The sequence below is a fragment of the Streptomyces sp. NPDC088707 genome (genome assembly GCF_044752725.1).
Classification (GTDB): domain Bacteria; phylum Actinomycetota; class Actinomycetes; order Streptomycetales; family Streptomycetaceae; genus Streptomyces.
Genome location: NZ_JBIVLV010000017.1, coordinates 57,672 through 113,761 on the forward strand (window position 1 = coordinate 57,672; position 56,090 = coordinate 113,761).

Sequence of the window (56,090 nt, forward strand, 5' to 3'; positions counted from 1 at the left end):
GGGTGCGTGCTCGTGGAGAACCCGCGGTGGGCCGAGGGGATGGGGTCCTCGCTGCGGGCGGGGCTCGACTCGCTGGCCGCCGATCCGCGCGGGGTCGACGCGGCGCTCGTCCTGCTGGTCGACCAGCCGGGGATCGGGGCGGAGGCGGTGGCCCGGGTCCGGGCGGCGTACGTCTCGCGGGATTCGCTGGCGGCGGCCTCGTACGACGGGCAGCGGGGCCATCCGGTGCTGTTCGGCGCCGGGCACTGGGCGGGGATCGCCGAGCTCGCGGTGGGCGACCGGGGCGCGCGGGACTATCTGGCGGCGCACCGGGATGCGATCACCCCGGTGGACTGTTCGGATGTGGCCGAGCCGTACGACATCGACACCGAGGAGGATCTGGCGCACTTGGAGTGAAAGGCGTGGCACCCAGCGCCATGGTCTGTCGACGCGGAGAATCTCGACGTCAACAAACCATTGAACTTCCACCATGAGGAAACTAGTATCCACTGTTCAGAAGCGCCTGTCCGTTCAGAAGGCGCTTGCGGCCGTATCTCGGCGCCTGCGGCACTGCGTGCCGTCCCGCGACGCCCGGCGGCCGTCTGGCACCGCCCGTGAAGTCCGCTGAAGGAAGTGACAGTTCATGTCCGCACCAGCGCCGTCCCCCCTGGCCGTCGTCGATGCCGAGCCCCTGCCGCGCCAGGAAGAGGTGCTCACCGAGGCCGCCCTGGCCTTCGTCGCCGAACTGCACCGGCGGTTCACCCCGCGCCGGGACGAGCTCCTCGCCCGCCGAGCGGAGCGTCGCGCCGAGATCGCCCGCACGTCCACCCTGGACTTCCTGCCGGAGACCGCGGCGATCCGCGCCGACGACTCCTGGAAGGTCGCGCCGGCCCCGGCGGCCCTGAACGACCGCCGAGTCGAGATCACCGGCCCGACCGACCGCAAGATGACGATCAACGCGCTCAACTCCGGCGCGAAGGTCTGGCTCGCCGACTTCGAGGACGCCTCGGCGCCGACCTGGGAGAACGTGGTCCTGGGTCAGCTCAACCTGATCGACGCGTACACCCGGAAGATCGACTTCACGGACCCGCGCTCGGGCAAGTCGTACGCCCTCAAGCCGGCCGGCGAGCTGGCGACGGTCGTCATGCGGCCCCGCGGCTGGCACCTGGAGGAGCGCCACCTCACCTTCGACGGCCGCCCGGTCCCCGGCGCGCTCGTCGACTTCGGCCTCTACTTCTTCCACAACGCCCAGCGGCTGATCGACCTCGGCAAGGGCCCGTACTTCTACCTGCCGAAGACGGAGTCGCACCTGGAGGCCCGCCTCTGGAACGAGATCTTCGTCTTCGCCCAGGACTACGTCGGCATCCCGCAGGGCACCGTCCGCGCCACGGTCCTCATCGAGACCATCACGGCCGCGTACGAGATGGAGGAGATCCTCTACGAACTCCGCGACCACGCCGCCGGGTTGAACGCCGGCCGCTGGGACTACCTGTTCTCCATCGTCAAGAACTTCCGTGACGGCGGCGCCAAGTTCGTCCTTCCGGACCGCAACGCGGTCACGATGACGGCCCCGTTCATGCGCGCGTACACCGAGCTCCTCGTGCGCACCTGCCACAAGCGCGGCGCGCACGCGATCGGCGGCATGGCGGCGTTCATCCCGTCCCGCAAGGACGCCGAAGTCAACAAGATCGCGTTCGAGAAGGTCAAGGCCGACAAGGACCGCGAGGCCGGCGACGGCTTCGACGGCTCGTGGGTCGCCCACCCCGACCTGGTCCCGATCGCGATGGCCTCCTTCGACGCCGTCCTGGGCGAGAAGCCGAACCAGAAGGACCGGCTCCGCGAGGACGTCTCGGTCGCGGCCGGCGACCTGATCGCCATCGACTCGCTGGACGCCAAGCCCACATACGCGGGCCTGGTCAGCGCCGTTCAGGTCGGCACCCGCTACATCGAGGCATGGCTGCGCGGGCTCGGCGCCGTCGCCATCTTCAACCTGATGGAGGACGCGGCCACCGCCGAGATCTCGCGCTCGCAGATCTGGCAGTGGATCAACGCCGGTGTCGAGTTCGAGCACGCCGGAGAAACGGTGAAGGCCACCCCGGAGCTGGCCCGCAAGGTCGCCGCCGAGGAGCTGGACGCGATCCGCGAGGAGATCGGCGAGGAGGCCTTCGCGGCCGGCAAGTGGCAGCAGGCGCACGACCTGCTCCTGCACGTCTCCCTCGACGCCGACTACGCCGACTTCCTGACGCTCCCCGCGTACGAGCAGCTGGTCGGCTGATCTCACGGCAGCACGGCTGACCCGACGGCCCGCACAGCCGGTCGGACAGCATCTGAGCAGGGCTTCGTCCCCGGTGTCGCACAGCACCGGAGACGGGGCCCTGTTCCCGTTCCTGTGGGACGACAGGGGACGTGACGCAACCGAGATATGCAGCTACCTAGCGGTAACAAGCCAGCGGGTGACAGATTCCGCCATGCCACCGGCCGGCGGCTGTCCCCCACGTCACTGCGTACCGCAGGAGCACAGCCATGCCTTCGTCCCCCCACCGCGCGCTGCGCGCACTCCTGGCACTGTGTACCGCCGCCGGGCTCGCCTCCGTCGCCGCCCCCTCCGCCCACGCGTCCCCCGGTACGGGCCCCACCGCCGTCGTCACCATGGGCGACAGCTACATCTCCGGAGAGGCAGGCCGCTGGCTGGGCAACAGCCTCACCAACTCGGGGAACCGCAACGGCACCGACCGGGCCTGGACGGGCAGCGGTTACGACCCCTCCCGGGTGTACGGCGCCACCGCCGGCGGCTGCCACCGCTCGGACACCGCCGAGGTGCGGAGCGCGGGACCGCTCGCGAGCAGCCTCATCAACCTGGCCTGCTCCGGAGCGACGACCGAGAACGTCGTCCGCGCCTCACAGGGCGGCCGGGCGTACAAGGGCGAGGCCCCGCAGGCCGACCAGCTCGCGGCCGTCGCCGCCTCGCACGACGTGGAGCTGATCGCCCTCTCCATCGGCGGCAACGACCTCGGCTTCGCCGACATCATCGCCACCTGCGCCACGGACTACATCGTCTGGTACTCGTACTGCCACGACGACCAGCAGGCCGAGGTCGACGCCCGGATCGACGGCGTGATGGCGGACGTCGGCCGCTCGGTCGACGAGATCCGGGCCGTGATGACGGGCGCCGGATACGCCTCCTCCGACTACCGGATCGTCCTCCAGTCCTACCCCTCCCCCCTCCCCCGCGCCGCCGAGAACCGGTACGGCGAGAGCGGCTGGACCCGTACGAACACCGGCGGCTGCCCCTTCTGGAACGCCGACGCCGACTGGGCCCGCGACTCCCTCGTCCCGCAGCTCGCCAACCGCCTGAAGGGCGTCGCGGCGGCCAAGGGCGTGCAGTTCATGGACCTGCGGGACGCGCTCCAGGGGCGTGAGGTGTGCGCGAAGGCGAGCCGTCAGGTGACGTCGACGGCGCCGACGTCGGGGGCGACGAGCGAGTGGGCGCGCTGGATCGACAGCCAGAGCACCCAGGGGCTCGTCCAGGAGTCCATGCACCCCAACGCCTACGGCCAGCAGGCCCTCGGCCGCTGCCTGGCCCTGGTCCACGCCCGCCCGACGGGCAACCACAGCTGCCGGAACACGGCGGGGGCGGGACCGTCGGCGATGTATCTCGCGGCGGGATAGCAGCAGCGCGGGACAGGGGCCGCGGCGGCTGCCGCAGCTGCTACGGAGCCAGGCCGAGCGGGCCGAGCACCCGCTCGGCCTCGTGCCGGTCGGCCGCCCTCATCGCCCGGACCAGGGCGGCGGAACCACCCGGCCAGGCGGCGGCCGCGGTGTCGAACGCGGCACGGCGGGACTCCAGGGGCCCCTTCTTGGCGGGCAGCGCGTCGAGCACGAACAGCGCCCGCGCCGAGATCCCCACCTGGATCAGGTCCGAGGGCTCTCCCCGCGCGCGAAGGGCCTGGTGTGCGTACGCGCCGATCACCGGGTCGCGGAGGGCTCCGCGCAGGGCCTCGGGCGGGGCGGCGGCGGTGTCGAGGACGGCGAAGAGCCCACGGGTGGCGGCCGCGTCGGTGGTGCCCGCGTGGACGGTGCCGAGGGAGGCCAGCAGCTGGGACCAGGCGTCGGCGGTGTCCCCGCGCGCGTGGAGCCAGTCGGCGAGCACCCGCGAGGCCACGCACGTCGGCCAGCCCACGGCGGCGGCCACCGCCTCGGCGGCCGACCACGCCCTGGCCCCGGCGGCGTCGGGGGCGGCGATCCCGCGTACCCCGAGGAGATAGCGGACGGCACCGGCGCCGCGGGGGGTGAGCCCGAAGGCGTCTCCGGAGCGGAAGACCAGGCCGGTGGCGGCGAGTCGGTCGACGACGGCGGCGAGGTCACGGGCGGGCCCCACGAGCCGGGCCCGGTCGGCCTCCGTCAGATCGGCCGTACCGAGGAGCCGTACGAGCTCGGTGACGGGCGGAACGAGGTGCGAGGTCTCGATCTCCCCGTCCGGCACCGCCGCCGGCACGGCCACGGGCAGGTCCTCCACGGCCGGATCGACGGCCCAGTCCTCGTACTCGGCGGCCTTGCGGGAGACGGACTCGGCCGAGCAGCCGCGCCGGTAGACCACGTACAGCAGATGCGGAGCCTCGCCCCCGTAGGGCTCGAACTCCTCCTCGGACAGCTCCTCGACGGCGGTGATGAGGGTGTTCGCGTCCTCCTCGACCGGCCCCGCCTCGATCGCGGGTGGCGGGGGTACGGGGACGGCGATGTCGCCGTAGTGGTCGAGGTGCTCGTCCAGGAGGGCGTCGGCCAGGACGAGGTGGGGGAAGTCGTCGGGCCCGGGCGCGAAGCGCGCGTACGGTCCGGCGAGCTGTTCGGCGAGGCCGGCGGCGGTCCACCGGTCCTGGAGCGCGGCGGCCACCTGTCCGATGCCGGTCGCGACGGCGTGGTCGGTGAGCAGCGGCCCGGCGGCGGGCGGCGCCTCGGCGTCCCGTACGTACGCGCGTGTGAGGGCCTCGGCGAGCAGGACGTCGGCGAGGGCCGTACGCCCCATGAGGTCGGCCCGGTGCACCCCGTCGGGCAGCGGCGCCCCGTCGAGGGCGGCGAGCCGGCGCCGTACGTCCTCGGGGTCGGTGAGGTCGGCGCCGCAGGTGCGCAGGAGCGAGGCGTACCAGCGGTGCCAGGTCAGGTTGCCCGGGTCGGTCATGGCCCGCTCGAAGTCACCGGCCGCCTCCCGGACGGCCGCGGCGACCTGCTCGCCCCGGCCCCCGTCGAAGCGCGCCGCGAGCCTGCCCACCACGGCGGGGTAGACCGCGAGCGCCCCGGGCGGCACGTAGACGAAGGTCGGCAGGTCCTCGACGAGCAGCTGCCGTACGAGTCCGGGTGTCGGCTCGGGCACCCCTGACTCCCGGTCGGCCCCCCGGAGGGCGAGGAGACCCAGCACCGCCTCGGCGGCACGCACGAAATCGGGATCGCGGCGCTCGGGTGCTCCGTCGAGGAAGCTGTCGAGCCCGGTGTTGGTGAGAACGGTCTCGGCCACGCTTCCAGGGTAGTTCGGCGGGGGACGAATCGGATGGACGACGCAGGGGGCGGGGGCGGGGAATCGCCGGTGTCAGGGGCGTCTCCGCAGGGCGCGGACGACCTGGGCCCTGTGCTGGGTGTGGCCGGCGCGGGGCGGCCCGGACATCGGCGGGGTGGTTGCGGCCGATCGGCGGGCCGGTCCGCCGCGCCGTCAGCGCACCACCACCGTCCGGGGTGCCGAGAGGTCGCCCCAGGTGCCGTCGGGGAGTTGGGCGCGGAGGGTGACGGTGTAGCGGGTGCCCGGGGGGTCCTGGACCGGGAAGGTGTAGGTGGCGCGGCCGGGGGGCGGGGCGGTGCCCCAGATGATGGTGGTGGCGAACCTGCCGTTGAGGTGGAGTTCGTGGTGGGTCACCGGGCCGCCCGTGTCCGGCGGGGTCCAGGTGACGGTGATCTCGCCCTTGGCCGCCGTCGCGGTGAGGCGGGTGGGGGCGGTGTTCGCCGGGGCGCCGGGGGACGGGGCCGTGGTGAGGTCGGCGGGGGTGCTGTCCGGGGAGGAGTTCTCGGCGGCGTCGCGGGCGCGGACGGTGAACGCGTAGGCGGTGCCGGGGCGCAGGCCGGTGACGTGGGCGGTGGTGGCGGTGCCGGGCACGGTGTGGATGCGGGTGTCGGCCTGGTAGACGTCGTACGCGGTGACCTTGGTGTCGTCCTCGGCCGCGGTCCAGCGGAGGGTCACGGCGCGGCTGCCGTCGGGGGTGGCGCGGAGCGCGGCCGGCGTGGTGGGGGGCGTGCGGTCCTCGGCGGCAGCGCGGAGGGTGGTCGCGGTGACGGTGGCGCTGGGGGGCGAGACGTTGCCTGCGGCGTCCCTGGCCCGGACGGTGAAGCGGTGGAGGGTGGCGGGGGCGAGGCCGACCACGTCGGTCATCAGGGTGGTGGCGGGGAGGTCCTTGACCTTGCGGCCCTCGCTGTAGACCGCGTACCCGGTGACGGCTCGGTCGTCGGTGGCCGCGCTCCACATCACATGGACGGTGGTGGCGCTGCCCGCCGTCGCGGTGACACCGGAGGGGACGGTGGGGGCGCGGGTGTCCTCGGCCTCGGGAACGGCGGCGCCGGAGCACCCGGCGAGGCCGAGCGTCAGCGCGAGGGCAGTCAACAGGCTTGCGGCGAGCGGGCGTTGCACGAGCCGGCCTCCGTCCGTCGGAAAGGTCCAGACCTATATCGCACAGTCGGGGCGGGCTCGGCAAGGGGGCGTTGTCAGTGGCGTGCGCTTCACTGGGATCATCACTCTCCGTAGTCGGATCTGGGGGAATCATGACGGACCGTACGACCTATGTGAGCCACGCCGGGGTACGGCGACGCGGCTGGACCGACGCGATGGTGCGGGAGCTGCTCGGCACACCCGATGTGCAGGGCCGCGACCCGCGCCGCTGGTCCCCCGCGCCCCTGCGGCTCTACCTCCTGGCGCGGGTCGAGACGGTGGAGCGGACACCCGAGTTCGCCGAGACCTCGGCGCTCTCACCGGCCCGTTCCTCGGCCGCCGCGGCCTACGCCGAGCGGCGCCGGGCCGCCGTCCTGGCCGCGATCCGCGCGGAGCCGATCGAGGTGCCCCGGCTGCCCGGTCCGGAGCTGGAGCGGCGGGCGGTCCGGCACCGGCGGCTCCTGGGCGCGCGGAGTGCCGGGACGCCACCGGGAGAAGGGGCTCCGGCCGGCGCGCTCGTGCGGTGGCAGGTGAGCTACCTCCGGCACGCCCTCGCGCGGTACGAGGCACTGCTCGACGGGCTGTACGGCGAGACCGGACGCGGCGAGGCCGAGCGGCTGCTGCGGCGACGGCTGTACGAGGCGATCGGCGCCGCGTATCCGACGCTGGCTCAGGAGTGCCGCCGCAGGATCGCGGTGGAGCGGTGAGCGGGCGCGTGACGGGGGACGCCGGACGTCACCGCCCCAGAGTGCGCGCCAGCGCCCGGCATGCCGCCGGGATCGGGGCCACGATCCTCACCGCGCACCGGGTGCGCAGCTCCTCCGCCGCGTCGCCCAGCGGGCCTCCGCCGATCACGACCGCCCGCGCCCCGTCCCGGTCCACGCACGCGCGGACCGCGCACTCCAGTTCGTCGAGGAGCGACTCCGGTTGGGCGGAGAGGTGTTCCGGGCCGCCCGTCGTCAGGCGGAGGCCCGTGTACCGGTCGGCGAGGCCCAGGTCCTTCACACGGGCCGCGATCGCCTCGGCCAGGAGCGGTGTCGTGGTGGCGATGCCGAAGGGGGTTCCACCGATGGCCGCTTCCCTGAGGGCCGCCTCGCCCAGGCCCACCACGGGCACGTCGGTGGCCGCGCGCAGCTCCGCCGCGCCCGGGTCGCCGAAGGCGCCGACGAGGAGGGCCGCGCAGTCGCCGGCGGCCGTGGCCCGCAGGCCCGCGGCGACGACCTCCCGGGCCGCGGCGTCCAGCGCGGCGGGGTCGGTGAGCATGCGCGGGCCCCGGGTCACCGTCACACCGCGGACGGGGAAGGCGCCGCCCAGGGTGCGCCGGGCGAGGGCGGTCATCATCGCGGTCGTGACGCTGGAGGTGTTGGGGTTGATCAGCACCACGGCCCCGGGCCCCGCGGCGTGCGCGGGGACCGGGGCGTGGGGCGGGTCAGCGAGCGGGTTCAGTGGACGTGCGCCGCCTTCGCCGTGTGGCTGCCGGAGATCTCCTCGCCGGGCTCCATCGGCGCGGTGACGTCGTCGTCGTCCCGGCCCCGGCCCAGGTGGTTGAAGACCACGTTGAGCAGGACGGCCGCGACGCAGCCGGTCGAGATGCCCGAGTCCAGGATGATCTTCGCCGTCTCCGGGAAGGCGTGGTAGAACTCCGGCGCGGTGATCGGGATGATGCCGACGGCCAGGGAGACGGCCACGATGAGGACGTTGTTGTCCTTCTCGAGACCGGCCTTGACCAGGGTCTGGATGCCGCTGGCGGCGACCGAGCCGAAGAGGACGACACCCGCGCCGCCGAGAACCGGCCGGGGGACGACCGAGATCAGCGAGGCGGCGACCGGCGAGAGGCCCATCAGGACCAGGAAGCCACCGCCGCAGGCGACGACGAAGCGGCTGCGGATCCGGGTCATGGCGACCAGGCCGATGTTCTGCGCGAAGGCGCTGCACATGAAGCCGTTGAAGAGCGGGCTGATCGCGGAGCCGAGGGTGTCGGCGCGCAGTCCGGCCGCGATGGTCTTCTCGTCGGCGGGCCGTTCGACGATCTCGCCGAGGGCCAGCATGTCGGCGGTCGACTCCGTCATGGAGACCAGCATGACCACACACATCGAGATGATCGCGGCGAGGGCGAACTGCGGGCCGCCGAAGTGGAACGGCGTCGGGAAGCCGACGATGTCCGCCTCGGTCACCGGGGAGAAGTCGGTGACCCCGAACGGTATGGCGATGAGGGTGCCGATGACGAGGCCCAGGAGGACCGCGATCTGCTTGACGAAGCCGCGGGTGAAGCGGCGGAGCAGGAGGACGACGACGAGCGTGATGCCGGCGAGCGTGAGGAACGTGGTCGAACCGTAGTCCTCGGCCGCGGGGTTGGGCCCCTGGGCCCAGCCGAAGGCGACCGGGAGGAGGGAGACACCTATGAGGGTGATCACGGTGCCGGTGACGACCGGTGGGAAGAACCGCACGAGCCGGGAGAACCAGGGCGCGGCGAGGAAGCCGAGGAGTCCGGCGACGATGATCGCGCCGAAGATCACGGGTAGCGCGTCGGCCTTGTCGTCGGTGGTGTCGACGATGGCGAGCATCGGTGCGACGCCGGCGAAGGTGACGCCGTTGACGAAGGGGAGCCGGGCGCCGATCTTCCAGACCCCGAGCGTCTGGAGGAAGGTCGCGAGCCCCGCGGTGAAGAGGCTGGCGCCGGTCAGGAAGGTGAGTTCGGTGCCGGAGAGGCCGACGGCCGCTCCGACGATCAGGGGCGGGGCGACAACTCCCGCGTACATGGCGGCCACATGCTGGAGGCCGCTGGTGAGCATCTTCAGTGGGGGCAGCGTCTCGTCGACCGGATGCGTCTCGCGGTCGTCGGGGGCGGAGCCTGCGTCTTGTGCATTGCGAACCTGGGGCTTGGCGGCCACGGCGGTTCCTCCGGTCGGTTACACGTCGGCGGTGACGCGGGGTTCAGGGAGGTGGTGCGATGCGGTGCGGGGTGCAGGAGGTGCGGCTCGTTGCGGGGTGGTGCGGGGGTGGTGCGGTGCGCGCGTGGAGAGTCCGCGACACGGGGACGGATGCCCGGTGGGGGTGCGGGCGGATGTCACCGTCCCGGGAGGTGCCGTACGTCTTCTGCGTACGGCACCTCCCGGTCGGGCTGCCGCGGACCCCGCTCGGGTCCGCGGCGACCGACCGAGGGCCGTCCCCCTCGGTCGGACTCCATGGGGAGGGTCAGGCCTGGGCCGCGATGCGGGCCAGACGCTGGGCCTCCGCGCGCGCGTCGCGCGCGATGGTGTCCTCGTCGACGGTGAGCAGTCGGTTGTTCTCGACGATCTGCTTGCCGTTGACGAAGGAGGCGGTGACCGGGGCCGCCGCGCCGAAGACGATGGCGGTGACCGGGTCGGCGATGGTGGAGTGGCCGAGGCCGTCGATCTTCCACAGGACGAAGTCGGCGAGCTTGCCGGCCTCCAGGGAGCCGATGTTGTCGGCGCGGCCGAGGACCTGCGCGCCGCCGTAGGTGCCGAGGCGCAGGGCCTGGCGGGCGTTGAGCGCGGCCTCGCGGTGGGCGCCGAGCCGGTTGATGAGGAGCGCGTTGCGCAGCTCGGTGTGGAGCTCACCGGACTCGTTGGAGGCGGTGCCGTCGACGCCGAGGCCGACGGGTACGCCCGCCTTCAGCATGTCGGGGACGCGGGCGATGCCGGCGGCGAGACGCGCGTTGGACGAGGGGCAGTGCGCCACACCGGTCTTGGTGCGGGCGAAGGCCGCGATGTCGGAGTCGTTCATGTGGACGCAGTGCGCCATCCACACGTCCTCGCCGAGGAAGCCGGTGGACTCGAAGTAGTCCGTCGGGCCCATGCCGAACAGCTCGTGGCAGAACTTCTCCTCCTCCACGGTCTCCGAGCCGTGGGTGTGCATGCGCACACCGAGGCGGCGGCCGAGAGCGGCGCCCTCCCGGAGGAGTTCGGTGGAGATGGAGAAGGGCGAACAGGGGGCGACGGCGACCTGGGTCATCGCGCCGAAGGAGGCGTCGTGGTACTTCTTCACCGTCTCCTCGGTCGCGGCGAGCGCGCCCTCGGTGGTCTCCACGGCGAAGTCCGGCGGCAGGCCGCCGTCCTTCTCGCTGCGGTCCATGGAACCGCGGGCGAGGGTGAAGCGGACGCCCATCTCGGAGGCGGCGCCGATGATGGCACCGGACAGGTCGCCGGAGTTCACCGGGTACACGTAGTGGTGGTCCATGGCGGTGGTGACACCGCCGCGGGCCATCATGGCCAGCGAGCCCTGCGCCGCGGCACGCACCATCTGCTCGTCGATCCGCGCCCAGGTCGGGTAGAGGGCGACGAGCCAGTTGAAGAGGTTGTGGTCGGTCGCCAGGCCCCGGGTGATCCACTGGTAGAAGTGGTGGTGGGTGTTGACGAGACCGGGCGTGACGAGATGGCCGGTGGCGTCGATGCGCCGGACCACGTTCTCCAGGCCCTCGGGAGCCTTGCCGGCGCCGATGGACTCGATCTTGTTGTCCGCGACGACGAGGTAGCCGGAGGCGTACTCGGTGTCGTTCGCGTCGACGGTCGCGATCGCCGCGTTCTCGATGACGATGCGCTGGGCTGCCGAAGGTGCTGCCATGGCGGTGCTTCCTTCATTCCTCGGGGGTGGTGTGGGCACGGCAGGACCCTAGGAGGATTTGAGTGCCGGAGCCGTGTGACGGCTCCGGGTGCCGAGATGGTGGAAGAACAGATTCAGCAGGACGGCGACGAGCGCGCCGGCGCTGATGCCGGAGCCGAGCACGGTCTGTGCCCAGGCGGGGAAGTCGGCGTAGAAGGTGGGCGCGGCGAGCGGGATGATGCCCGCTCCGAGCGCGACCGCCACCAGGATGATGTTGGAGCTGTCGTCGAGTCCGGCTTCCGAGAGGGTGCGGATGCCGCTGACCGCGATCGAGCCGAAGAGGACGATGCCGGCGCCGCCGAGGACGGGCATCGGGACCATGGAGACGACCGCGCCGAGGACGGGGAAGGCCCCGAGGACCAGCAGGGCGCCGCCGGCGACGGCGACCACGTACCGGGAGCGCACCCGGGTCAGCGAGACGACGCCGACGTTCTGGGCGAAGGCCGAGGTCGGGAAGCCGCCGAAGACGGGCCCGAGCAGGGTGGCGATGCCGTCGGTGCGCAGTCCGCGGGTGATGGTCCGGCCGTCGCTGCGCCGCTCGCAGATCTCGCCGAGGGCGAGCATGCCGGCGCTGGACTCGGTCATCAGGACCAGCATCACGATGCACAGGGAGAGGATCGCGGCGGGCTGGAACTCGGGGGCGCCGAAGGCGAAGGGGGCGGGCAGGGCCGCGACCGGCGCCTCGCGCAGCGCGGTGAAGTCGGCCATCCCGAAGGGGATGGCGGCGAGGGTGCCGATGAAGAGGCCGAGCAGCAGGGCGATCTGCTTGACGAAGCCCTTGCCGAAGCGCTGGAAGAGCAGGATGACGACGAGGGTGAAGCCGGCGAGTGCCAGGTACCTCATGGCGCCGAAGTCGGCGGCGGTCCGGTCGCCGCCCTGCGCCCAGCCGACGGGTACGGGCATCAGGGTCACCCCGATGAGGGTGATGACGACGCCGGTGACGAGCGGCGGGAAGAAGCGCAGGAGCCTGCCGAAGAAGGGCCCGACGGCGAGGCAGAACACTCCGGCGACCATCACCGCGCCGTAGATGGCGGGGAGTTGGTGGCCCGGGGCGCTGGTCTCGGCGATGGCGAGCATCGGCGCGATGCCGGCGGAGGAGGCCGCGTTGACGAACGGCAGCCGGTTGCCGGCGAAGTTCCGGACGCCGAGCGTCTGCAGGATGGTGGCGCAGCCGGCGATGAGCAGGCTGGCGGCGATGAGCCGGGTCATTCCGGCGGCGTCCAGGCCGACCGCCTGGCCGATGATGAGCGGAGGGGTGACGACGCCGGCGTACATCGCGGCGATGTGCTGGAGTGCCGCGGGGACGAGCCGCGAGGCGGAAAGCTTTTCGTCCACCGGGTGGACCTGGTCGGTCGTGCCCGGCGGGGTGGAACACGGGCCTTCGGCGGGTGCCGGCCCCTTTGCTGGCTGTGTCATGAGAGTCCCTCCGGTCCGGCGCGGCCCCCGCCCGACTGCGGGCGGGCGGGGGCCGGTCACGCGGACGCCGCTTAGAGGTTGGTCATGTCGACCGGGATCTGCGCCGTGGCTCCGTCGCGGAGGACGGTGGCCTCGATGAGGCCGTACATGCGGTCGGCGGCGTAGTAGACCTCGTTGTCGTTCTTGAGGCCGAAGGGCTCGAGGTCGACCAGGAAGTGGTGCTTGTTCGGGAGCGAGAAGCGGACTTCGTCGATCTCCGAGCGGTGGTTGATGATGCGCGTGGCCATCTGGTACAGCGTCTGCTGGAGGGAGTACGAGTACGTCTCCGAGAAGGCCTCGAGCATGTGCTTCCTGGTCTGCTCGTAGGACCGCTCCCAGTTGGGCATGCGCTGCTCGTCGTCGGTCCAGTTGAACCGCCAGCGGGCGGACACCTGCGTCGCCAGGATGCGGTCGTACGCCTCCTGGAGCGTCGTGTACTGGTCCTTGATGTAGCCCCAGAACTCCGAGTTGGTGGAGTTCATGACCACGAGGTCCTTGAGGCCGGAGATGACCTCCCAGGTGGCACCGTCGTAGGTGATCTGGGTGACGCGGGTCTCCTGGCCCTTGCGGGCGAAGGAGTGGTTGACCTCGTCGGCGCCGATGAACTTGGAGTTGGCCTCGGAGGACGCGATGCGCTCCCAGGAGTACTCCTCGATCCGGATGCGCGCCTTCTTGATCGGCTCCTGGCTCGTCACGAAGTGGCGGGCGAGGTGGATGCCGAACTGCTCGGCGGACTCGATGCCGTACTCCTTGGCGAACGCGAAGATGGTGTTCTTCGTCGTGTCGGTGGGGAGGCAGTTGGCGTTGGAGCCGGTGAGGTGGACGTCGTCGAGGTCGCCGGAGAGGGCGACGGAGACGTTCAGGTCCTTGATGTGGTGGGTGTCGCCGTCCCGCGTGATCTTGACGACGCGGTTCTCTGCTTTGCCGTACTGGTTCTGGCCGAGAATCGTGGGCATGTCTGCTAGCTCCCTCGGTATACGGAGTAGCCGAACGGGTTGAGCAGCAGCGGTACGTGATAGTGCTCGCCCGGCGTGACGGCGAACGTGATCGCCACCTCCGGGAAGAACGCACCGCTGTCCCTTACGCGGGGGGCGTCCTGCTGCGCCTCGGCTTGCTTCTTGGAGAAGTACGTCTCGACCTCGAAGTCGAGGCGTACGTGGGTGGTGCCCTCCGGCAGCGCCGGCAGGTCCTTGCAGCGCCCGTCCGCGTCGGTGGCGGAGCCGCCGAGCGCGACCCACTCCGCGTCGAAGCCGCTGCGGGCCGCGAGCGTGATGGCGACGCCCTCGGCGGGGCGGCCGATGCTGGTGTCCAGGATGTGCGTGGACACCGAGGCCGTGGTGTCGGTGCTCATGCGGAGCTCTCTTCCTCGGAGGTCTCTACGAGACGGGTCAGCCGGATGCGGTTGATCTTGCCCAGTTCGGTGCGGACGATCTCCCGCTCCTCCTCGGGCGAGTTGCCGATCCGCTGCCGGAGCGCGTCGCGCATCTGCTCGCCGGTCCGGCCGGTGGCGCAGATGAGGAAGACGTGTCCGAACGTGTCCTGGTAGGCCAGGTTGAGTTCGAGCATCTCGGCCTTGAGCTCCGCGGAGGCGCCGGCCATCCCGCTCTGTTCACGGGAGGAGGTCGGGTCCCCGGCCTTCGGACGACCGATCGGCGGGTGCCCCGCCATCGCCTCGGCCAGGTCCTCGGCGGTCAGCTCGGCCATGGCGGCGTCGCTGGCGAGGAAGAGCGCTTCGGCGGTGGTGTACGGGCGCTGGGCGAGGATCTCGCTCCCCCACGCCGAACTGGAACACACCTCGTGGAGCGCGGCGAGGGCCTCGCTGTCCGCGGAGGTGTTGAACCGGGTGAGGCCCGGTGTCGTACCTGAAGTCACGGGAAGCCTCCGTGGCTGTTTTTCGCTGTGCGTCGGACGGGCTGCGGATAGCTAACGCCCTCCGCAACACAACGTCAACACTTTGTTGAAAACTCGGCCACACAAAAGCCGTCGTCCCGACATCCGGACGACGGCTTGTGGCCACACATGATCAACTACTCGCCTTTGGCGGCCTTTTCCCTGCTCAGGGCGGTCTCCCTGTTCAGGTAGTTGTACACGGTGAAGCGGCTGACACCCAGTGCACCCGCCACCGTCTCCACTCCATGACGTACCGCGAACGCGCCGCGCGCCTCCAGGAGGCGGACGACCTCCTGCTTGGCCTTGCGGTCCAGTTCGGCCAGCGGCATCCCGTGCCGTCGCTCCATCGCCACGAGGATGTGGTCGAGGGATTCGGACAGCTGCGGCAGCCGCACGGCGAGCACGTCCTCGCCCTCCCAGGACAGGACGACGTCGTCACCCTCCGCCTGCGCGGGGACGAGCAGCTCGGCGCCCATGGCGTCGACCAGCGGCTTCACCGCGGCGACCAGGGGGTGCTCGTTCACTTCCCGCCCTCCCCGATCACATTGACCTGGAGCGAGACACGGGTGGCCCCGGCCGCGAGCGACTTGCGCAGCAGCGCGTCGACGGCGGTGAGCACCTCGTCGGCGCCGCCCTCCGCCGTGTTTCCGAAGGGGCCGACGTCGACCGCGTCCAGCTGGGCCGACTGGACGACCTCACGGGCCACGACCGCGTGCGCCGGCGCCTCGTCGAGGTCGAACGGCTCGGTCGTGAACTCCACTCTCAAACGCACCATGACCCCACGCTACGGCCCCGCTCCCGTCTGCGGGAGCCCCGGACCTGCGGCGACCTCTTGACAACCGACTCCCCCGCCTTGCAACATTCCGTCAGACAGAAACTTACTTCCGCGATACGGAAGGAGCGCCGCCCCTCATGGCCCGCTTCTCAGTAGGCGCAGGCACGGACCAGCGCTTCGATGTGAACCTGTCGATCCTCTTCACGGAACTCCCGCTCCTGGAGCGCCCCGCGGCCGCCGCCGCGGCGGGCTTCACCGCGGTCGAGCTGTGGTGGCCCTGGATCGACACCGCCACCCCCGAGCAGAGCGAGCTCGACGCCCTCAAGAAGGCTCTTGAGGACGCCGGCACCCAGCTGGTGGGCCTGAACTTCTACGCCGGGCAGCTCCCCGGCCCGGACCGCGGAGCCCTCTCCGTACCCGGGAACGAGTCGGACCGCTTCCGCGCCAACATCGAGGTGGCCGCCGACTTCGCCGCCTCGGTCGGCTGCAAGGCGCTCAACGCGCTCTACGGCAACCGCGTCGAGGGCGTCGACCCGCAGATCCAGGACACCCTCGCCCTGGAGAACCTGGTCCTGGCCGCCCGCGCGGCCGACCGGATCGGCGCGATCCTCCTCGTCGAGACCCTCAACAAGCCGGAGTCGCCGCTCTACCCGCTGGTGAGCGCCCCCTCCGCGATCGAGGTCATCGACAAGGTCAACGCGGCGACCGGGCTCGGCAACGCCAAGTTCCTCCTCGACATCTACCACCTGTCGATGAACGGCGAGGACGTCAGCCAGGTCATCGCGGAGTACGCGGCCAAGACCGGCCACGTCCAGATCGCGGACAACCCGGGCCGCGGCGCGCCGGGCACCGGCGACCTGCCGCTCGAACAGCTCCTCGACGAGCTGAAGAAAGCCGGTTACGACGGCTGGATCGGCCTGGAGTACAAGGCCGCCGACGCCGCCGCTTCCTTCGAGTGGCTGCCCGTCGAGGCCCGCCCGGCTCGCTGACGCAGGCCCCCTCCCCGTACCACCTTGCTTTGAGAGGCACCCTCCCCATGAGCAGCAACCTCGCTGATTCTTCCCAGCCCACCCGCCCGGCGATTGCCTGGATCGGCCTCGGCATCATGGGCTCCCCCATGTCCGAGAACCTGCTGAAGGCCGGCTACTCGGTCACCGGCTTCACCCTCGAGCAGGACAAGCTGGACCGGCTCGCCAAGGCCGGCGGCACCTCCGCCTCCTCGATCGCCGAGGCCGTCAAGGACGCCGACGTCATCATCACGATGGTGCCCGCCTCCCCGCAGGTCGAGGCCATCGCCTACGGCCCGGCCGGCATCCTGGAGAACGCCAGGCAGGGCGCGCTGATCATCGACATGTCGTCGATCACCCCGCAGACCTCGGTCGACCTGGCAGCGAACGCCAAGGAGAAGGGCATCCGCGTCATCGACGCGCCCGTCTCCGGCGGCGAGGCCGGCGCCATCGAGGCGGTGCTCTCGATCATGGTCGGTGGCGAGAAGGCCGACTTCGACGAGGCCCTCCCGATCCTGGAGGCCCTCGGCAAGACCATCGTCCTCTGCGGCCCGCACGGCTCCGGCCAGACGGTGAAGGCCGCCAACCAGCTGATCGTCGCGGTCAACATCCAGGCCTGCGCCGAGGCCGTGGTCTTCCTGGAGAAGTCCGGTGTGGACCTCCAGGCCGCCCTCGACGTCCTCAACGGCGGTCTGGCCGGCTCGACCGTGCTGACCCGCAAGAAGGACAACTTCCTGAACCGGGACTTCAAGCCCGGCTTCCGGATCGACCTGCACCACAAGGACATGGGCATCGTCACCGACGCCGCCCGCAACGTCGGTGCGGCCCTCCCGGTCGGCGCGGTCGTCGCCCAGCTCGTGGCCTCGCTGCGCGCCCAGGGTGACGGCGGCCTGGACCACTCGGCCCTGCTGCGCGCCGTCGAGCGCCTCTCCGGCCAGCAGGTCTGATCCAGCGCCCCCACGTGCGGGGCCCCCAGATTTCCGGTCGGCGGCGGTGCTGACAACTGTCCTGTCGCGCCCAGGCGCCGCCGCCGACCGGAACACCACACTTCCTTTTCAACAAACTGTTGACGTTACGTTCGAGCCGAATTTACGCTCCTCGCACCGTCAGCAGAGCTCCCGTACGGAAGGTCACGATGTCGAAGCGCGTGCTTACGACCGAGTCCGGCGCCCCCGTCGCCGACAACCAGAACTCCGCCACCGCCGGCGTCGGTGGCCCTCTCCTCCTCCAGGACCAGCACCTGCTGGAGAAGCTCGCGCGCTTCAACCGTGAGCGGATCCCGGAGCGCGTGGTGCACGCCCGCGGCTCCGGCGCGTACGGCTACTTCGAGGTGACCGACGACGTCACCGCGTACACCAGGGCGAACTTCCTCGGTGAGGTCGGAAAGAAGACCGAGACCTTCATCCGCTTCTCCACCGTGGCCGACTCGCTCGGTGGCGCCGACGCCGTCCGCGACCCGCGCGGCTTCGCGCTGAAGTTCTACACCGAAGAGGGCAACTACGACCTCGTCGGCAACAACACCCCGGTGTTCTTCATCAAGGACCCGATCAAGTTCCCCGACTTCATCCACTCCCAGAAGCGCGACCCCTTCACGGGCAAGCAGGAGCCGGACAACGTCTGGGACTTCTGGGCCCACGCCCCCGAGGCCACCCACCAGATCACCTGGCTCATGGGCGACCGCGGCATCCCGGCCTCGTACCGTCACATGAACGGCTACGGCTCGCACACCTACCAGTGGACCAACGAGGCGGGCGAGGCCTTCTTCGTCAAGTACCACTTCAAGACGAACCAGGGCATCCGCTCCCTCTCCGCCGACCAGGCCGCCGAGCTCGTCGGCAAGGACGCGAACTCGCACCAGACCGACCTGCTGCAGGCGATCGAGCGCGGAGTGAACCCGTCCTGGACCCTGTACGTCCAGGTGATGCCGGCCGCCGAGGCCGCCGACTACCGCTTCAACCCCTTCGACCTCACCAAGGTGTGGCCGCACGCGGACTACCCGCTGCAGCGCGTGGGCCGTCTGGTCCTCGACCGCAACCCGGACAACGTCTTCGCCGAGGTCGAGCAGGCCGCGTTCTCCCCGAACAACTTCGTCCCGGGCATCGGCCCCTCGCCGGACAAGATGCTCCAGGGCCGTCTCTTCGCCTACGCGGACGCCCACCGCTACCGTCTCGGTGTCAACCACACCCAGCTCGCGGTGAACGCCCCCAAGGCGACCGTCGCCGAGAACTACGGCCGGGACGGCGCCATGGCCACCCGCCAGGGCTCGCGCCATGACAAGAACTACGAGCCCAACTCGTACCAGGGCCCGGCCCAGACCGACGCGGCGCTCTCCGCCCCGCTCGCGATCCACGGCTGGACCGGCACCCACGAGGCGCCGCAGCACACCAAGGACGACGACTTCTTCCAGGCCGGTGAGCTCTACCGCCTGATGTCCGAGGACGAGAAGAAGCGCCTGGTCGCCAACATCGCCGGCGGTCTGTCCCAGGTGTCCCGCGAGGACGTCATCGAGAAGAACCTCGCGCACTTCGCCGCCGCCGACGCGGACTACGGCAAGCGCGTGGCCGAGGCGGTCAACGCCCTGCGCGAGGACTGACCGGCCAGCACCACCCAGACTGCGTACGGCACCTGACGGGAGGTCAGCGCCGTACGTGGTCCGGATCGCCGACCCGGATGAGGGGTGGCCGGTGATCCGGACAAGCGTGAGGACCGCGGCGGCGTCGAGCCAGTGCGGTGGTAAGGGCGCCGATCCCCCTTCTTGACCTGAAAGAAGAGGAGCACCGGCCGCCCGTCGGCACCGCCGCGGTCCCAACGCCCCTTCCCGGGGATTCCCCGGACGGGCCCCTCCCGAGGGGTCACGGCACCACCCGAGACTCCGCCCGGCGGCGCGAACGTCCTGTCGCGCCAGCCTCGTGCCGTCGGGCGGGTACAAGCCGGAGAGCGCGGAACCAGGTTTACGGTCCCTGGTTCCGCGCTCTTCTTGCGTGCGCGGACCCGCCGGCTCTGGTGCGCGCGGACCCGCCGGCGCTTCTGCGCGCGGACCCGCCGACGCTTCTGTACCCGCACCCGCCAGCGCATCGTTTCTGCGGTGAAGATCCGCACCCGCTCGGAGGAGTGCGCCGCGATTCGGGGCTCCCGCGGCCGGTCACCGGCGCTATCCACTCGTACATGATCAAGAACCTGTTGCGCGGGCTCACCCCGCTGGCCCTCATCCTGTCCCCGCTCGCCGTCACCTCCCCCGCCCTCTCCGCGAACGTCGTGATGCTGCCCGACGCGCTCGCCGAGCTCACCGAGGCGTCGGAGGACCCGGACGGCTTCACGGCGAGCGCGTTCCCCCACTGGAACGCTGGCCTCGACGCCACCGACGGCTGCGACACCCGCTCCGAGGTTCTGCTCGCCGAGGCCGTCGACGCGCCCACCACCGGTGCCGGCTGCACGCTGACCGGGGGCCGCTGGACCTCGTACTACGACGGCCAGAGCGTCTCCGACCCGGCCGGGCTCCGGGTCGACCATCTCGTCCCGCTCGGCGAGGCCTGGGAGTCGGGTGCCTCCGGCTGGACCGCGTCCCGGCGCGAGCGGTTCGCGAACGACCAGGGCGCGACCGCCACCCTCGTCGCCGTCACCGCCCGCAGCCTGCGGGACAAGGCGGGGCGGGACCCCGCCGAGTGGGTGCCCTCGGACTCCGCCCGGTACTGCCGCTACGTCGGCGAGTGGGTGTCCACCAAACTGCGCTGGGGACTCTCGGTGGACAAGGACGAGATGGAGGCGCTCAAGCTGTTCGCCGACGGCCCGTGCGAGGAGACGGTCGTGATCCGCTCGGCGACACCGAAGTAGGCCCCTGCGCCTGCCCCTCGGCCCGGGCCAGCGCGTACGTCACGGTGAGCGAGGCGAGGGCGAGGAGCACCATCCCCGTGCGCGGCGACGTGTACTGGGCGAGGGTGCCGGCGAGAGCCGCGCTCACCCCCTGGAGCGCGAGCATCCCCGAGGTGTGGAGGCCGAGGGCGTGACCGCTCAGCTCCTCCGGCACCAGGGCCATCAGCCGCTCCTGGTGCAGCAGGCTCGCCGCGTACCCGCTCGCCGAGACCGTCACCACGAGGAGCACGAGCGGCAGGGCCGGGTCCAGGGCGAACACCAGGAACGGGGCCGCGAGCAGTGCCTGGAGCGGGAACCGGATCCGCCCGCGCAACGGGGCCGGCAGGAATCGGCCGACGGCGGTGTCCCCGGCCAGCATCCCGAGCGCGGCGCAGGCGAAGAGGAGCCCGGCGCGCTCGGGGTCGTACGGCACGAAGAGCGACTCGCAGCCCACGATCAGCCCGTTGGGGATCCAGAGCGCCAGATAGGCGCGGCGGCGCGCGGGCGAGGACAGCAGCAGCCGGTTGGTGCGCCAGGTCTCACCGACCGAGGCCCGGCCGGCGGCGCGGGGCGGGCGTGCCCCGAGCCCGAGGCGGGCCAGGAGCGCGGCGGCGAGGTAGAGGCCGGCACCCACGAGGACCGTGCCCCGCGGCGAGAACAGGGCGATCAGGAGGCCGCCGGTCGCGAAGCCGCCGATCTGGCAGACGCCGACGGCCATGTTCGTCACCGAGCGGCCGAGGAGGAAGTCCTCGCGGGCGAGGATCTCGTTCAGCAGGCCGTGGCGCACGCCGCCGCCGAGCGAGGCGGCGAGCCCCTCGGCGAGCAGGACGGCGAAGACCGCCCAGGTCGGCAGGCCGGGAACCGCGAGGAGAGCGGTGCCGAAGGCGAAGAGGAGCGCGATCCCGGAGATCGCGGTGCGCGGCGGCAGCCGGTCGGCGGCCGAGAGCAGGGTGCTCGCGCCGATCAGCTGGGCGAGGGAGGGCCCGAAGAGGGCGAGCGCGGAGAGGAGCGGGGAGCCGGTCGCGCGGAACACGAGCGTGGCGAGCCCGAGCCCGACGACCGTCTGCGCGGCGGTGTGGACGGCGCCGGTGAGGAAGAGCGGGGTGAACTCGGGGGTGCGGAAGAGGTCGCGGTAGCGGGGCATGCGGGGAGTCTCGGGCGCGGGCAGCAGCCTCGATAGTCTTTCGCGCAGGGGCGAAACGACGGGGGCGTACGGCATGGGCTGGTGGCAGATCGGGACGGACTCCCTCGCCGGGAGCAGATTCGTCGTCTCCCCGCTCGCCGAGACCATCGCGGCCCTCAAGACCCTGCACGCGGCGGCCGGCGGCCACGGGTCCGGCGCGCATCCGGGCGAGCGCGCCTGGCTGGCCGCCCATCTGTCCCCGTACCGGGCGCGCCTCGCCGCCGGGCCGCTCGACGCGCTGCTCGTACGGGCGGCCATCGGCCCCCGCTGGAACGCCGACTTCCTGACGCCGACGCCGACAGGCGACGGGGAGCGGTCCTTCGAGGAGGAGGTCGCGGCGGTCCGCGAGGCCGAACCCGCCGACGCCGTGCCCCAGTTGGAGGTCGCGGTCGACGGGCCCGTACCGGAGCCGCTGCGGTCGGCGACGGACCTCCCGCGGCGCATGGCGGAGGTCCTGGAGTGGGTGTGGCGGGAGACGGTGCTGCCCGACTGGCCTCGCCGCCGGCGGATCCTGCAGGCCGATGTGGTGGCGCGTACGGCCCGGTTGGCCCGGGACGGCTGGGCGGCGGCCCTCGACGAGCTGAACCCGGGAAGGACGCGCTGGCTGGGTGACGGGCGGCTCCAGGTCAACCCCCGCGCCTACCCGCCGCGTTCGGTCGACGGCGGCCGGCTGCTGTTCGTCCCGGTGACCCCCGGCACGGGCTGGGTCTCCTGGGAGGGCACGGAACGGTTCGCGGTGGTCTACCCGTGCGCGGGCGCCCTGGCGGACCGGTCGGGCCCCGTCGCGCCCCGGGGGCTGGCGGCGTTGCTCGGCCCGGCGCGCGCCGGGATCCTCGTGCGGCTCGAATCCCCCACGTCCACGAGCCAGTTGGTCGCGCTCACCGGACAGGGGCTCGGCTCGGTGGGACGGCATCTGAAGGTGCTGCTCGACGCCGGACTCGTACGGCGGGGACGGGCGGGCCGGTCGGTGCTGTACGAGTGGACGGAGGCGGGCGCGGTGCTGGTGGCGGCACAGGGAGACCCCCGACCCGGTGCTCCTCGGGGCGGGGGCCGGTCCCTCTGACGAGGGGGACGATCAGACCTTGAGGGCCTTGATCGCGGTCGGCGCGTGGCCGGGCTCGGTGGCCAGCTCCTCGAACTCGGTGACATCGCTCATGTCGACCGTCTTGCTCATGGCGATGTTGGTGATGCGCTCCAGGATGGCCTCGACGACGACCGGGACCTGGTGCTCGACGGCCAGCTTCTTGGCCTCCTCGAACGCCTCGCCCAGCTTGTCGGGGTCGGTGACGCGGATCGCCTTGACGCCCAGGCCCTCGGCGACCTTGACGTGGTCGACGCCGTAGACGCCGATCTCCGGGGTGTTGATGTTCTCGAACTCGAGGTTGACCTCGAAGTTGATGCCCAGGTTGCCCTGCGCCTGGCGGATCAGGCCCAGGTAGGCGTTGTTCACCAGGACGTGGACGTAGGGGACCTTGTGCTGGGCGGCGACCGCCAGCTCCTCGATCATGAACTGGAAGTCGTAGTCGCCGGAGAGGGCGACGATCGGGGTCTCCGGGTCCGCGGTGGCGGCACCGATGGCGGCCGGGATGGTCCAGCCGAGCGGGCCGGCCTGGCCGCAGTTGATCCAGTTGCGCGGCTTGTAGACGTGCAGGAACTGGGCCGCGGCGATCTGGGAGAGACCGATGGTGGTGACGTAGCGGGTCTCCGGGCCGAAGGCCTTGTTCATCTCCTCGTAGACGCGCTGCGGCTTCAGGGGGATGTTGTCGAAGTGCGTACGGCGCTGGAGGGTCGCCTTGCGCTCCTGCGCGGACGCCGCCCAGGCGGAGAAGTCCGGGAGCCTGCCCGCGTCCTTGAGCTCCTTGGCGATCTCGACGAAGAGCTCCAGCGCGGCCTTGGCGTCGGAGGCGATGCCGAAGTCCGGGGCGAAGATCTTGCCGATCTGGGTGGGCTCGATGTCGACGTGGACGAACTTCCGGCCCTTGGTGTAGGCGTCCATGTTGTAGCCGGTGTGGCGATTGGCCCAGCGGTTGCCGATGCCGAGGACGAAGTCCGACTCCAGGAAGGTCGCGTTGCCGTAGCGGTGCGCGGTCTGGACACCGACCATGCCGGCGGCCAGCTCGTGGTCGTCCGGGATGGTGCCCCAGCCCATCAGGGTGGAGATGACCGGGATGTTGGTCAGCTCGGCGAACTCGACGAGCAGGTCGGAGGCGTCGGCGTTGATGATGCCGCCACCGGCGACGATCAGCGGACGCTCGGAGTCCAGGAGGAAGTTCAGCGCCTTCTCGGCCTGGGCGCGGGTCGCGGCCGGCTTGTAGACCGGCAGGGGCTCGTACGTCTCCGGGTCGAACTCGATCTCGGTCAGCTGGACGTCGATCGGCAGGTCGATGAGGACCGGGCCGGGACGGCCGGAGCGCATCAGGTGGAAGGCCTGCTGGAAGACGCCGGGGACCTGCGCGGCCTCCAGGACGGTCGTCGCGGCCTTGGTCACCGGCTTGGCGATGGCGGCGATGTCGACGGCCTGGAAGTCCTCCTTGTGGAGCTTCGAGACCGGGGCCTGGCCGGTGATGCACAGGATCGGGATCGAGTCGGCGATCGCCGAGTACAGGCCGGTGATCATGTCGGTGCCGGCGGGGCCGGAGGTACCGATGCAGACGCCGATGTTGCCGGCCTTGGCGCGGGTGTAGCCCTCGGCCATGTGCGACGCGCCCTCGACGTGGCGGGCCAGCGTGTGGCCGATGCCGCCGACGTTCTTGAGCTCGCGGTAGAAGGGGTTGATCGCCGCGCCGGGCACGCCGAACGCGGTGGTGACGCCTTCGCGCTTGAGGATCTCAACGGCCGCTGCGGCGGCGGTCATACGAGGCATGGGAGTGCTCCTGCTTCGGCCGGGCGGATCCAAGCCCACCGGTCGGCTCGGGAGCCCGGAGCGGCTTGTTTCCGTAATGCGGAAATGCTGTTCTGCTATACGGAAGCAATGTAGGTCGGGGTCCGGAGAGCCGTCAAGAGAAGTCCGACCGGCGGGATCACGGAAGTGGCCGAACACCTCCCCCCGAGGCGTCCGATGGGTGGACGATGGGGCGGAACGACAGGGGGTTGGTTGTGGGCGAGTCGGTACCGGTGCGCTGCCCGGAATGCCTGCGCACGCAGGCGTACGCGGCACCCGTCTTCCCCTGCGCGTGCGGAAGCCCGGTGGCGCCGCCCTTGGCGGCGGGCGCGACGGCGGAACCCGTCACGCACCGCAACTGGACGGACGAGTGGGTCACCGTCCGCTGCGGAGCCTGCGGCCGCGAGGACGACTGGCCGCACCCGGAGACGGGCTGCACCTGCGGGGTCGTCCTGCGGGTACCGGTGCGGGCGGTGGAGTCGGCGCACCCGAGGACCGGCGGGCCCGCGGAGGGCTCCGGAGACGTCGCCGGGCCGTGGCCGGAAGCGGGTGGCGACCGATCGGGCGCGGGCTCGGGTACGGGTCCGGGCTCAGGTACGGGTACGGGTACGGCCAGGGACGCGGGTCCGGGTACGGGTACGGGTCCGGGCGCTGCCGAGCAGGGAGCGATCGGCGGCGGCCGGGTTTCGTCCTCGCCGCCCTCGTCCTGGTCCGGCCGGCCCGATGCGATCGACCTGTCCGGTCCGATCGATCCGTCCGGTCCGATCGATCCGTCCGACCCGGTCGCCGGGGGCGAGCCCCGGTCGCCCCGGGCGGACACCTCCCCCGGTACGGAGCACGCCCAGCCCGTCGAGCCCGGTTCGGCGTGGTTCGGTACGGGTCCCGGCCCCGCGGGTACGGCCCCCGGCGCCCCCGGAGCCGTACCCGGCCCCGGTCCCGCTCCGGCCTCCGACGCCCCCGGAGCGATACCAGGTCCCGCCTCCCACCGTCACCCCGCGCACCCGCCCCGTCCGGGCGGGCCCCGCACGTTCGCCGAGCGGTACCCCACCCACATACCCCTGCCGCCCACCGCCCCTCGTCCGGCCCCGGTGCGCGGGGACTTCCGGCCGCTGACGATCAGAACCGCCCGGGACGCGGTCGCCGCGGCCGCCGGGTATCTGCGCTGGCTGGGGTTCCGGGACGTGGTACAGCCCGAGGAGCGTCCCGCGTCCGGGGTGGACCTGCGGGCGCCGGGACTGGTCGCACAGGTCGACCCGAGCACCCGGCCCACCGGGCTCCGGGCCGTCGAGTGCCTCTGGCTGAACGGACTGAGCGCCTCCTCGGTCAGCGTGTTCTTCTCGCTCGCCGGCTACACCCCTGACGCCCGTTCGCGGGCCGCCGAGATCGGCCTTCCCCTCTTCGTGCTCGACCTGACCGGCACCCCGCAGCCGGTGAACGGCGCCGCGGACGACCTGGCCTCGGGCGCCGTCTGAGAGCGCGGTCCGCAGGCGCCCTCAGGAGGAGCGGGCCGAAAGGCACGGCCCCCACAACACCTCGGCATCCGAAACCGGCCATTCACGCGTGACGATCACGCTCCCCCGGGCACAACACCCTCGGGGGGTGGGCCTCATGCCGACGGGGATGTGGTGGTTCATAGGAGCGGGCTGCGGGCAACTGCTGCTCGCCGTCGCGTTGTTGCGAACCCGCAGCAAGGAAAGCGAAGGGCCGCGTCCGGACGACGTGCCGCCGCCGCAGGCGCTTGCGCTGCTACGCGGCGGGCGGCGGGCGGCCGTCACCGTGGCACTGGTGGCGCTGCACCAGCGCGGGGCCGTCGCGGCGGGCCGCAAACATACGATTCGGGCCAACGGCGGCCCCGGCCGCACCCGGGACCCCGTCCAGCTGGGGGTGCACGGGGCGCTCCACCGGGCCTTCGCGTTGCGTGACCTCGTGCTGCGCCCCGAGGCGCGGCGGGCGGTGGACGCGCTGCGCCGCGAGCTGCGCGGGGCGGGACTGCTGCAGCCCACGGCGCGGCTGTGGACGGCCAGGGCGCTGCTCGGCTGCGTACCGCTGACCGTGGCGGCGGGCGCGTACGCGACGGGGGCGAGCGGTACGGGTCTGGCCGGGGCGCTGGCGGCCGGGGCGCTGCCCGTCCTGCTCGCGGCCGTGGTGCTGCTGCGGCTGCCGCCGGCGACCCGGGCGGCGCGGCGGCTCCTCACCGGGCTGCGGGAGCGGTACCCGCTGCCCGCGCACCGGCGTGAGGTGACGGACGGGTGGCTCGTCCAGCTGTACGTGGCGCTGTACGGCGACCCGGCGCTCGCGCTGTTCCTGCCCCACTTCTCGCGGGACGGCGGGCTCCTTGACCGGCCCGGCGAGGTGGACCGGAACCGGCCTCCGCAGGACCGCGGTCCGGTTCCGGGCGCCGGCGCGGGGTGAGGCCGCGCCATACTGGCGTATGCGCATCAGAGCGGCCGCTCCGGCCGAACTCCCGCTGCTCCAGGACATCGAACGGGCGGCGGGCGAGCCGTTCCGTACTCTCGGCATGGCGGCGATCGCCGACGACGACCCGCTGCCCCTGGACGTCCTGGAGTCCTATCGACGTGCGGGCCGGGCGTGGGTGGCGGTGGACGCCGCCGATCGCCCGGTCGCGTATCTGCTGACGGACACCGTCGACGGCTCCGCCCACATCGAGCAGGTGTCGGTGCACCCGGACGCCGCCCGCCGGGGCGTCGGCCGGGCCCTGATCGAGCACCTCGCGGCGGCCGCCGGGGAGCAGGGTCTGGCGGCGCTGACCCTGACGACGTTCACCGAGGTGCCGTGGAACGCGCCGTACTACGCGCGGCTCGGCTTCCGTCCGCTGACCGACTCCGACCCGGCGCTCACGGAGGGCCTGCGCGCCATCAGCCGCGCGGAGGCGGCCCACGGTCTCTCGGTCTGGCCCCGGGTGTGCATGCGCCGGGAGGTGCGGCACGCCCCGGCGGAGCAGGGTGTCCCGGAGGCCCGGAAGGTTCGGGAGGCCCGGCAGGGGGGCTAGGAGTCTCCAGGGTCCCCCGTCTCTCCGAGGCCCGCGGACCGGCCCCCGCGGACCGGCCCCGAGGAGTGCCGCCCGGCCTTGCCCGCGTCCCTAGGGGGTGCCGCCCGGCTCCCCGTACCGCTGCCTCAGTTCCACCTTCCGCACCTTCCCGCTCACCGTCATCGGGAACTCGGTGAGGATCTCCACCCGGCGCGGGATCTTGTAGTGGGCGAGCCGGTCGCGGCAGAAGGCGGTGACGTCCTCCAGCGTGGGCGGGTCGGCCGGGTCGCGGGGGATGACGCAGGCGAGGATCTCCTCGCCGTAGCGCTCGTCGGGCACGCCCACGACCTGCACGTCGGCGATCTTCGCGTACCCGTAGAGGAACTCCTCGATCTCGCGCGGGTACACGTTCTCGCCACCCCGGATGATCATGTCCTTGATGCGGCCGACGATCTGGACGTAGCCGTCCTCGCGGATCACCGCCAGGTCGCCGGTGTGCATCCAGCGGCCGGAGTCGATCGCCTCGGCGGTCTTCTCCGGCTCGTCCCAGTACCCGAGCATCACGCTGTAGCCGCGGGTGCACAGCTCGCCCGCGGTGCCGCGCCCGACGGTGAGGCCGGTCGCCGGGTCGACGACCTTCACCTCGACGTGCGGCATGACCCGGCCGACCGTGCCCGTGCGGCGCTCCAGGTCGTCGTCGCGGCGGGTCTGGGTGGAGACCGGTGAGGTCTCGGTCATGCCGTAACAGATCGACACCTCCGCCATGTTCATCTCGGCGACGACCCGCTTCATCACCTCCACCGGGCACGGCGATCCGGCCATGATGCCGGTGCGCAGGCTCGACAGGTCGTAGCCGGCGAAGTCGGGGAGGTTCAGCTCGGCGATGAACATCGTGGGCACCCCGTAGAGCGAGGTGCAGCGCTCCTCCTGTACGGCCCGGAGGGTGGCGGCCGGGTCGAAGGAGGGGGCGGGGATCACCATGCAGGCGCCGTGCGAGGTGGCGGCCAGGTTCCCCATGACCATGCCGAAGCAGTGGTAGAAGGGCACCGGGATGCAGATGCGGTCCTGCTCGGAGTAGGCGATCATCTCGCCCACGAAGTAGCCGTTGTTGAGGATGTTGTGGTGGGAGAGCGTGGCCCCCTTGGGGAAGCCCGTGGTCCCCGAGGTGTACTGGATGTTGACGGGCTCGTCGCAGGAGAGCGGCTCGGGACGCAGCTCTCCCGGCGTACGGGCGAGGAACGCGTCCCAGCCCGGGTCGCCGAAGTAGACCGCCTCACGCAACTCCGGGCAGTCGGGACGCACTTGCTCGACCATCGCCCGGTAGTCGCTCGTCTTGTGCGCGCGCGAGGCGAAGAGCAGGGTGATCCCGGCCTGGTTGAGTACGTACGCCAACTCGTGGGGGCGGTAAGCGGGGTTGATGGTGACCATGACCGCGCCGATCCGGGCGGTGGCGTACTGCACGAGGACCCACTCGGCGCAGTTGACCGCCCAGATGCCGACCCGGTCCCCCTTCCGCACCCCGCTGCCGAGCAGGGACCCGGCCAACCGGTCGACGTCGACGCCGAGTTCCGCGTACGTCCAGCGGCGTCCGGTGGGCACGTCGACGAGCGCCTCCCGGTCCGGCCAGGCGGCGACGGCCCGGTCCAGGTTGGCGCCGACGGTGTCGCCGAGGAGCGGGGTCTCCGACACCCCGTGGGCGTAGGAGGGCTCGGCGGGCGCGACGGTTCCGGACGCGGTCATGCGAGGTCCCCTTCCACGAACTCCCTGCCGCCGCCCTCGGCGGTCAGCCGGCGCAGTTCCACCCGCCGGATCTTGCCGGAGACGGTCTTGGGCAGCTCGGCGAACTCGATGCGCCGGACCCGCTTGTACGGGGCGAGGACCTCGCGCGAGTGGGCGAAGAGGGCCTTCGCGGTCTCCGCGTCGGGCTCCCAGCCGGCCGCGAGGACGACGTACGCCTTGGGGACGGCGAGCCGCAGCGGGTCCGGGGCGGGGACGACGGCGGCCTCGGCGACGGCCTCGTGCTCCAGGAGCGCGCTCTCCAGCTCGAAGGGGCTGATCTTGTAGTCGGAGGCCTTGAAGACGTCGTCCGCGCGTCCGATGTAGGTGATGTACCCCTCGGCGTCCCTGGAGCCGATGTCGCCGGTGCGGTAGTAGCCGTCGGCCATCGCCTCCGCCGTACGCTCCGGGTCGCCGTGGTAGCCGGTCATCAGGCCCACCGGGTGGGTGGACAGGTCGAGGCAGATCTCGCCCTCCGCCACGTCCGCCTGCCCGCTCACCGGGTCGACGAGGGTGACCCGGAAGCCGGGGCTCGGGCGCCCCATGGAGCCCTCCTTGAGCCGCTGGCCTGGGCTGTTGGAGACCTGGACGGCGGTCTCGGTCTGGCCGAAGCCGTCCCGGACGGTGACGCCCCAGGCGCGCCGTACGGCCTCGATGACCTCGGGGTTCAGCGGTTCGCCGGCGGCGACGACCTCGCGCGGCGGGGTCTTCAGCTGGCTCAGGTCGGCCTGGATCAGCATCCGCCACACGGTCGGCGGGGCGCAGAAGCTGGTGACGCCGTTGCGCTCCATCTCGTTCATCAGCCGGGCCGGGTCGAACCGCGTGTAGTTGTGGATGAAGACGGTCGCCTCGGCGTTCCACGGGGCGAAGAGATTGGACCAGGCGTGCTTGGCCCAGCCCGGCGAGGAGATGTTGAGGTGCACGTCGCCGGGCTTGAGGCCGATCCAGTACATCGTCGAGAGGTGCCCGACCGGGTACGAGGTGTGGGTGTGCTCGACCAGCTTGGGACGGGCGGTCGTGCCGGAGGTGAAGTACAGCATGAGAGTGTCGTCGGCGAGGGTGACGCCCTCGGGCTCGAACACCTCGGACTCGCGGGCGGCGTGCTCGTACCCCAGCCAGCTCACCCCGTCGCCGCCGACCGCGATCCGGGTGTACTCCCCCGGGACGTCGTCGAACTTGGCGGCGTCCTCGGCGCGCACGACGACATGCCGGGCGCGGCCCCGGTCGACGCGGTCGCGGAGGTCGGCGGGACCGAGGAGCGGGGTGGCGGGGATGACGACGGCGCGCAGCTTCATGGCGGCGAGCACGGTCTCCCACAGCTCGACCTGGTTGCCCAGCATCACGATGATCCGGTCGCCGGCGCGGACGCCCTGGGCGCGCAGCCAGTTCGCGACGCGGTTGGAGCGCGCGGACATCTCGGCGAAGGACACCTTGGTCTCGGAGCCGTCCTCCTCGACGAGGTGGAGCGCGGTCCGGTCGTTGCCCTCGGCGATGACGTCGAACCATTCGAGCGCCCAGTTGAACCGGTCGGACCGGGGCCAGGCGAAACCCTCGTAGGCCGCCCCGTAGTCCTCACGGTGCTGGAGCAGGAAGTCCCGGGCAGCCCGGAACCTCTCCGTCGCACCGGTCGCGCCCTGTGCCGTCATACGTCCTCCTCGTTGCGGGACCCGTCCCGGACATCGTGTAATCAGTGACCCAGGTCTCACTACCCCCGTTCGGGGGTGAAGGAGTGGTCCCGTGCCCGAGCAGAGGGAATCGGCCGAGCTGCGCGCGGCGCTGCTGCGGCTGCGCCGGGCCAGCGGGCTGCCCGTGGTCTTCGGCGGGCTGCTTCAGGACGGGCGGGCGATGCGGATCGGCGAGACGTGCGGGGCGGTGACGCCCGCGCTGCACGGCCTGACGATCTCGGCCGGCTCGGGTCTCGGCGGCAAGTGCCTGGCCATGTCGCGGCCGTGCGCGGTGACGGACTACCCCTCGGCCCGGCACATCACCCACGAGTACGACGGCCCGGTCGCGGCGGAGGGGCTGCGCTCGGTGATCGCGGTGCCCGTCGTCGTACGCCGCAGGGTGCGCGGTGTCCTGTACGGGGCACTGCGCGACGCCCTGCCGATCGGCGAGCGGGTCTTCGACGCGGCGGTCGCGGCGGCCCGTGACGTGGAGCAGGCGCTGGCCGTACGGGACGAGGTCGGCCGCCTCGACACGCCGCCGGCTCCGGGGCCGTCCTGGGAGGAGGTCCGCCAGGCGTACGGGGAGCTGCGCGAACTGGCCCCGCAGGTCCTGGACCCGCAGGTGCGGGAACGCCTGCTCGCGGTCTGCGGCCGCCTGGAGACGGCCTCGGGGGCGCCCCGCGACCTGCCGGGTGTCGCGCTGACCCCCCGGGAGACGGACGTCCTCGCGGCGGTGGCCTCGGGCGCGACGAACGCGACGGCGGCGACCCGCCTGGGCCTGCGCCCGGAGACGGTCAAGGGCTATCTGCGCTCGGCGATGCGCAAACTGGGCGCGCACACCCGCCTGGAGGCGGTGGTGGCGGCCCGGAGAGCGGGGGCACTGCCGTAGGAACGCCAGGTGGCTGCGGTGGGGCGGGGCCGCGACGGCTCACTCCGCATGGACGATGTCGTACGGGATGTCCGACGGCGTCATGAGCTGGAGGGTCCGCTCGGCCTCGGCCGTGAGCGCCGCGCGCTGGGCTCGCGTCACGTGTGCGAAGGGCTCGACCGTGAGGGTGGTGCGCTCCTTCCCCTCGTCGAGCCGCCAGAGCCCGGCGAGGAAGCCGTCGAGGAGGAAGACGCGATGGGCCTGGTTGCCGGTCCAGGTACGGCCCTTGAGCTCGCGGGCCACGACACGGCTGCGGTCGGCGTGTGACAGCAGCAGGTTGTCGAACTCGGGGAGGAAGCGCGGCGGAGCCGGGGTGTCCTCGTCGGGGCGGGGCGCCTCGGGCAGGTCGAAGAGTTCGGTGCCGCGCTCGTCCTGGAAGACGAGGAGCCGGGGACGCAGCCGCTCGAAGGCGGGGCCGAGCCTGGTGAGGCCGCACCAGGCCTGCATGTCCTTGACGGAGGCGGGTCCGAACGCGCCGAGGTAGCGGAGCACGGTCTCGTCGAGGTCGGCGGCGCCGTGGGCGGGGTCGTCGAACCACTGGTCGGTCGTCGTGAGCGCGACCTGACCGCCGCGCCCCCAGAGGCCGCGCGGGGTCACCTGGACCAGGGGAAGCAGGCAGCGGGCGGCGACGGAGAGCGACTGCGGGTCGGCGTCCGGCCACTGGGGAAGCAGTTCCTCGCGCAGCTCCTTGGGCGTGCGGGGCCGCTCGGCGACGAGCGCGCGGGCGAGGTCGGCGAGCCGGTCGAGGTCGACGCCGTCGAGACCCCCTCGGGAGACGAAGAGGGCGAGCTCGCGGTCGATGGCCCCGCCCTGCGCGAACCCGCGCAGGGCGACCGCGTCGCGGGCGGTGTGGGTGTGCACGGTGGACCGCATGGTGACGATCCGGGCGACGTCACGGGACTCCATGAGCGCGGAGAGCTGCTCGGGGCGGAATCCGTCGAGGCGGGCGGCGAGCGCGTAGTACGGCGGCTTGGTGTTCTGCGCCTGCAGTCCGAGAAGGTGCTCGACGGCCTCCGTGACGCCCAGGGAGGCGGGGCGGAGGAGCAACTGGCGGTCGAGGGTGGCACGGTTCAGAGCACGGGCACCGAGCACGGGATGGGTCGTCTTGAGGGCCATGTCGGCACGCTACCGGGACTTGCGGACAGATACGGTCCGCAAGGCGGGAGCGGGGCCACGGCGGCGGGGACGCCGACGCCGATCCCTCCCCGTTCGCCCGAAAACACCCTCATCGCCCGAAACCAACCCCATATATCCTTCCCGAAGACCCAGGAGGTGCACGAGATGTCCGACCGTCGCCCACGCCAGGCTTGGCGCCGCCCCCAGACGGAGTCGCCCGCGACCGCCGCCCCGGAGGCGCCGGAGGAGCGGCGGAGCGTGGTGCAGGCGAGCCTGTACCGGGACGGTCGCCGCGTCTCGTCCCCGGCCACGCTCGCGGAGACCTTCCGGCAGCTGCGCGAGCACCCGGACGGCATGGCGTGGATCGGTCTCCACCGCCCGACCGAGGAGGAACTCCACTCCCTGGCCGCCGAGTTCGACCTGCACGAACTGGCCGTCGAGGACGCGATGGAGGCGCATCAGCGTCCCAAGCTGGAGAGGTACGGCGAGACGCTCTTCGTTGTCCTCCGGGCGGCCCGCTACCTGGACGCACAGGAGGAGGTCGAGTTCGGCGAGCTCCACATCTTCGTGGGCCCGGACTTCCTGATCACGGTCCGCCACGGCGCCGCACCGGACCTCTCCACGGTCCGCCGCCGCATGGAGAAGGACCCGGAGCTGCTCGCCCTGGGGCCGGAGGCGGTCCTGTACGCGATCCTCGACGCGGTGGTCGACGGCTACGCGCCGGTGGTGGCGGGCGTCCAGAACGACATCGACGAGATCGAGACGGAGGTCTTCGGCGGCGACCCGGCGGTCTCCCGCCGCATCTACGAACTCTCCAGGGAAATGGTCGAGTTCCAGCGCGCGACCCGCCCCCTGGTCGGCATGCTGCACGGCCTGATGGCCGGCTTCGCCAAGTACGGTACGGACGAGGAGCTCCAGCGCTACCTCCGCGACGTGGCGGACCACGTCACCCACACCAGCGAGCGCGTCGACGGCTTCCGCCAGGCACTGACGGACATCCTCACGGTCAACGCGACCCTGGTCACCCAGCAACAGAACGCGGAGATGCGGGCGTTGGCGGAGGCGGGCTTCGAACAGAACGAGGAGATCAAGAAGATCTCCTCGTGGGCGGCGATTCTGTTCGCCCCCACGTTGGTGGGAACGATCTACGGGATGAACTTCGACAACATGCCCGAGCTGCACTGGGCGGGCGGGTATCCGTTCGCGGTAGTGCTGATGGCGGTGGTGTGTACGAGTCTGTACGTGGTGTTCAAGCGGAAGGACTGGCTGTAGCAGATCCTCAGCACGTCGGCGATCTCCTCGGGCTTGAGGTCGATGCCGTCGAGGCCCTCCAGGGTCAGCGGGACCTCCTCCAGCGCGTACTCGCCGCGGCATTCGGCACTGAACTCGGGGCCGGTACGGTCGTCGAAGGACCAGGTCTCGATGCGGGCGAGGTAGAAGAGCTGGCGCTCGTCGTCGGTCTCCATCGTGTGGAGGAGGCGGACGATGTCCGCCTTCCCCGCGATCTCCTCGTGGATCTCCCGGTGGAGGGCGGCCTCCCGGGACTCGTCGCCGGGCTCGACACCGCCGCCCGGCAGGACCCGGTACTCGGGGATGCCGGGCCGGGTGCGGCGGATGACCAGCATCGCGCTTGATCTGGTCCTCCTGGCGCGCACGGTGCCGGGTGGGGAGGGCGTTCCCTGCCCCACACCCTCCGTCCGGCAAGGACCTCAACGTGCGGCAGTGGTCCTGTCAACTCGTCGCCCGTACCGCGTCCCTTATCAGGTCGGCGACCCGTGTGGGCTCGGACAGGACAACGGCGTGGGAGGCGCCCGGAAGTTCGGTGACGACGGCTCCGGCCCGTGCGGCGCCGAAGCGCTGCACCTCGGGACTGATCGTGCGGTCCGCTCCGGCCACCAGGGCCCAGGACGGTTTCGTCCGCCAGGCCGCCGCGGACGCGGGCTCGGTGAAGGCGGCCGTGGCGAGCGGGCGTTGGGCTGCTGCCAGGACGCCGGCGACGTCCTCGGGCACGTCCGCCGCGAAGACGGAGGGAAAGGCCGTCTCCTCGATGGTGACCTCGACCGCCGAGTCGCCGTCGAGGAGCGGGTACGTCCACTCCTTCAGGTGACCCGTCAGCGGGGACTCGGGGAAGATCCCCTGGAGCTGGCCGAGGCTCTCGCCCTCGTGGGGCACGTACGCGGCCACGTATACGAGCCCCACGACGTTCTCCGCGGCGCCGGCCACGGTGATCAGCGCACCGCCGTACGAGTGGCCGACGAGTACGGCCGGGCCGTCGACCTGGGCCAGGACGGAGGCGAGGTAGGCGGCGTCCGACGTGAGGCCCCGCAGCGGGTTCGCCGGAGCGATCACCGCGATACCGCTGCTCCGCAGTTCCGAGATGACGCCTATCCAGCCTGTCGCGTCGGCGAAGGCACCGTGCACGAGGACGACGGTGGGGTTGGTCATGCGAGTTCTCTTCTCGGTGTCGGGCCACGTGCGGGGCGTCGTCACGACGGTCAGGGCGCGGCCCGGAGTGCGGCAAGAGCTCCGTGCGACTGTTACTCACGGTAGAGCCGTGGAAGCGGCTCCTCTGGTACGTGCGCGCAGCCGCGCTGTCATGACGGCGCACGCGCGTCTCAACGCCCTCGCTCGTCCTGGGCGCCGGCAGTCGTCGACGCGAAGGCCGAGGTCGCCAGCGCCTGCCATTCGCTGGGGCTCATGCCGTAGGCCCCGCGGAAGGTGCGGCTGAAGTGCGAGGGGCTGCTGAAGCCCCAGCGGTGTGCCACCGCGGCCATGGTGATCCTCCGGTTGGAACGGAGCAGTTCGAGCCGGCAGAACTCGAGCCTGCGCCGCCGCACCCAGTGGCTCACCGTGCTGCCGTCGTTCTGGAAGAGCTTCTGCAGGTACCGGACGGAGATGTGGTGGGCGCGTGCGATCGACTCCGGCGAGAGGTCCGGGTCCATCAGATGCTCTTCGATGTAGCCGTGGATGCGGGGCAGCATCTCGTTGACGGTCCCGGACGCGTCGTCGGCCTCGTCCGTCGTGTCCGCTTCGAGGAGCTCCATGACCAGGACGGAGAGGAGGTGTACGGCCGTCCGGGCACGCCGGTCCCCGATCGTGGACCGCCGGAACTCCGCCTCGGCGGCGAGCGCGGTCAGGAAGTCGGACGCCAGCGCCCCGATCCCCTCCCCGCCGCGTACGGGTACGCCGAGCACCTGCGTCAGTTCCGGCTCCGTGACGCCCAGATAGCAGCGGGGCACCCGGAAGAAGATCATCTGACAGTCCTCGCCGAACCGCAGCAGGTGCCGTCGGGCCGGGTCGCAGAAGATCAGGTCGTTGGGCTCCAACAGGGTCTTGGCGCGCTCGTGGACGACGGTGACGGGCCCGCGGACATGGACGCCGAGGTAGATGTGGTTCCGGTCCGTCGTCTCCGGCATCTCGGAGAGCATCTGGACCAGCCACCCCGAGCGGACGGGCGGCGGGGCGGGAGCGGGCGCTTGCCGGGGCACCCGTTCGGGCGCACGGGACATCAGTGTGAGGGGCATGGGGAAGTCCTAGCCGTAGGTGTGTGCGGGCGGAGGGCGGATTCACGCCCCGCTCGCCGGCTCCTCGGCCAGGAACTTCTCCACCACGGCGTTGAAGGCCGGCGGGTTCTCCAGGAAGGGGAAGTGCGAGCTCGCCACGTCGGAGGCGAAGACGTGCAGGCGTGCGCCGGGAATCCGCTCGGCGACGAAGCGCTGCGAATCGGGGTGGACATGGCTGCCCTCACAGCCGATCACCAGGGTCGGCACATCGATCCGGGGAAGCACGTCGCGCCAGTCCTGCGCGCAGTGGTCGAACAGCAGCGGTACGCCCGCGTGGGCGGGTGTCGACCGGATCTCCTCGCTGACGAGGGCCAGCACCTCGGGGTCGGGCTCGCCGGAGAACATGCCGCGCACGAAGTCGGCGCGGACCGTGTCGCCCTCCGGCCCCGCAAGGGCCGCACCCAGGTACAGCAGCCCCGACACGTCGAAGATGGCACCGGAGTCCCGCTGTTCCCGCTCCGTCATCCAGGGCACGGCGGCGACCGCCGCGGGCTGGTCGACGGCGACGAAGCGCCGGATGCGTCCCGTCCCGTACTGGTCGATGAAGCTCCACCACACCGAGACGCCCATGGACCAGCCCAGCGCGTCGAAACGGGTCAGCCCGAGATGGTCGACGAGTTCGAGCACATCGCGGGAGAGCCGGGCGATGCGGTAGCCGTGACGCGGCTTGCCGGACTTCCCGTGGCCGCGGAGGTCGACGGTGACGACGCGACGGCCGGGCGCCAGCCCCTCGATCTGGTGGCGGAACATCGCCTGCGTCTGCCCCCAGCCGTGCAGCATCACCAGCGGGACGCCCTCGCCGCCGGTGTCCTGGTACGCGAGCCGTGCACCGTCCGTCGTGATCAGTTCCTTCATGACCTCTCCCCTGGTCAGAGGCGGTACGTCGTTCCCGCCGTCCCGAACATCATCGAATGGGGCCCGCCGCCCGCACCACCGCGAGCTGTAGGAATCGGGCCGTGGATCCTCCTCGCTTTGTCGAAGCGGGTCCGTGGTCAGCCGGCCCCGTCGCCGCCCGGGGCGAGGAGTTCCTCGATCCTGAGGCCGAGGTGCAGAGTGAGCCGGTGGGCGCCGTCGTCGAGGTCGAGTCCGGTGATCTCCTGGATCTGGCGCAGGCGGTAGTAGAGAGAGGTGCGGTGGATTCCCAGCGTGTCCGCGGTCCGGGGAATCGATCCCGCGTGTTCGAGGAAGCAGCGCAGGGTGTCCCGCAGGCGGTCGCCGCCGTGAGCGCCGTTCAGGGTACGGAGCGGCTTCGGGACCAGAGACGCGTTCAGGGCGTGCTCGGGGAGCTGGAGCAGCACGGCGAGTTCCCCGAGCGACTCCCAGTCACCGATGCTCTCCAGGGTGGGCAGTCGGCGTGCCGCGCGGGCCGCCACGAGCGCCTGTTCGTACGACGTCCAGGCGTCGTCCAGGCCGGCGTGCCGGCCACCGACGCCGATCACGGGGTCCGCGGACGGGTCGAGGAAGGTGCGCAGTTCGTCGAGGATGCGAGTGGACTGGGCGGCGATCTCGTCCCGGCCGGGTGGCCGGTCCCGGAGCTGGAGCAGCAGCGCCCGCTCCTTGCCCATCGCGATGAGGCCCTGGGCGGAGCGCGTCTGCCGGAACCCCTCCAACGCCGCCCACAGGGCGGCCTCGGACTGCCGCACGAGCTCCGTCCCGCAGCTCAGCTGGACGACCGTGACCAGGACGTGCTCCGCCGCCCCGAGCAGCCCGAGTTCCTTGCCGTGCCGACGCGCGGTGGTGCGTGCGGCGACGTCGGCGCCGACGAGTGCGAGGGCCAGGTCCCGTTCGTCGGCCTTCCGGGTGTCGGCGGCGATCTGCTCTCCGTACATCTGGGCCGACATGGCGTCCGCGGCGCGGGCGATGGCAGCGGTCTCCTCCTCCCCCAGCGTCTTCTCGGGCACGACCACCAGGAGCAGTCCGAGGAGATGCCCGCGCTCGCGCAGGGGCACGACGTAACGGGGCAGCAGGCCGAGATCGTCACGGCCGTCGATGAATCCGGCTCGGGGCCACCGGGTCACGCCCTGGGCGAGGACGTAGCGGATGGTCGCGTTGTCGGCGCGGCCCTGCAACAGGGTGCCGATGCGGACCGGGTCCTCGTCGCCGAAGTGGCGGCTCGTGCAGACCATGCGGACCAGCGGGTCGTCGACGGCGACGGACCGGCCCAGCCGCTCCGCGAGCTCGTCGACGAGTGCCTGGAGCTCGGGGCTGCCGGGGCGGGCTCGCTGGAGCCTTACGGTCATGCGCTGTTCCTCTCTCGATCAACTGCCTCGCGGATTCTGCATTCCGCGGTTCTTGATCAGTCTGAGGAAACGACGACGTCGGCACATCGCATGAATCGTCCATTGCCACGACGCCCGCGTGGGATACGAAGGGACTACTCTCCGTTGTCACGATGCCGCGCCAGCCGGGTCAGCTCGGCGCGCGAGGTGACGTCCAGCTTGGTGAAGGCCCGGCGCAGGTGCGAGCTCACCGTGTGCGGCGAGAGGGCGAGGTGCTCGGCGGCCTGCCGGTTCGTCAGCCCCCGGGCCACGAGCCGTACCACCCGCAGCTCCGTGGCCGTCAACTCCGGCCAGGAATCGGCGAGTCCGGCCGTCGAGGGCCTGCGGCGGACGCCGGCGGCCCTCAGTCGCCGGCGCACCCGCGCGACGTCCCTTTCGGCGCCCGATCGCGCGTAGAGCGCGAGGGCCGTCTCGAAGTACGGGACCGCTTCCGGCCTGCGGGTGGCTGCCAGCTTCCGTCCGGCGTCCTCCAGTGCCGACGCCCGGGCCAGTACCCGAGGGCAGTCCTCGTACAGCCGGACGGCGCGTACGAGAGGGGCGAGGTCGTTGGCGAGGAGCCCCCGGGCGTGCGCGGCGGTGGCGGCGAGGAACGGGAGGTCGGGATTGAGCACGGCTCGCTTCTCGGCCAGGGCGACCGCCTGCGCGGCCCGTTCGTGGGCGCCGGCGCGCAGCGCCATGCGGACGAGCACCGGGGCGTCGGCCGGGTCGATCAGGCCGGCGTAGGCGGGCCGGTCGGCGGCGGGCGACGTCATCACCGCGTCGAGTTCGGCCATGGCGCGGTCGGGCCGGCCTTCGTAGTCGGCCATCAGCGCCAGCATCCAGGCGCCGAAGTGCCGGACGACGGGTGCGCCGTCGCTCCGCATGCGCCTCGCCTCCGCCGCGTACGCCTCCGCGGTCTGCCGGTCGCCGGTGTGGAGGGCGACGCGCAGCATCACGTACCGGAGCGTGACGTCGGCGAGGTTGCCCGGGCCGGGATCGTCGGTCGCCGGAGCCGCGGCTTCTGCGTCGGCGCGGGCGTCCGACAGCCGTCCGGTCTCCAGAAGGATGCGGGTGCGGGTCATGAGCCACATGCGGGTGGCGGCCGTCCGACCCTGCTCCCTGGTGATCCGGATGCCCTCCTCCGCGACGGCGAGCGCCTCCGCGGTGCGTCCGGTGGTGTTCGACAGGAGCGCGTGCCACAGGGCCTCCGGCAGCCACAGCGAGGTGCTGACGCCCAGGGCGTCGGCCAGCGCGGCGGACCGCTCGGCCTGCCGGAACGACTCGGCCAGCTCCATGCGGTGGAAGCTCACGGCCGAGCGGACCGTCGTCAGCGTGGCCTCGGCGGTGCGGTCCCCCGCTGCCGCCGCGGTCTCCCACGCCTCCGCGGCGACCTGCTCGGCCGCCGCGTGTTCGCCCGACATCGACAGGCCGACGGCGAGCATGGCGAGCGATCGTCCCCTGACGGTCTGGGAGACCCCGGGCAGTGCCGCCCCGGCGCGGGCCTGCCGGACCGCCTCGGAGAAGTCGAACTGTACGGCGAGGCGTGCCAGGGCGAGGCGTATCAGCGCCTCGTCCTCGGGTCCGAGACCGCCGGCCGCCAGGGCGGAGGCTCCCAGTTCACGCGCCTGGGCGGCCCGGCCCGTCTGCCAGAGCAGCGGGATCGTCTCGGCGACGACCCGTGGCCGCTCCGGAGCGTCCGCCGGGGTGAGTTCCAGGGCTTCGAGGCTGCGTTCCGCGGCGGGTCCGGGAGCGGTGGCCGCGAGTTCCGCCGCGTCGGTGCGCAGCCGGTCGGCCTCCGCCGCGTCTGCCGGTCCCGCTCTCCCGGCCTCCGCCGCATCCGCCGACGCTCTCCCGGCCGACGGCCCGGAACGCTCGACGGGGGAGGCCGCGCTCCCCGGCGGCAGCTCGGCGGCGTGACCACGCAGTGCCTGACGCAGGGGCAGGGGCAGACCGGCTTCCACCGCCTCGCGGATCAGGTCGTGGCGGAAGGCGAGGCGATCACCGCTCTCGGCGAGCAGATCGGCGTCGAGGGATTCCCGCACGGCTGTGATGAGCGCCGCCGAGGACCTGCCGAGCAGTTCGGCGAGCAGCGCGACGGTGACCGTGCCGCCCACGGCGGCCGCCGTCTGCACCAGCTCCCGGGCCTCGTCGGACAGCTGGTCGAGGCGGCGCACGACAGAGGGGAGTTCCCGTGGGGCGGGGGGTCCTTCCGACAGTCGGGCCGTGCCGTTCTCGATCGTCACCGCCTCCTCGCGCAGCGAGCCGAGCAGCTCGACCAGCAGCTGGGGCACCCCCTCGGCGCGGTCGGCGAGACGGAGGACGTCCGGATCGGGAGGGGCGCCCAGGACGTCCTCGGTGATCCGTGCGATCGCCCGGTCCCCCAGCGCTCCGAGGACCAGCCCGTGTGCGCCCGCCTGACGGATCCTGTCCAGGGTGGTGCGCACTCCGGACGGCACGCTGCCGGCGCGTACGGCGACCAGCCACAGGATCGGGTGCGGCGAGAGTCCCGCCGCGAGGGTGTGGAAGGTGAGAAGGGTCAGGTCGTCGCACCACTGGAGGTCGTCGAGGACGACGAGCAGGGGTCCGTTCCGAGCCGCCTCCCGCAGGCGGTCCCCCAGCTCCTGGAGCAGCCAGAACCGCTGGCCGGGTGTGGCGGCGAGGTCCCGGAGGCGTTGGGCGCCCGACAGCGGTTCCGCGCCGGAGAGTACGCCTTCGAGGAGCGGGCCGAGGGGTACGAACTGTTCGTCGGGGTCCGCCGCTCCCTCGAACACCCGCATCCCGCGCCGCCGCCCGGCCGCCGCGGCCTCGGCGAGGATCCTGGACCTGCCGATGCCGGCGGGGCCCTCGACGCGGACGATCCCGCCTTCGCCCCGGCCGAGCGCGTCGAGCCGCTCCTCGATGAACGCCAGTTCGGCGTCCCTGCCCCGGAGGGGGGTCCGCGCGTCGTCGAGCCCCTCGGGAGCGGTCCTTGTCGTCACTCGGTTCACGCTCATACGGCGGAACAGTATGAACCATGTGAACCGTCCCGCCGTCGCCCGGCCCAGGGGCCCGGGTCAGTCGAAGCGCAGGTCGGCGAGTTGCCGTTCGAGGACGGTGACGTCGTCCTCGGGCTCTTCACCGGCCGGGCGCGCCGCCATGAGCGCGGCGAGCTCGAAGCCCGCCCGGCGGACGCGGCCGGGCAGACCGTCGGTGTACTCGTCTCCCCCCGAGCCCCAGTCCTCGGAGGCCGCGAACACGGCGGTGGGAACGACGACGGCGCGGAGATAGGCGAAGAGCGGGCGCACGGCGTGCTCAAGGACCAGGGAGTGGCGGGCGGTACCGCCCGTCGCCGCGATCAGGACCGGCTTCCCGGAGAGGGCGTCCGGATCGATCACGTCGAAGAAGGACTTGAAGAGACCGCTGTAGGACGCCGCGAACACGGGAGTGACGACGATCAGGCCGTCGGCCGCCGTCACCGCGTCGATCGCGGCGCTCAGTCGCGGCGGCGGGAAGCCGGTCACGAGGTGGTTGGCGATGTCGCCGGCCAGTTCCCGCAGCTCCACGACCTCGGCCGACGGCGCCTGCCCCCGGGCGGCGAGTTCGTCGCGGGCCGCCTCGGCCAGCCGGTCCGCGAGCAGGCGGGTGGAGGAGGGGGTGCTCAGCCCCGCGGAGACGACGATCAGCTTCATGCGGCGGACACCTCCCGGGCGGCTCGAAGGGAGGCGTGCGTGGGGGCCTCCGGCACGTCGGCCGGACGTCCCTTGGCGCATTCCCGCCGCAGCACGGGCACGACCTCCTCGCCGAGGATGTCGAGCTGTTCCAGGACGGTCTTCAGGGGCAGGCCGGCGTGGTCCATCAGGAACAGCTGGCGCTGGTAGTCGCCGACGCTCTCGCGGAAGGACAGGGTGCGCTCGATGACCTGCTGGGGAGAGCCCACCGTCAGCGGGGTCTGCTCGGTGAATTCCTCCAGGGACGGGCCGTGGCCGTATACGGGAGCGTTGTCGAAGTAGGGGCGGAACTCCCGTACGGCGTCCTGGGAGCTCTTGCGCATGAAGACCTGTCCGCCCAGGCCGACGACGGCGTCCTCCGGCCGGCCGTGGCCGTGGTGCGCGAACCGGCGCCGGTAGAGCCGCACCATGCGCCTGGTGTGGTCGGCCGGCCAGAAGATGTTGTTGTGGAAGAAGCCGTCGCCGTAGAAGGCGGCCTGCTCGGCGATCTCGGGGGACCTGATGGAGCCGTGCCAGACGAAGGGCGGGACGCCGTCCAGGGGCCGGGGTGTCGAGGTGAAGGCCTGGAGCGGTGTCCGGAACGAGCCCTCCCAGTCGACGACGTCCTCGCGCCACAGCCGGCGCAGCAGCGCGTAGTTCTCCTTGGCGAGGTTGAGGCCCTGGCGGATGTCCTGTCCGAACCACGGGTAGACCGGGCCGGTGTTGCCGCGGCCCAGCATGAGGTCGACCCGGCCGTCGGCCAGGTGCTGGAGCATCGCGTAGTCCTCGGCGATCTTCACCGGGTCGTTGGTGGTGATCAGCGTCGTGGACGTGGACAGGATCAGCTTCTCGGTGCGGGCGGCGATGTAGCCGAGCATGGTGGTCGGCGACGACGGGACGAACGGCGGGTTGTGGTGCTCGCCTGTCGCGAAGACGTCCAGGCCGACCTCCTCGGCCTTGAGCGCGATGGCGACCATCGCCTTGATGCGCTCGCGTTCGGTCGGAGTACGGCCGTCGGTGGGGTCGGGGGTCACGTCTCCGACGGTGAAGATGCCGAACTGCATGGGGTGTCTGCTCTCCTGAGCTCGGCCGGTTCCCGCGCCGGGAACCGGGGGCGGGGGACGCCGGGGGCTCCGGCGTCCCCCGGCGGGTCGACGGTGCGGCGTCACTTCGCCAGGAAGGCGAGGAGGGCGGCGTTGACCTCCTCCGCGTGGGTCCACAGCAGTCCGTGCGGGGCGCCCTCGATCTCGACGTAGTCGGCCGACGGAAGCGCCTTGTGGAAGGGGCGCGCGGTGTTCTCGGCGGGCAGGATGCGGTCGGCGGTGCCGTGCAGGATCAGGGCGGGCACGTCGACGGCCGGGATGTCGGCGCGGAAGTCGGTGTACCAGGTCGACGGCGCGGCGGACGCGGCGAAGGAGCCGCCGCCGGCCGCGGTGTTCCAGCTGTTGCGGACGGCCTCCTCGCTGATGCGGGTGCCCAGGTTCTCGTCGAGGTTGTAGAAGTCGTTGAAGAAGGCGGTGTAGTAGGCGTAGCGGTCGGCCTTGACGGCGGCGACGACGCCGTCGAAGAACTCCTTCGGGGCGGCACCGTCCGGGTTGTCGTCGGTCTTGAGCAGGCAGGGCTCCAGGGAGGCCAGGAAGGCGACCTTGGCGACGCGGGCGGAGCCGTACGCGGACACGTAGCGGGCGACCTCGCCGGTGCCCATGGAGAAGCCCACGAGGACGGCGTCGTTCAGGTCGAGGGTCTCCATCACGGTGTTCAGGTCGGCCGCGAAGGTGTCGTAGTCGTAGCCGGTCGTCGGCTGCGAGGACCGTCCGAACCCGCGGCGGTCGTACGTGATCACACGGTGGCCGGCGTCCAGCAGCGCGGCGGTCTGCCGCTCCCAGGAGTGGCCGTCGAGCGGGAAGCCGTGGATGAGGACGACCGGCTGCCCGGCGCCCTGGTCCTCGAAGTACAGCTCGACGGGGTTGGTGTTCTCCTGGCCCACGGTGATGTACGGCATGGGGATGCTTCCTCGATTCGGGTCGGCTGGTCCGCGCGTCGAAGCGGCGCGGTATGCCCGTCACGCTAGGTCCGGTCCCGCGCCCCCTGTTGCCGTCCCGCGCACCACACCTTGCACGGGGGCGCAGAGGTCACTCAGCCGCCGGTGGTCGTTCCCGCGTCTCCCTCCGCAAGCACGATCCGGGCCAGGTGGACCCTCGATCGCACCGAGAGCTTGCGGAAGATCGACGCCAGATGGGTGTTGACCGTGTGCGGGGAGACGACGAGGGCCGCCGCGGCCGACCGGTTGGTGTGACCGGCGGCGATCAGCCGGGCCACCTTGCGTTCCGAGGCCGTGAGCGCTCCCCAGCCCTGGCCGGGGCGCGGCCGGGGGCCTCCGGTGCGTCGGCCGGAGCGGCTTGTGGCCCGTTCCAGATCGGCCCGCACCCGGTCCGCCTCGGCGTCGGCCCCGGCCTGGGCGTAGATGTCGTACGCCCTGGTCAGGGCGGTCGTCGCGGCGGCGTCGCCTGAGGTCAGCAGCGCGCGCCCGAGGTCGGCGGATGCGGCGGCGAGGGGCAGCGGCCGGGGGCCGGTGAGGAGGATGCGGACCGCCCGCTCCAGGAGTCCGTGGTCGGCGTTCACCAGGGCGGCCGTGTGGGCGGCCGTGCCCCGGGCGGTCGGCACGGTGGGGTTGCGGGTGGCGTGTGCGGCGGCCTGGGCCGCGAGGTCCTCGGCCAGCTTCCGGTCCCCGCCGCGCAGGGCGATCCGCACGGCCTGGACGACATGAGGACGCAGGAGGCGCCACCGGAGGAGGGGATGGTCGCGCTGCGCGGACCGGAGGAGTTCGGCCGCTGCCGCGTGGTCGCCGTCGGCGTCGGCGACGACGGCCTCGAAGTACCGGTGCGCGGCGTGGTTGCCCCTGTTCGGCCGGTCGGCCACGGTCGCCCTCACGACGTCCAGGTGTTCCCGCGATGCTTCGCGGTCGCCGCGCAGCATGGCGAGGAGACCGCGGTTGACGCGGATGTTGGCCAGGTTGTTGGGCACGTTGAGGTCCGCTTCGAGCCGCTCGACGGTGACGAAGTCGGCGTCCGCGTCGTCGAGCCGGCCGAGCCCCATGTCCAGGGTTCCCTGGGCCCAGATCAGCATCGCGAGGCGCGGGGGAACGTCGCCCGCCGTCCGGAGCAGCCGCCGTACGGTGTCGAAGTCGTCCATGTGGATCCGGGCGATGGCCTCCTCGGGAAGGAAGGCGGAGTCGAACGCGGACAGAGCCGTGTGGTAGTCGACGGCGGCGGCGCAGTCGCCGGCGTTGAGGGCGATCTCGCCGAGGCCCCACAGCGCGAGGACTCGGGCCTCCCCGTCACCGGTCCGCTCCGCCTCCGCGAGCGCCCGTTCGCCCGTCTCGCGAGCGGCCCCGAGGTCGCTGCCGCGGGACCGGGCCAGGGCCTGCCGGGCGGTCAGCCGGGCCCGGATCACCGGGTCGGTGACGGCTGCCAGCGCCGCCGTCGAGCGGCGGGTCAGCTCGTGGACGTCGTCGAGGTGCCACAGCGTGTCGCCGAGTACGGATTGCAGGCGGGCGAAGACGTCCAGGGGCGGCTGGCGGGCGAGCAACGCGTCGCCGGTGTCCCGTGCCTGCGTGTAGCGGCCCGCGCGGGTCAGCGCGACGATGGCCCGTTCTCCCACGTCGTACGCCAGGGGCGCACGGGGCGGTACGAGTTCCAGGGCGCGTACGGCCAGGTCGGCGGCGAGGTCGGGCATCACGGCGCTCACGTCCGTGGCGGCCGTGCCGAGGAGTCCGATCGCCTCCATGTCGCCGGGTTCGGCGCTCTTCAGCAGATGCGGGACCGCGTCGGTGGAGCTCCGGCCCGCCGCGACGAGCCGGCTCGCGGCCTCACGGTGGAGCGCCCGGCGTACGGAGGGGGCGAGATCGGCGTACACCGCCTGGCGGAGCAGGTCGTGGCGGAACAGGAGCCGTTCCCCGTCGTCGTGGAGGAGTGCGGCGGCGATCGCCTCGTCCACTTCGGCGCTGAGTCCGGAGGCGGGCCGGCCGCACAGGGCGGCGGCGTCCGCGAGCGAGAACGCGCGGCCGAGGACCGAGCCGATCCGGAGGAAGTGGAGGGTGTCCGGCCGTAGGTCGGCCAGCCGGTCGCGTACACCGAGGACCAGCCGCTCCGGCGGCTCCGGCGCGTCCGCGCCCGACGCCGCGATGCCCGTGAGCATCTCGGCCGCGAGGAAGGGGTTGCCGCCCGCCCCGTCGAGGAGCTCTTCGACCCGCGCGGGCACGTCCCCGCCCAGGACGTCCCGTGCCAGCTCGGCCAGGGCCGTGTCGGACAGCGGCCGGAGGGGGAGGGTCGTCGTCCGCGGGCCCTGCCCGTACAGCTCGGGGTCGTTCCTGCCCGTGAGCAGCCAGAGGACCGGGGAGCTGAGCAGCCGTGCCGGCATGACACTCAGGGCGAACCGGCTCAGCGGATCGGCCCATTGGACGTCGTCGACCGCGATCAGTACGGGCGTGTCCGCCGAGCGTTCCTCGATCAGCTGGGCCAGCCGTTCGACGAGCCAGATGCGCTGGTCGTGGTGGCCCGCGAGGTCTGCGAAGTCCGTGCTGGACAGCAGCGGCGGGTCACCGTGCAGGAGGCCGGAGGCCAGTGAGGCGAGCGGTGCCAGCTCGTGCAGTTCCTCGGCGCGTCCATGGCTGACGACGAACCCGTGGGCCCGCGCGATCGAGACGGTCTCCCGCAGCAGTACGGTCTTCCCGATCCCGGGCTCGCCGAGGAGCAGCGCGATCGCTCCTCCCTCGCCGTCGCGCACCGCCTCGACCAGGGCGCGCAGCCGCTCCAGCTCGGCTTCGCGGCCCCGCAGCCCGGGCCGGCTGGGCGCCGCGCTCCCGGGCACCGCCCTGTCTTCTCCCTCGTTCCGGTCGGGGCTCATCCCTTGACCGATCCGGCCAGCAGGCCCCGTGCGAAGTGCCGCCGGAGGGCGATGAAGACGAGCAGGGGGACGAACGCCGCCACGAACGCTCCTGCGGTGAGCCGCTGCCACTCGTTGCCGTACGTCCCGGCCATGCTCGCGAGTCGGACCGTCATCGGCGCGGTCTCGGCCGTTCCGCCCGACAGCGTCAGGGCCACGAGGAGGTCGTTCCACACCCAGAGGAACTGGATGACGGCGAAGGTGACCAGGGCCGGGCGGGCCAGGGGCAGCACGATCCGGAGCAGCAGCGTCCCGTGCGACGCGCCGTCGACGCGGGCGGCCTCGATCAGGTCCCGGGGCAGCCCCGCCAGGAAGTTGTGCAGGAGGAACACCGCGAACGGCAGCGCGAAGACCGTGTGGGCGAACCAGACCTGGCCGAAACGCGCGGGACCGGTGAGGTTCCACGCGGGCAGGAACAGCCAGCCCTGGGAGAACAGCTTCAGGAGGGGGACGAGCGCCATCTGGAGCGGCACGACCTGGAGCGCGAAGATGCCGACGAGGAGCGCGTTCCGCCCCCTGAAGTCGATCCACGCCAGGGCGTACGCCGCGAGGAACGCCAGCACGAGCGGGAACAGCACCGAGGGAAGGGTGATGACGACGGAGTTGACGAAGTACTCCGCGAGCCGCCCCGAACCGTTCCCGCCGCCGGACAGCACCTCGCCGTAGTTGTCGAGCGTGAGACGCGGCGTACCGAACACGGTCCACCAGCCCGTCGTCTTGATCTCCTCCTCGGGACGGAACGAGGAGAGCAGCAGACCGAGGGTCGGTGTCGTCCAGAGGACCGCGATCACCACGGCGATCGACGTGCAGGCGCGGGAGGCCAGACGCTCCCGGAGTCCGCTCACCCCGCCCTCCGCTGTGCCCGGACCTGGTGGGCGACGAAGGGCGTGACGAGGACGAAGAGGAGCACGGCGAGCGCCGCGCCGCGGCCCGTCTCGCCGTAGCGGAAGGCCTGGTCGTACATCTCGTGGGCGATGACGCCCGTGTCGAACTGTCCTCCGGTCATGGTCTTGACGATGTCGAAGGCCTTGAAGGTGCCGATCGCCTGGGCGAGGACGACGACGGACAGCGTGGGCCTGATCGACGGCATGATGATCCGCCAGAAGATCTGCCGGGGGGACGCGCCGTCGAGTCGGGCCGCCTCGCTCAGCTCGCCGGGAACGGCACTCATCGCGCCCGCCAGCAGAAGGGCCGCGAGGCCCGCCTGGGTCCACACCATCACCACGATGAGGAACAGCACGTTCCAGGGGGAGTCCACGAGCCATTGCCTCGGTTCGCCGCCGAACGCGACGACGAGCCGGTTCAGCAGGCCGATCTGCCCGGACTCCGGGGGACGGTAGGCGTAGACGAACTTCCAGACGACGCCGGCGCCGACGAAGGAGATCGCCATCGGCATCAGGACGAGGGACAGCGCGAACGCCCTGAACCGCGACCGTACGACGGCCGCCGCGTAGAGCAGACCGACCGCGGTCGCCAGCAACGGCACGAGCACCACCCACGCAAGGGTGTTGCGCAGCGCCACCAGCGCCCGGGGGTCGGTGACCATCCACACGTAGTTGTCGAAGCCGGCCCACGCGTCTCCCCCGCTGTCGGTGAACGACAGGACCAGGGTGCGCAGACCGGGCAGGAGGAGACCGATCGTGAGCAGCAGCAGCGCGGGGGCCAGCAGGAGGAGGGCCGCGGCCCTTCTCCGAACCGGCCCGCGGTGCAGCGCCAGCAGGATCAGGCAGACCACCGCCGCGAAGGCGGCGACGCCCTGGAGCAGGCACAGCAGCTTGGGCTGCTGGGCGACGGCGTCGAACGACATCAGCGGCTCGGCCAGGACCGTTCGACGGAGTCGGCGACCTGACGGGTGCTCGCGCCGCCGATCCAGTCGACGGCTCCCTTCCAGAACGTCCCGGCGCCGACCGACGCGGGCATCAGGTCCGAACCGTCGAACCTGAACCGTGTCCTGGGGTCCTGGAGCAGCCGGATCGAGAGCCTGTCGACCGGGGTGGCGGCGTTCGCCGGATCCACGCCCCTGTTCGCCGAGACGAACGGGCCTTTCCTCATCCGCGCGTTCGCGAAGTCCGCGGAGGCCAGATACTCCTGGAAGGCCCGCACTTCGGGACGGTCGGCGAACGCCGCGGTGAACACCCCTCCGCCCAGTACGGGGCGGCTGGCCGGGTCGTCCCCCGGCAGGAGGAAGGCGTAGACGTCCTTGTCCGGTCCGATCTCCGTGCCCTTCGGCCACATGCCGGCGTAGAACGAGGCCTGGCGGTGCATCGCGCAGTCGCCGGAGAGAACCGGCGTGCCGGCCTCCTGGAAGGAGATCGACGCCATGGACCGGGCCGGGCCGAAGCCCCCGTTGGCGTACCGGTCGTTCTTGAGGACGGACCCGACGGTGTCCATGGCCTTGATCACCCGCGGGTCGTCGAACGGGATCTCATGGGCGACCCACTGGTCGTAGACGTGCGTGCCCTGCTGGCGCAGCAGGACGTCCTCGATCCAGTCCGTCACGGGCCAGCCGGTCGCCTCGGCGGACTCGACGCCCGCGCACCACGGTTTGACGCCCGACGCCGCGACCTTCTCCGTCACGGCCATCAGCTCGGACCACGTACGGGGAACGCTCAGTCCCCGGTCGCGGAAGAACCGCGGGGAGTACCAGACGAACGACTTCACGTTCGCGACGAGCGGCGTGCCGTAGAGGGTGCCGTCGACGGTCGCGTAGCTGTTCCAGTCGGCCGACCAGCCCTGCTTCGCGAGGGCCAGGACCCCGGCGCTCGCGGGCTTGAGCCTCCCGGCTCGCGCGAAGCGTTCCAGGAGGCCGGGCTGGGGGAAGAACGCCACGTCGGGCGCGTTCCCGCCGTCGACCCGGACCTGGATCTGCGCCTCGAACTCCCCGTCCCCCTCGTACTGGACGTCGATTCCCGTGCAGCCCGCGAAGTCCGCCCAGGTCTCCTCGAAGAGGTCGGCCTCCCGGTCCCGGTTCTCCGCGTAGACGGTGACCTTGGTGCCGGGGTGCTTGCCGTACCTGGCGTACGGCCCACAGTCCGCGGCGGTGTGCGACTGCGGACCGCCGTCCTGCGGAACACCGCAGGCGGTGACAAGGGCGGCGAGGGCGATGACGGCAAGCGCGAGCCTCGCGCCGAACCTCATGGGTGTAGCTCCTCCGATCGCCCGCCGAAGTGTTCTCGGGGGCGGTCAGAAGCTATCAGCGCTCGAAGAGAATCGACTAATCGTTCGATCTTGGACGATCGGGTCAGTGTGCGGTGGACCGGACCGCGTCCTGGATCAGCTCCGCCACGGCCTTGGGCTGGGCGAGCATGACCAGGTGGGAGGAGTCGACCTCGACGGTGGTCATGCCGGCGCGCTCGTAGCCGTAGCGCTCCACGTCGGGGTTGATCGTGCGGTCGGAGGTGGCGACCAGGCCCCACGAGGGCTTGGTCTTCCAGGCCGCGACCGGCGCCGCCTCCGAGAAGGCCCGTGCGGCCAGGGGGCGCTGGGAGACGGCGAGCACCGCGGCGAGGTCGGGGTCGACGTCCGCGGCGAAGAGGGCGGGGAACCTCTCGATCTCCACCGAGACGTCGGTGCCGGTCTCGGAGCCGGCCACGGGGAAGGGTGTGTAGACGAGCGCGTCGGCGAGGCCGGAGTCGGGGAAGCGGCCCTGCAGCTCGCCGAGGCTCTCACCCTCCTCCAGGGCGTATCCGGCCAGGTAGACCAGCGCGCGGACGTTGTCCTCCGTGCCGGCGAGGGTGATGACGGCTCCGCCGTAGGAGTGCCCGACCAGGATCACGGGGCCTTCGACGGCGCGGATCACCGAGGCGATGTACGCGGCGTCGTCGACGAGGCTGCGGTTGGGCACCGCCGGGGCCACCACTTCCATGCCGGCGGCGGTCAGTTCGGGGATGACGCGGGCGAAGCTGGAGGCGTCGGCGAAGGCGCCGTGGACCAGGACGACGGTGGGGCGGGCGTGTCGGGGCATGGGGAACTCCTCGGTACGTGAGTGGGGATGGGGCCGGGCCGGGGACGGGACTGGGGCTGGGGAAGGGGCCGGGCCGGGGACGGGACTGGGACTGGGGCCGGGGACGGGGCCGGGGCCGGGGTAGATGGACGCGCGGTGCGTCACAGGCCGAAGCGGGCGCGCCTCGCCTCGGGCACCAGGTCGGTGTACTCGGGGTGCTTGCCGATCCAGCCCCGGATGAAGGGGCAGTACGGCAGGACGCGCAGCCCACGGGCCCGGGCGTCGTCGAGTGCTCCCCGGGCGAGGAGACCGCCCAGGCCCTGGCCGGCGAACCGGCTGTCGATCTCGGTGTGGATGAAGGCGATCTCACCCTCCGAGAGGTGGTACTCGGCGAAGCCGGCGGTATCGGTGCCGTCGCCGGCGAGGATCTCGTACCGGGACTTCTCGGGCCGGTCTGTCACCTGCGGTTCCATGGGTGCTCCTGTGTGGTCGTGGTGTGCCGGGACGGGACGGGGGGGGCGGTCAGAGCGTGCGACGCACGCCCGCCTGGCGTTCCAGGTTGCGGAGCTGGACGGCCAGGTCGCCCTCCACGGCCAGGTGGGCGGGGCCGCTGCGGCCGATGGGCAGGACCTGCTCGCTGCGCATGTCCTCCAGCATCAGGGCGAACGCCGTGTACATCGCGACGAGCGCCACCAGGAGGCCGAGCGCCCCGGACGTGCGGGTGAGCCATTCGGCGCCGGTGATGCCGCCGAGGCCGGTGGCCGCCCAGCGGGGCAGGGAGACCGCGAGGACGAACCACAGGGCGCGCTTGGGCCGGGTCACGGCGGTCATCAGCGCCCCGAAGCAGAGGAGCGCCAGATTGAAGACGCCGAGGACCTGAAGGCCGTCGGCCGCGCCGCTGAGCATGATGAGCGCGTAGGGCAGCCAGCTGCCGGCGAACACCGCCATCAGCGTCGCCGCGATCACGTCACGGGCGCCGAAGGCCAGGATGCTCACGAGGAGTTGGAGGACGAAGGCCGGAAGCACGGTGAAGGCGACGGCGCTGCGGGCCGTCTCGTCGAAGAGCCCGAGCTGGAGGCAGCCGGTCATCACGGAGGCGATGGCTATCGTGAAGAAGCCGAGCGGCATGGGTGAGGCGATGGGGCGCAGGTTGATCCGGGTCATCGACCGGAGGTCCGGCTCGAAACGGCGTCCCGGGGGTGAGTCGGGGACCTCGTCGGCGGCGGGGGAGGCTGTCATCGTGTGGGGTCTCTCGTTCAGTGATCGAAGCAGGGATCGACGAAGGACGGCGTCGTGTCCGGGACGGAGCCGCGGGCGACGCGCCACCGGCGGTGCTGCTCGGACTCCGCCGCGGCCTCGGCCACGAGCGAGGCCTGGCGGGCGCCGCTCTGGTAGCCGCCGAAGTGGGCCACCGGGCTCCATTCCGGGCTGACCGGCGGGACGGCCTCGTCGAGGCCCTCGTACTCCTCGCTCGCCCAGACGATCCGGCCGCCGACGACCGTGAGCACGGACTCGATGTCGGGGATGACGTCCTCGGGCACGGTGAGGAAGTCGTCGGACAGGACCGCGAGGTCGCCGTACCACCCCTCCCGCAGGCTTCCCTTGACGTCCTGTTCGCCCGTGAGCCGGGCGCCGCCGCGGGTGTAGAGGCCGAGGGCCGTCTCGCGGTCGATCGGGTTCCCGGCGGGGTGGAGCGCGGTGCCGCCGACGGTCCTGCCGGTGACCAGCCAGTGGAGCGCGACCCAGGGGTTGTACGAGGAGACGCGGGTGGCGTCGGTCCCGGCGGCGACGGTCAGGCCCCGGTCGAGCATGGCCCGCACCGGCGGGGCGTGCGCGGCGGCCTCGGCGCCGTAGCGGTCGCGGAAGGCGGTGCCCTGGAAGGACATGCGGTTCTGGACGGACAGGGCGCCGCCGAGGGCCGCGATCCGGTCCAGGCTGTCGGCCGACACGGTCTCCGCGTGGTCGAAGAGCCAGCGGTTGCCGCCGGGGAAGAGTCCTTCCGCCGCGAGCTTCTCGAAGACGGCCAGGTCGCGGCGGATCGTCTCGTCGTAGGTGGCGTGCAGCCGGAAGCCCCAGCCGTTCTCCAGGAGCAGCCGGACGGCCTGCTCGAACTCTCCCTCGTACCCCGCGGCGAGCTCCGGACGGGGTTCGGAGAAGTTCTCGAAGTCGGCGGCCGCCCAGGTCAGGTTCTCGCCCGCGCCGTTCAGCCGGAGCCATTCGTCCCCGTCCCCGGGCTTGATCATCTCGGTCCAGCGCCTCAGGTCGGCGAGCTCCTGACCGGCCGTCTGCGGGAACAGGTGGTAGGCGATCCGCAGGGACAGCTCCCCCGCCCCGGCGAGGTCGGTGACCGTGGCGTAGTTGTCGGGGAAGTTCTGGAAGCCGCCGGCGGCGTCGACCGCCGAGGTCAGTCCGAAGCGGTTCAGCTCGCGCAGGAAGTGACGGGTCGAGGTCCGCTTGCCGGCCTCGTCGAGGGCCGGCGCCTTGGCCAGGGTCGAGTACAGGACGAGCGCGCTCGGCGCCGCGAGGAGCACCCCGTTGGGCTCGCCGTCCCTGCCCCGTACGATCTGTCCGCCGCGCGGATCGGGGGTGTCGCGGGTGAACCCGGCGGCCCGTACGGCGGCCCGGTTCATCAGCGCCGACTGGTAGAGGTGCAGGACGAAGACCGGGGTGTCGGGCGCGGCGGCGTTCAGCTCGGCGACGGTCGGCATCCTGCGCTCGGCGAACTGCTCGGCGGTCCAGCCGCCGACGACCCGGATCCACTGCCCCTTCGGCGTGCGCCCGGCCTGCTCGCGGAGCATGGCCAGGGCGCGGCGGAGGCTGCGCACGCCGTCCCAGCGCAGCTCCAGCACGTAGTTCAGGCCGCCCCGGATGACGTGGAGGTGCGAGTCGTTGAGGCCGGGGACGACCCGCCGGCCCAGCGCGTCGACGACCCTCGTGCCCGGTCCCACGAGGTGAGCGAGGTCGTGGTCGTCGCCGAGGGCCGCGACCCGGCCGTCGCGGATCGCGACGGCACGGGCCTCGGGGCGGGCGGGGTCGCCGGTGAACACCTTCGCGTTGCGGACGAGGAGGTCGGCCTGCGCGGGCTCCCGCCGCGGGGCGGGCACGAGGCCCGCCACCGGCATGCTCGTCGAGGGCCGGGTCATGCCAGTGCCTTGCGGAGGGTGTCGACGGCGAGACCGATGGCGAGTTCCGCGCCCCGCGTCTCACGCAGCGCGTTCAGCATGACGAAGTCGTGGATGACGCCCTGGACACGCAGGGCGGTGACGGGGACACCGGCGGCGCGGAGCTTCGCCGCGTACGCCTCGCCCTCGTCGCGCAGGACGTCGGCCTCGGCGGTGACGACCAGGGCGGGCGGCAGGCCGGTGAGCTGTGCGGTGGTGGCGCGCAGCGGGGAGGCGGTGATCTGGGCGCGCTCGGCCTCCTCGGTCGTGTACTGGTCCCAGAACCACTTCATGGCGTCGCGGCGCAGGAAGTAGCCCTCCGCGAACTGGTGATACGAGTCGGTGTCGAAGGCCGCGTCGGTGACCGGGTAGAAGAGGACCTGGTGGACGAGGTTGACGTCGCCGCGCTGCTTGGCCATCAGGGTGAGGGCGGCGGTCATGTTGCCGCCGACGGAGTCGCCCGCGACGGCGATCCGGGTGCCGTCGAGCTCCTTGTGGTGGCCCTCACGGGCGATCCACTGGGCGACGCCGTAGTTCTGCTCGATGGCGACGGGGTAGCGGGCCTCGGGCGAGAGGTCGTACTCGGGGAAGACCACGGCCGCCCCCGTGCCGACGGCGAGTTCGCGGACGAGCCGGTCGTGCGTGTGGGCGTTGCCGAAGACCCAGCCGGCGCCGTGGATGTAGAGGATGACGGGGAGCGGGCCGGTCGCGCCTCGGGGGCGGACGATCCGGGCGCGGACGTCGCCGGCGGGACCGCCGTGGACGGTGACCCGTTCCTCGTCGACGGCGGGCAGGGGGACGCCCTCACCGCTCTGGACGTCGTCCACGGCCTTGCGGCCGTCGGCGACGGGGATCTGGTAGAGGTACGGCGGCTCGGCGGTGGCGTCGGCGAAGGCCTGGGCAGCGGGTTCGAGGACCGGACGGTTCTTCATGCGGGGTTCTCCTTCAGGGGGTGTACGGGACGGGGCGGGCGTCAGCGGGTCGCCCGCGCGGCGGCGAGGATCACGTGGGTGACCACAGCGGGGCGGGAGACGGCCACGGCGTGCGACGCGTCCACTTCGGTGATGTGCGAACCGGCGCGCCGGGCCATCCACCGTTCGGCGGCCGGCGGGATGTTCCTGTCGGCGGTGGCGATCAGCGCCCAGGACGGGATCGTCTTCCAGGCCGCTTCCCCGGCCTTCTCCTCCAGCGCGTCGGTGGCGACCGGGCGCTGGGTCACGGCCATGAGCGCCGCTTCGGCGGCTGGTACGTCGGCGGCGAACTGCCTGGGGAACTCGGTCCGTTCGATGAGGAGTTCGGTGCCGGTGCCACCGCCGGGCAGCGGGTACGACTGCGGGTTCACGGTGTCGCCGAGGGTGGAGCCCGGGAACTTGGCGGCGAGCTCGGCCGCGCTCTCGCCCTTGTCCGGGGTGAACGCGGCGATGTAGACGAGGGCCTTCACGCGGCTGCTGCCCACCGCGGCGCCACTGATGACAGCGCCGCCGTAGGAGTGGCCGACCAGGACGACGGGCCCGTCGACGGCGGCCAGCACGCTGCGCAGGTACGCGGTGTCCGCGACAAGACCACGCAGCGGGTTGGCGGGGGCCAGGACGGGGTAGCCGGCGTGCTGCAGCCGCCGGATCGTGCCGCTCCAGCTGGAGGCGTCCGCGAACGCTCCGTGGACCAGGACGATCGTCGGCTTGAGGTCATGCCGGTCGGTGTCGGCCGCGGCCGGGCGGCTCGCGGGTGCGGCGCC

Annotated in this window: 48 protein-coding genes and 1 pseudogene (2 of these 49 cut by a window edge); 14 read left to right on the plus strand and 35 right to left on the minus strand. The window is 72.1% G+C overall.

Annotated elements, in window-relative coordinates; all coding sequences use genetic code 11:
* From ACIP84_RS35905 to ACIP84_RS35915, 3 genes are all read left to right on the plus strand, one after another.
* A protein-coding gene (locus ACIP84_RS35905) for an NTP transferase domain-containing protein (protein ID WP_401803986.1) crosses the window boundary here: on the plus strand, positions 1 to 396 show its 3' portion. Its footprint begins 231 nt before the window's first position; only the last 396 of its 627 coding nucleotides appear in the window; its start codon lies beyond the left edge, outside the window; the stop codon is at positions 394 to 396.
* A gap of 226 nt (positions 397 to 622) precedes the next feature.
* Entirely contained in the window at positions 623 to 2,254 is a 1,632-nt protein-coding gene (aceB, locus tag ACIP84_RS35910; protein ID WP_401803988.1) for a malate synthase A, read from the plus strand.
* Positions 2,255 to 2,502: 248 nt separating this feature from the next.
* The gene (locus ACIP84_RS35915) at positions 2,503 to 3,648 is read left to right on the plus strand and encodes a GDSL-type esterase/lipase family protein (protein ID WP_401803991.1); all 1,146 of its coding nucleotides are present in this window, start codon (positions 2,503 to 2,505) and stop codon (positions 3,646 to 3,648) included.
* A 40-nt stretch (positions 3,649 to 3,688) separates the two neighbouring features.
* On the opposite strand, the gene ACIP84_RS35920 is transcribed toward ACIP84_RS35915, so the two are convergent.
* Positions 3,689 to 5,488 (minus strand): hypothetical protein, encoded by a 1,800-nt coding sequence (locus ACIP84_RS35920; protein WP_401803994.1) that lies wholly within the window; start codon positions 5,486 to 5,488, stop codon positions 3,689 to 3,691.
* Between the two features lie 192 nt (positions 5,489 to 5,680).
* On the minus strand, positions 5,681 to 6,646 hold the full coding sequence (locus ACIP84_RS35925) for a fibronectin type III domain-containing protein (RefSeq protein ID WP_355960262.1): 966 nt from the start codon (positions 6,644 to 6,646) through the stop codon (positions 5,681 to 5,683).
* A 131-nt stretch (positions 6,647 to 6,777) separates the two neighbouring features.
* Between ACIP84_RS35925 and ACIP84_RS35930 the strand changes: the two genes are divergently transcribed.
* The gene (locus ACIP84_RS35930; protein WP_401803997.1) at positions 6,778 to 7,371 is read left to right on the plus strand and encodes a hypothetical protein; all 594 of its coding nucleotides are present in this window, start codon (positions 6,778 to 6,780) and stop codon (positions 7,369 to 7,371) included.
* A gap of 28 nt (positions 7,372 to 7,399) precedes the next feature.
* Here ACIP84_RS35930 and ACIP84_RS35935 read toward each other — a convergent pair whose 3' ends face one another.
* From ACIP84_RS35935 to ACIP84_RS35975, 9 genes are all read right to left on the minus strand, one after another.
* Positions 7,400 to 8,047 carry an aspartate/glutamate racemase family protein gene (locus ACIP84_RS35935; RefSeq protein WP_401803999.1) on the minus strand — a complete coding sequence of 216 codons (648 nt, stop codon included), beginning with the start codon at positions 8,045 to 8,047 and terminating at the stop codon, positions 7,400 to 7,402.
* 59 nt (positions 8,048 to 8,106) lie between these two features.
* A complete protein-coding gene (locus ACIP84_RS35940; RefSeq protein ID WP_401804002.1) occupies positions 8,107 to 9,555 on the minus strand; it encodes a nucleobase:cation symporter-2 family protein in 1,449 nt (482 codons plus the stop codon).
* Between the two features lie 304 nt (positions 9,556 to 9,859).
* Positions 9,860 to 11,248, minus strand: coding sequence for an 8-oxoguanine deaminase (locus ACIP84_RS35945; protein ID WP_401804004.1), 1,389 nt, complete (start codon positions 11,246 to 11,248; stop codon positions 9,860 to 9,862).
* A 48-nt stretch (positions 11,249 to 11,296) separates the two neighbouring features.
* Positions 11,297 to 12,703, minus strand: coding sequence for a nucleobase:cation symporter-2 family protein (locus ACIP84_RS35950; RefSeq protein ID WP_401804007.1), 1,407 nt, complete (start codon positions 12,701 to 12,703; stop codon positions 11,297 to 11,299).
* 71 nt (positions 12,704 to 12,774) lie between these two features.
* Positions 12,775 to 13,698: a factor-independent urate hydroxylase gene (gene pucL / locus ACIP84_RS35955; protein ID WP_355960250.1), complete on the minus strand. Its 924-nt coding sequence runs from the start codon at positions 13,696 to 13,698 to the stop codon at positions 12,775 to 12,777.
* A gap of 5 nt (positions 13,699 to 13,703) precedes the next feature.
* Complete coding sequence (uraH, locus tag ACIP84_RS35960) at positions 13,704 to 14,093, minus strand: hydroxyisourate hydrolase (protein WP_030323849.1); 390 nt, start codon at positions 14,091 to 14,093, stop codon at positions 13,704 to 13,706.
* Entirely contained in the window at positions 14,090 to 14,614 is a 525-nt protein-coding gene (gene uraD / locus ACIP84_RS35965; protein ID WP_401804011.1) for a 2-oxo-4-hydroxy-4-carboxy-5-ureidoimidazoline decarboxylase, read from the minus strand. The genes uraH and uraD overlap by 4 nt, the downstream gene beginning before the upstream one ends.
* Before the next feature lie 155 nt (positions 14,615 to 14,769).
* Positions 14,770 to 15,108: a helix-turn-helix domain-containing protein gene (locus ACIP84_RS35970; RefSeq protein WP_401804152.1), complete on the minus strand. Its 339-nt coding sequence runs from the start codon at positions 15,106 to 15,108 to the stop codon at positions 14,770 to 14,772.
* Between the two features lie 44 nt (positions 15,109 to 15,152).
* Positions 15,153 to 15,404, minus strand: coding sequence for a thiamine-binding protein (locus ACIP84_RS35975; RefSeq protein WP_355960377.1), 252 nt, complete (start codon positions 15,402 to 15,404; stop codon positions 15,153 to 15,155).
* Between the two features lie 140 nt (positions 15,405 to 15,544).
* On the opposite strand from ACIP84_RS35975, the gene ACIP84_RS35980 reads away from it, so the two are divergent.
* From ACIP84_RS35980 to ACIP84_RS35995, 4 genes are all read left to right on the plus strand, one after another.
* Entirely contained in the window at positions 15,545 to 16,396 is an 852-nt protein-coding gene (locus tag ACIP84_RS35980; protein ID WP_401804013.1) for a TIM barrel protein, read from the plus strand.
* A gap of 47 nt (positions 16,397 to 16,443) precedes the next feature.
* Positions 16,444 to 17,361, plus strand: coding sequence for a 2-hydroxy-3-oxopropionate reductase (locus ACIP84_RS35985; protein ID WP_355960242.1), 918 nt, complete (start codon positions 16,444 to 16,446; stop codon positions 17,359 to 17,361).
* A gap of 188 nt (positions 17,362 to 17,549) precedes the next feature.
* Entirely contained in the window at positions 17,550 to 19,007 is a 1,458-nt protein-coding gene (locus ACIP84_RS35990; protein ID WP_355960239.1) for a catalase, read from the plus strand.
* Positions 19,008 to 19,579: 572 nt separating this feature from the next.
* Complete coding sequence (locus ACIP84_RS35995; protein WP_401804017.1) at positions 19,580 to 20,245, plus strand: HNH endonuclease; 666 nt, start codon at positions 19,580 to 19,582, stop codon at positions 20,243 to 20,245.
* On the opposite strand, the gene ACIP84_RS36000 is transcribed toward ACIP84_RS35995, so the two are convergent.
* Complete coding sequence (locus ACIP84_RS36000) at positions 20,181 to 21,407, minus strand: MFS transporter (protein WP_401804020.1); 1,227 nt, start codon at positions 21,405 to 21,407, stop codon at positions 20,181 to 20,183. The genes ACIP84_RS35995 and ACIP84_RS36000 overlap by 65 nt on opposite strands.
* Before the next feature lie 73 nt (positions 21,408 to 21,480).
* On the opposite strand from ACIP84_RS36000, the gene ACIP84_RS36005 reads away from it, so the two are divergent.
* A complete protein-coding gene (locus ACIP84_RS36005; protein WP_401804023.1) occupies positions 21,481 to 22,509 on the plus strand; it encodes an ArsR/SmtB family transcription factor in 1,029 nt (342 codons plus the stop codon).
* A 12-nt stretch (positions 22,510 to 22,521) separates the two neighbouring features.
* On the opposite strand, the gene gcl is transcribed toward ACIP84_RS36005, so the two are convergent.
* Entirely contained in the window at positions 22,522 to 24,300 is a 1,779-nt protein-coding gene (gene gcl, locus ACIP84_RS36010) for a glyoxylate carboligase (protein ID WP_355960375.1), read from the minus strand.
* 332 nt (positions 24,301 to 24,632) lie between these two features.
* Between gcl and ACIP84_RS36015 the strand changes: the two genes are divergently transcribed.
* From ACIP84_RS36015 to ACIP84_RS36025, 3 genes are all read left to right on the plus strand, one after another.
* Complete coding sequence (locus ACIP84_RS36015) at positions 24,633 to 25,799, plus strand: hypothetical protein (protein WP_401804026.1); 1,167 nt, start codon at positions 24,633 to 24,635, stop codon at positions 25,797 to 25,799.
* A gap of 136 nt (positions 25,800 to 25,935) precedes the next feature.
* Positions 25,936 to 26,739, plus strand: coding sequence for a TIGR04222 domain-containing membrane protein (locus ACIP84_RS36020; RefSeq protein WP_401804028.1), 804 nt, complete (start codon positions 25,936 to 25,938; stop codon positions 26,737 to 26,739).
* A gap of 19 nt (positions 26,740 to 26,758) precedes the next feature.
* Positions 26,759 to 27,337 carry a GNAT family N-acetyltransferase gene (locus tag ACIP84_RS36025; RefSeq protein ID WP_401804031.1) on the plus strand — a complete coding sequence of 193 codons (579 nt, stop codon included), beginning with the start codon at positions 26,759 to 26,761 and terminating at the stop codon, positions 27,335 to 27,337.
* A gap of 90 nt (positions 27,338 to 27,427) precedes the next feature.
* Here the strand turns inward: ACIP84_RS36025 and ACIP84_RS36030 are convergent, their stop codons facing one another.
* A complete protein-coding gene (locus ACIP84_RS36030; RefSeq protein WP_401804034.1) occupies positions 27,428 to 29,056 on the minus strand; it encodes an AMP-binding protein in 1,629 nt (542 codons plus the stop codon).
* Complete coding sequence (locus ACIP84_RS36035) at positions 29,053 to 30,738, minus strand: AMP-binding protein (RefSeq protein ID WP_401804036.1); 1,686 nt, start codon at positions 30,736 to 30,738, stop codon at positions 29,053 to 29,055. The genes ACIP84_RS36030 and ACIP84_RS36035 overlap by 4 nt, the downstream gene beginning before the upstream one ends.
* 91 nt (positions 30,739 to 30,829) lie before the next feature.
* Between ACIP84_RS36035 and ACIP84_RS36040 the strand changes: the two genes are divergently transcribed.
* Positions 30,830 to 31,645 (plus strand): LuxR C-terminal-related transcriptional regulator, encoded by an 816-nt coding sequence (locus ACIP84_RS36040; protein WP_401804038.1) that lies wholly within the window; start codon positions 30,830 to 30,832, stop codon positions 31,643 to 31,645.
* Between the two features lie 39 nt (positions 31,646 to 31,684).
* Here ACIP84_RS36040 and ACIP84_RS36045 read toward each other — a convergent pair whose 3' ends face one another.
* On the minus strand, positions 31,685 to 32,800 hold the full coding sequence (locus ACIP84_RS36045; protein WP_401804041.1) for a winged helix DNA-binding domain-containing protein: 1,116 nt from the start codon (positions 32,798 to 32,800) through the stop codon (positions 31,685 to 31,687).
* A 165-nt stretch (positions 32,801 to 32,965) separates the two neighbouring features.
* Here ACIP84_RS36045 and ACIP84_RS36050 point away from each other — a divergent pair, with 165 nt between their 5' ends.
* The gene (locus tag ACIP84_RS36050) at positions 32,966 to 34,072 is read left to right on the plus strand and encodes a magnesium and cobalt transport protein CorA (RefSeq protein ID WP_355960215.1); all 1,107 of its coding nucleotides are present in this window, start codon (positions 32,966 to 32,968) and stop codon (positions 34,070 to 34,072) included.
* A gap of 5 nt (positions 34,073 to 34,077) precedes the next feature.
* Here ACIP84_RS36050 and ACIP84_RS36055 read toward each other — a convergent pair.
* The 19 genes and pseudogenes from ACIP84_RS36055 to ACIP84_RS36145 all read right to left on the minus strand — a co-directional run.
* A pseudogene (locus ACIP84_RS36055) lies at positions 34,078 to 34,425 on the minus strand (NUDIX domain-containing protein); the annotation flags it as partial.
* 106 nt (positions 34,426 to 34,531) lie between these two features.
* Positions 34,532 to 35,245, minus strand: a complete 714-nt coding sequence (locus ACIP84_RS36060) for an alpha/beta fold hydrolase (RefSeq protein WP_401804044.1) — start codon at positions 35,243 to 35,245, stop codon at positions 34,532 to 34,534.
* 170 nt (positions 35,246 to 35,415) lie between these two features.
* Positions 35,416 to 36,324 (minus strand): helix-turn-helix domain-containing protein, encoded by a 909-nt coding sequence (locus ACIP84_RS36065; RefSeq protein WP_401804046.1) that lies wholly within the window; start codon positions 36,322 to 36,324, stop codon positions 35,416 to 35,418.
* Between the two features lie 42 nt (positions 36,325 to 36,366).
* Positions 36,367 to 37,218 (minus strand): alpha/beta fold hydrolase, encoded by an 852-nt coding sequence (locus tag ACIP84_RS36070; RefSeq protein WP_401804048.1) that lies wholly within the window; start codon positions 37,216 to 37,218, stop codon positions 36,367 to 36,369.
* 137 nt (positions 37,219 to 37,355) lie between these two features.
* Entirely contained in the window at positions 37,356 to 38,603 is a 1,248-nt protein-coding gene (locus ACIP84_RS36075; RefSeq protein WP_401804050.1) for a PucR family transcriptional regulator, read from the minus strand.
* Between the two features lie 134 nt (positions 38,604 to 38,737).
* Positions 38,738 to 41,614, minus strand: a complete 2,877-nt coding sequence (locus ACIP84_RS36080) for a helix-turn-helix transcriptional regulator (RefSeq protein WP_401804052.1) — start codon at positions 41,612 to 41,614, stop codon at positions 38,738 to 38,740.
* Positions 41,615 to 41,674: 60 nt separating this feature from the next.
* Positions 41,675 to 42,289, minus strand: a complete 615-nt coding sequence (locus ACIP84_RS36085; RefSeq protein WP_355960202.1) for an FMN reductase — start codon at positions 42,287 to 42,289, stop codon at positions 41,675 to 41,677.
* On the minus strand, positions 42,286 to 43,371 hold the full coding sequence (locus tag ACIP84_RS36090) for an LLM class flavin-dependent oxidoreductase (protein ID WP_401804054.1): 1,086 nt from the start codon (positions 43,369 to 43,371) through the stop codon (positions 42,286 to 42,288). Before ACIP84_RS36090 ends, ACIP84_RS36085 begins: the two co-directional genes overlap by 4 nt.
* A 101-nt stretch (positions 43,372 to 43,472) precedes the next feature.
* On the minus strand, positions 43,473 to 44,309 hold the full coding sequence (locus tag ACIP84_RS36095; protein WP_401804055.1) for an alpha/beta fold hydrolase: 837 nt from the start codon (positions 44,307 to 44,309) through the stop codon (positions 43,473 to 43,475).
* 134 nt (positions 44,310 to 44,443) lie between these two features.
* A complete protein-coding gene (locus ACIP84_RS36100; protein ID WP_401804057.1) occupies positions 44,444 to 47,212 on the minus strand; it encodes an AAA family ATPase in 2,769 nt (922 codons plus the stop codon).
* Positions 47,209 to 48,096: a carbohydrate ABC transporter permease gene (locus ACIP84_RS36105; RefSeq protein ID WP_401804059.1), complete on the minus strand. Its 888-nt coding sequence runs from the start codon at positions 48,094 to 48,096 to the stop codon at positions 47,209 to 47,211. Before ACIP84_RS36105 ends, ACIP84_RS36100 begins: the two co-directional genes overlap by 4 nt.
* Positions 48,093 to 49,058 carry a carbohydrate ABC transporter permease gene (locus ACIP84_RS36110; RefSeq protein WP_401804061.1) on the minus strand — a complete coding sequence of 322 codons (966 nt, stop codon included), beginning with the start codon at positions 49,056 to 49,058 and terminating at the stop codon, positions 48,093 to 48,095. The genes ACIP84_RS36105 and ACIP84_RS36110 overlap by 4 nt, the downstream gene beginning before the upstream one ends.
* Positions 49,058 to 50,389: an ABC transporter substrate-binding protein gene (locus tag ACIP84_RS36115; RefSeq protein ID WP_401804064.1), complete on the minus strand. Its 1,332-nt coding sequence runs from the start codon at positions 50,387 to 50,389 to the stop codon at positions 49,058 to 49,060. Before ACIP84_RS36115 ends, ACIP84_RS36110 begins: the two co-directional genes overlap by 1 nt.
* 103 nt (positions 50,390 to 50,492) lie before the next feature.
* Positions 50,493 to 51,215, minus strand: a complete 723-nt coding sequence (locus ACIP84_RS36120) for an alpha/beta fold hydrolase (protein ID WP_401804066.1) — start codon at positions 51,213 to 51,215, stop codon at positions 50,493 to 50,495.
* A 140-nt stretch (positions 51,216 to 51,355) separates the two neighbouring features.
* On the minus strand, positions 51,356 to 51,667 hold the full coding sequence (locus ACIP84_RS36125; RefSeq protein ID WP_382834593.1) for a GNAT family N-acetyltransferase: 312 nt from the start codon (positions 51,665 to 51,667) through the stop codon (positions 51,356 to 51,358).
* Positions 51,668 to 51,716: 49 nt separating this feature from the next.
* Positions 51,717 to 52,433, minus strand: coding sequence for a GPR1/FUN34/YaaH family transporter (locus ACIP84_RS36130; RefSeq protein ID WP_355960174.1), 717 nt, complete (start codon positions 52,431 to 52,433; stop codon positions 51,717 to 51,719).
* A 17-nt stretch (positions 52,434 to 52,450) separates the two neighbouring features.
* The gene (locus tag ACIP84_RS36135) at positions 52,451 to 54,337 is read right to left on the minus strand and encodes an amidohydrolase (RefSeq protein ID WP_401804070.1); all 1,887 of its coding nucleotides are present in this window, start codon (positions 54,335 to 54,337) and stop codon (positions 52,451 to 52,453) included.
* Entirely contained in the window at positions 54,334 to 55,287 is a 954-nt protein-coding gene (locus tag ACIP84_RS36140; RefSeq protein ID WP_401804072.1) for an alpha/beta hydrolase, read from the minus strand. Before ACIP84_RS36140 ends, ACIP84_RS36135 begins: the two co-directional genes overlap by 4 nt.
* Positions 55,288 to 55,328: 41 nt before the next feature.
* On the minus strand, positions 55,329 to 56,090 hold the 3' portion of the coding sequence (locus tag ACIP84_RS36145) for an alpha/beta fold hydrolase (RefSeq protein WP_401804074.1). The gene runs 60 nt beyond the window's last position; only the last 762 of its 822 coding nucleotides appear in the window; the start codon falls outside the window, past its right edge; the stop codon is at positions 55,329 to 55,331.

Excerpts from the sequence above, each read along its gene's own strand:
- aceB (WP_401803988.1), top strand. The coding sequence starts at position 623 with ATGTCCGCACCAGCGCCGTCCCCCCTGGCCGTCGTCGATGCCGAGCCC.
- ACIP84_RS35915 (WP_401803991.1), top strand. The coding sequence starts at position 2,503 with ATGCCTTCGTCCCCCCACCGCGCGCTGCGCGCACTCCTGGCACTGTGT.
- ACIP84_RS35930 (WP_401803997.1), top strand. The coding sequence starts at position 6,778 with ATGACGGACCGTACGACCTATGTGAGCCACGCCGGGGTACGGCGACGC.
- ACIP84_RS35945 (WP_401804004.1), bottom strand. The coding sequence starts at position 11,248 with ATGGCAGCACCTTCGGCAGCCCAGCGCATCGTCATCGAGAACGCGGCG.
- ACIP84_RS35950 (WP_401804007.1), bottom strand. The coding sequence starts at position 12,703 with ATGACACAGCCAGCAAAGGGGCCGGCACCCGCCGAAGGCCCGTGTTCC.
- pucL (WP_355960250.1), bottom strand. The coding sequence starts at position 13,698 with ATGCCCACGATTCTCGGCCAGAACCAGTACGGCAAAGCAGAGAACCGC.
- uraH (WP_030323849.1), bottom strand. The coding sequence starts at position 14,093 with ATGAGCACCGACACCACGGCCTCGGTGTCCACGCACATCCTGGACACC.
- ACIP84_RS35970 (WP_401804152.1), bottom strand. The coding sequence starts at position 15,108 with ATGGGCGCCGAGCTGCTCGTCCCCGCGCAGGCGGAGGGTGACGACGTC.
- ACIP84_RS35980 (WP_401804013.1), top strand. The coding sequence starts at position 15,545 with ATGGCCCGCTTCTCAGTAGGCGCAGGCACGGACCAGCGCTTCGATGTG.
- ACIP84_RS35985 (WP_355960242.1), top strand. The coding sequence starts at position 16,444 with ATGAGCAGCAACCTCGCTGATTCTTCCCAGCCCACCCGCCCGGCGATT.
- ACIP84_RS35990 (WP_355960239.1), top strand. The coding sequence starts at position 17,550 with ATGTCGAAGCGCGTGCTTACGACCGAGTCCGGCGCCCCCGTCGCCGAC.
- ACIP84_RS35995 (WP_401804017.1), top strand. The coding sequence starts at position 19,580 with ATGATCAAGAACCTGTTGCGCGGGCTCACCCCGCTGGCCCTCATCCTG.
- ACIP84_RS36000 (WP_401804020.1), bottom strand. The coding sequence starts at position 21,407 with ATGCCCCGCTACCGCGACCTCTTCCGCACCCCCGAGTTCACCCCGCTC.
- ACIP84_RS36005 (WP_401804023.1), top strand. The coding sequence starts at position 21,481 with ATGGGCTGGTGGCAGATCGGGACGGACTCCCTCGCCGGGAGCAGATTC.
- gcl (WP_355960375.1), bottom strand. The coding sequence starts at position 24,300 with ATGACCGCCGCCGCAGCGGCCGTTGAGATCCTCAAGCGCGAAGGCGTC.
- ACIP84_RS36020 (WP_401804028.1), top strand. The coding sequence starts at position 25,936 with ATGCCGACGGGGATGTGGTGGTTCATAGGAGCGGGCTGCGGGCAACTG.
- ACIP84_RS36025 (WP_401804031.1), top strand. The coding sequence starts at position 26,759 with ATGCGCATCAGAGCGGCCGCTCCGGCCGAACTCCCGCTGCTCCAGGAC.
- ACIP84_RS36030 (WP_401804034.1), bottom strand. The coding sequence starts at position 29,056 with ATGACCGCGTCCGGAACCGTCGCGCCCGCCGAGCCCTCCTACGCCCAC.
- ACIP84_RS36035 (WP_401804036.1), bottom strand. The coding sequence starts at position 30,738 with ATGACGGCACAGGGCGCGACCGGTGCGACGGAGAGGTTCCGGGCTGCC.
- ACIP84_RS36045 (WP_401804041.1), bottom strand. The coding sequence starts at position 32,800 with ATGGCCCTCAAGACGACCCATCCCGTGCTCGGTGCCCGTGCTCTGAAC.
- ACIP84_RS36050 (WP_355960215.1), top strand. The coding sequence starts at position 32,966 with ATGTCCGACCGTCGCCCACGCCAGGCTTGGCGCCGCCCCCAGACGGAG.
- ACIP84_RS36060 (WP_401804044.1), bottom strand. The coding sequence starts at position 35,245 with ATGACCAACCCCACCGTCGTCCTCGTGCACGGTGCCTTCGCCGACGCG.
- ACIP84_RS36065 (WP_401804046.1), bottom strand. The coding sequence starts at position 36,324 with ATGCCCCTCACACTGATGTCCCGTGCGCCCGAACGGGTGCCCCGGCAA.
- ACIP84_RS36070 (WP_401804048.1), bottom strand. The coding sequence starts at position 37,218 with ATGAAGGAACTGATCACGACGGACGGTGCACGGCTCGCGTACCAGGAC.
- ACIP84_RS36075 (WP_401804050.1), bottom strand. The coding sequence starts at position 38,603 with ATGACCGTAAGGCTCCAGCGAGCCCGCCCCGGCAGCCCCGAGCTCCAG.
- ACIP84_RS36080 (WP_401804052.1), bottom strand. The coding sequence starts at position 41,614 with ATGAGCGTGAACCGAGTGACGACAAGGACCGCTCCCGAGGGGCTCGAC.
- ACIP84_RS36085 (WP_355960202.1), bottom strand. The coding sequence starts at position 42,289 with ATGAAGCTGATCGTCGTCTCCGCGGGGCTGAGCACCCCCTCCTCCACC.
- ACIP84_RS36090 (WP_401804054.1), bottom strand. The coding sequence starts at position 43,371 with ATGCAGTTCGGCATCTTCACCGTCGGAGACGTGACCCCCGACCCCACC.
- ACIP84_RS36095 (WP_401804055.1), bottom strand. The coding sequence starts at position 44,309 with ATGCCGTACATCACCGTGGGCCAGGAGAACACCAACCCCGTCGAGCTG.
- ACIP84_RS36100 (WP_401804057.1), bottom strand. The coding sequence starts at position 47,212 with ATGAGCCCCGACCGGAACGAGGGAGAAGACAGGGCGGTGCCCGGGAGC.
- ACIP84_RS36110 (WP_401804061.1), bottom strand. The coding sequence starts at position 49,058 with ATGTCGTTCGACGCCGTCGCCCAGCAGCCCAAGCTGCTGTGCCTGCTC.
- ACIP84_RS36115 (WP_401804064.1), bottom strand. The coding sequence starts at position 50,389 with ATGAGGTTCGGCGCGAGGCTCGCGCTTGCCGTCATCGCCCTCGCCGCC.
- ACIP84_RS36120 (WP_401804066.1), bottom strand. The coding sequence starts at position 51,215 with ATGCCCCGACACGCCCGCCCCACCGTCGTCCTGGTCCACGGCGCCTTC.
- ACIP84_RS36125 (WP_382834593.1), bottom strand. The coding sequence starts at position 51,667 with ATGGAACCGCAGGTGACAGACCGGCCCGAGAAGTCCCGGTACGAGATC.
- ACIP84_RS36130 (WP_355960174.1), bottom strand. The coding sequence starts at position 52,433 with ATGACAGCCTCCCCCGCCGCCGACGAGGTCCCCGACTCACCCCCGGGA.
- ACIP84_RS36135 (WP_401804070.1), bottom strand. The coding sequence starts at position 54,337 with ATGACCCGGCCCTCGACGAGCATGCCGGTGGCGGGCCTCGTGCCCGCC.
- ACIP84_RS36140 (WP_401804072.1), bottom strand. The coding sequence starts at position 55,287 with ATGAAGAACCGTCCGGTCCTCGAACCCGCTGCCCAGGCCTTCGCCGAC.